The organism is Paraeggerthella hongkongensis, from assembly GCF_003726035.1.
In the GTDB taxonomy this organism is placed as follows: domain Bacteria; phylum Actinomycetota; class Coriobacteriia; order Coriobacteriales; family Eggerthellaceae; genus Paraeggerthella; species Paraeggerthella hongkongensis.
This window is the reverse complement of sequence record NZ_QICD01000013.1, coordinates 1-57,671: the sequence shown is the minus strand read 5'-3', so window position 1 is coordinate 57,671 and position 57,671 is coordinate 1. Positions and strand designations below refer to the sequence as shown.

Genomic DNA, 57,671 nt, shown 5'->3' with positions numbered 1-57,671 from the left:
CGAACAGTTGATCTTTCTGCAAAATGTAATTCGCATCTACCACTTGATCGTCAAAAAGTTTTTCTCGCAAAGCCAAGTAACCATTTCCCAATGAGGGCGACACCTCTGGCCCGAACGTAGCGCCAGCGTAAACAACAAATCCGTCCGACGTCACATCCCCTTGAGCGTTTGCCTTTCCGACTTTCAGAGAGTAGCTTGGGCTGGTTTTGTCCTGGATGTTTCGTTGAGCAACAGGTTCAAATATCTTCTGACCCAGGACACCAGTCATTAATTGAATATCATCCAGCAGCTCTTGCATGTCGGCCTCATCATTTTCAGAAAGCGACGCCGAGGGGGAGCTCATTCCGTTATCTAACTCGTATCGACCAGCAGACTGCGCCTGCTTGATAAGCCTATCTTCAAGATAGCGAACATGCGCCTTGTTGAGTTTATTATCGGACTTTACGAATAGTATAAATTCAGTCCAAAAATCTTTCCCGTCATTGAGGTGCTGACGGACCCTTTTCATGCCGTCTTCTGCCTCACCAATATAGGCTAATGGATCACCATCATCATTTTGTCCAAAAAGAATGTATACCCCTGAGGAACCAAACTCGGGACGGCTTTCATAACCGCCAACCAACTGCTGTCGGGACATACGATAAGCAACCAAAGTCCTATTGGAGAACTCGCCCTTCCAACAGCCCGTAGCGTTTCCATCAATTAGTAATAGGTTGATGCTTCGTTTCATATTATTCCCACCTGAGCATATTTTGCGTTGTCTTGTTGATGTCTTAAATATAATTATTGTATCCCAAGGCAGATATTATTGTGTTAGCTGCTTTTGTCTCTGCTTATGCAGCTAAATGATTATTTAGCTGAGTATCTTAAGTCTTACGCGAAACGGTTATACCGCGAATACGAGCGAGATGAAGGTGCGGATTTGCCCGAAGGCTGGCGTCGGACGACCATTGGCGAGATATCCGAGATGGTGTGCCGGGGCATAACCCCCAAATACAACGACGAATCCGATGAGATAATTCTTGGCCAAACCTGCATTCGAGACAATCTGGTTCTACTCGAGAATGGTCGTTTGCATGCGCCGAAGAAAATTACCGAGAAGTGGCTTAAGAAGTATGACTTACTGATCAACTCGACGGGTGTCGGCTCGCTTGGAAGGACCGCTCAAGTTTGGTTTGACCCTTCGAAGTTCGTTGTCGACTCCCACGTCACCATCGTTCGCGCAGCTGACCCGAGACGTGCTCTTTACATGGGATTCTGGGCGTTTGAACACGAGTGTTATATTGAGTCTCTCCACACCGGAAGCACTGGCCAAACGGAATTGCCTCGCGATCACGTGAAAGCAATTCGCCTCGTGCTTCCCAGCGATGTAGAACTCGAAAAGTTCAACGCCGTTGCGCAGCCAGTAGTTGAGCTGATTGTCGCAAATCAAGAGGAATCGAAACGATTGGCTGAACTGCGCGACACGCTATTGCCTAAGCTTATGTTGGGCGAGATAGACCTTTCTAATGTGCAATTTAGGAGTGAAACCCCATGAACGATATTCCGCGAATTATTGATCTTGTTTCTATTGAGCTTACTGGTAGTGAGTTTCGTACGGAGCAAGAAACCGCATTAAGACAAAAGCTTAAAACTGAATCCTTCGCGGTAATGGTACGAGGGCAGCATTCGATTGGACTTCCCCCGCTTTTGTTGACGCATTACCTTAAGCGGAAATCGCTCGTTCTTGCATCATAGCCTCGAACTCTATAGGGCTCAAGTTTCCCAGTGCTGAGTGGATCCTTAGTTTGTTGTAAAAGGTCTCGATGTAATCGAATATCTCTAGCCTCGCATCATCTCTGGTCTTGAATGTCTGCCTATGCACACACTCAACCTTGATCGTCGACATCAAAGATTCCGTTATTGCATTATCCCAAGGAGACGATATGGCACCCATCGATGGCGTGATGTCGTATCTTCTCATGGTTCTTCCCAATAGCAGCGACTTATATTGACTCCCGTGGTCTGAGTGATGTATGAGTCCTGGATCAGGTTTTCTTCTGGTAACTCCCATTTCTAGAGCATCATCAACAAGCGTCGCTTCCATGGTATTGCCCATCGACCAGCCGACAACTAATCTTGAGAATACGTCAAAGACAAGGGCTAAATAGAGCCACCCTTCATAGGTCTTCACGTAAGTGATATCGGCAAACCAGACTCGATTCGGCTTGTTAGCAAAAAAGTTACGCTTTACAAGATCGAGTGTTTCATCACTTCTTTCAGGCGAGGGAGTGCTTCTGTGCCTTTTCTTGGACTTTGACACTCCGCAGATATCATACTCTCGCATAATCCGTTCAACTCTTTTCTTCGATGTACGGACGCTGTTGCGTTTAAGCATCGCATGTATACGAGGGGCACCGTAGATGCCACGGGATTCTCTATGTATCTCGACTATGAGTTTCGCAAGTTCTGTATCTCGCGATTCATGGTCAGATAAAGTTCTATTCTTCCAAGCATAGTAGCCTGACCTGGTAACCTTCATCACTTTGCAGAGAATGGAGACTGAATGATTGCCGCGTTCTTCGTCGATGAAAGCAAAGATCACTTTCTTCTGTCTGCCTCCCTCACAAAGAACGCGGCGGCTTTTATCAATATTTCGTTCTCTTCTTTGAGCCGCTTGATCTCTGTTTCTGCCTGCCTGAGTCTTTCGCGTTCTGCGATATCAAGTGAGCGAACATTTTCGTCATACTTCCGAATCCAGGCTCTTAAGCTCTCAGGTGCAACCCCGATGCCTTGAGCGGTTTTCACAACGCCAATATCTCTTGATTTGTAGAGCCGGACGGCCTCTCGTTTAAATTCCTCAGTGTACCTTGCCATTGCCTTTCCTTTCCGAAGTAGCATCATGCTACTCTAGAATCAGGCGTCCACGAAAGCGGGGGAATTTCAGATTGCTGCAGGGGCTGGTTTAAGTCAAAGCCTGGTTGTGTTTGCGTCTAACTTTGTATCTGACGTTATTGTTCCGGGTCTTCTGTACGACCTTTTCAAGTGCATTTTGTCGAAGACTTGCAAAGCGCTTAGCGAAACGATGGATTTTGACGTGCCAATTAATAGGGTGACTCTTAAGGCAAGAGATTGCGACTACGTTATTTCATCAAACTGCAATGCCGGCGTCTATAGCGAATCGATCGATTACAATCAGCTGCTTTCTCAAATGGAATCATTTACAAAACGCGAAGAGAAAGACAATCGTCCTGTTGCCAAGATTGAAGCTCCGTGCGATTTACGAATCGGACAACATGGATGGGATATTATATGCTGCGGCGTGGGTAACTACTCGCTTTGGAAAGTCGAATACAAAAGCGGCGAAAAATGGCCGGAAGCTTTGTATGACGCAGCCAATGAAACGTTTATAGAACTAGTTGATGGCGTAATTTCTTGTCCAGAAGATAAATTCTATCCTGGGCAACAATCAACTGAATAGTCAATCTAGGAGCAGGTGACGTAAATGGATGATGCAGTTATAACGGCAATTGCGACAGCGGGTTCTCAACTCACCGTTCTCGCCGCAAAAGGAACAGCTACTCAAGTTAGTAATAGATTTCAGGCTATTAGACAAAAGAAAACTCATGAAGAGCTTTGCAACTCGTATGAGGAACTAATAAATGAATTAGTCGCAGAGCGTGCCCAAGCGATTGCTATTGCCCAAGCATATGAATCAGAGTTGAACAGGTACGAAATAACAGATGAGGATATCAAGCACCTGCAAAATACGGTAGGGCATGCGCTAGACATCCTGAAATCCTTCTCGCCTGATAGTGACTTCTCGAACTACGAGCAGTTCAAATCCCTCTTATCTGTCGACACGCTAAAAGCTATGCAGCTTCTGGGGTTTGACTACAAGAAAGCGATAGGCGACCCTTTGACTGAGGTATGCGCGGATGCAATCCGTGTGAATCTAGGCCAGAAACAAACGACTGCCAACCGCAATAACGAGAAGAAGCGTAGCTCTGCTAAATAATCATTTATGCGCACTGTTGCAACCTAATGTCGTAGCCTGTCATTTTCGAATGATGGAAGTCCCTATGAATGATTCACTTGTTGCAGAAATCGCAAACGCTATGACCAATTATCTCGACTGCTCGCAGATGAGGCAGCTAAAGTCTGTTCTTCGCACTAAGCTTGACAACAAGATCGAGGCTAGCCCTATCGCCGATAACTCAACCCTCATCAAGACATTTCTTCAAGCAAAAGCTCTTGAAGGTTGCAGCCAGCGCACTACTGCTTACTACGAATCAACATTACAGAAGCTTAAAGGATCAATCACGAAAAGCTGGAATCAGATTAATACGGATGACCTGCGTCAATACCTTACTGAATATCAAACAATCAATTCGTCTAGTAAGGTAACAATCGACAACATACGACGAATCTTCTCGTCATTCTTCTCATGGCTCGAGGATGAAGACTATATAGCAAAAAGCCCCGTCAGACGTATCCACCGAGTAAAGGCTCCTTCCGTCGTCAAGGAAACCATTAGTGACGAAGACCTTGAATCTTTACGCGACGCATGCCCAACATCACGTGATCTTGCCATTGTTGATTTACTTACTTCGACCGGCATGCGCGTTGGTGAGCTTGTTGGTCTTAACAAGTCCGATATCAACCTTAATGAGCGGGAATGCATCGTTTTTGGTAAAGGCGCAAAAGAACGTAAAGTATATTTCGACGCACGAACCAAAATTCACCTGAGCCAGTACCTGAATAATCGCGCCGATTCAACCGAAGCATTGTTCGTCAGCCTTAATAAACGCGCTACACGTATTACAATAGGCACAGTCGAATCGCGATTGCGACAACTAGGACGTCAGACCTGCGGAAAGCGCATTCATCCGCACAAGTTCCGACGAACGCTAGCTACTGCAGCCATCGACAAAGGCATGCCTATTGAGCAGGTTCAGAAGCTCTTAGGGCACGTACGAATAGATACAACCATGCAATACGCTCTGGTCAGCCAGAGTAATGTAAAAGCTTCACATAGGAAGTACTTAGGATGAACAGTACACAATTTGAAAATTTCACGATTGAGGAGCTCACGGACGAAATCGCGATGGGGCCTTTTGGGTCGAACATTAAAACTGATTGCTTTGTTGAATCGGGCGTCCCCGTATTGAATGGTTCGAATTTGACAGGCTTTGTAATGAACGACTGCAAGTTGCGCTATGTCACCGAAGAAAAAGCACAGTCACTCGGAAACGCGCTGGCTTCACGCGGCGATATTATCGTGACACATCGAGGAACACTCGGTCAGATTGTATACATACCAAATAATTCGCAATTTGATCACTACGTCATCTCTCAAAGTCAATTTAGACTGAGATGCAATAAGAAAGTCTTACCTCAGTATTTAGTATATTATTTTCACACACCACTGGGCCAATGGAAGATTCTGTCGAACAAAACTCAAACTGGTGTTCCGGCGCTAGGACGACCAACCTCCACTTATAAAAAAATCGAGGTTAGCGTTCCCCCTATTAACATTCAATCTAAAGTCGTAAACATCATTTCAACAATCGAAGAGCTTATTGAGCTCAACAATCGCACAAATGATTATTTAGCTGAAATGCTGTTGGCACTGCAGAAGCGAGTTGCAGAGACGGAAGAGCTTTCCGAATCAAGGGCGGACGAAGTATTCAACATTCACATTGGCAAGACTCCGCCGCGCAAGGAGTCAGAGTGGTTCTCTTTTGACCACGTCAACAATGTTATCTGGATGTCAATTAAGGACATGGGCGGCGGTGATGTGTATCTTATCGACAGTTCCGAGTATTTGACACCCGAAGCCGTTGATAAACACAACATAAAGAGATGCAGGCCGGGCTCGGTTCTTTTGAGCTTTAAGCTGACAGTAGGCCGTGTCGGCATAGTTGCAAATGAGATGGTCACCAACGAAGCCATTGCCTGTTTCTCTTCTGATGATCCGAGAAAGCTTGCATATCTTTATCCGTTGTTGAAGTCATACGACTACGCGTCATTAGGAAGCACCTCATCAATCGCTACTGCTGTGAATTCAAAGATGGTCAAGGCAATGAGCATCAAAATGCCTTCGTCTCCAGCGCTAGACTCCTTTTACGAGAAGGCGAAGCCAATATATGAATTGCTACTCAGCAACACCAGGGAGATTGCGGCTCTTGCCGAGCTTCGCGACGCACTTTTGCCGAAACTCATGTCAGGCGAAATCGACGTTTCGAAGATCGACCTTACGCAGCTAAATAATCATTTAGCTTAACGAGAACCAGTTCCTGGTAGCGCATCGAATCAACAAAGGAGACAATTTTTTGTTGCGTGCGAAGATCAGGAAGGCTTATTTCGATTCTTGCAAGGTCACTGGGATGCACTCGAAACACCTTCATCCCCTTAACGTACTGTCTTAATAGGGCTTTAAACCTAGGGGTCTGCGCCAGGTAGTTTAAGTATGGGGGCAATATGAGGCCCTGGTCTTTAACGCGCATAATCGTTGTTTCAGTCCCAGCAACTGCAGGCAGATTTCTCGGATTATTGAATAGGTAAGCATGACCCAAATCATCAATCGTTTCTGACGTCAACACGTAAACAATATCCTGATCCCTAAGTTCTTGAGAGGGTCTGATTTTTTCGTCTTTTGTGATATACGGGATTGGTTTTTGTGGTGATTCAACATCTATCGACGTATCAAAACCTTTATACAAATCGCCATAGTGAATATAGAGATAGTCACCATTCTCGTACATCCTGGCGCGTGGTGTGCTCGCACCACGCGCAAAAGTACAGAGGTCTCCCAAGGAATGCTTAGAACTCATAGCCGATTGCCCCCAGATTCTTTTTAATCTGCTCTTGGAGACGATTGGATTCTTCGAACATCTTGCCAAGTTCGCCAGTCAAACGAGTCATCTTTTCTTCAAAGGGCTCATCGTCCTCTTCAGCATCAGCGATACCAACATAGCGACCAGGGGTCAAAATGTAATCCTGCTTTGCAATATCTTCGATGCCAACCGCCGCGCAAAAGCCTTTCTCGTCTTCAAGGCTTCCAGCACGGAAGTCGTCAAACACTTTAGCAACCTTGGCGATATCCTCTTCGGTGAACTCGCGCAGCTTACGGGTAACCATGGTGCCCATCTCGCGAGCATCAACAAACAACGTCTTTCCAGGCTGCTCTTTGCGCTTGCTTACGATCCAGAGACTTACAGGAATACCCGTGCTGTAGAACAACTGGCCAGGCATTGCAATAATGCCCTCAATTAAGTCTGCCTCGATGATCTTGCGACGGATGTCACCTTCTCCGCTGGACTGAGAGGACAGGGATCCATTTGCAAGAACCATACCCATGCGCCCAGTAGAGTTTAGGTGGTGGATCATGTGCTGCATCCAGGCAAAGTTAGCGTTGCCCTCCGGAGGAATGCCATAGTCCCAACGCGGATCCTCTTTCAGCTTATCGCCGCCCCAATCGCTTAGATTGAAAGGCGGGTTTGCCATCACGAAGTCAAAACGCTTGTCTTTATGGCAATCGTCGAAGAACGTATCCGCATTAAAGCTTCCCAAATCGGCATCAATGCCGCGAATAGCCAGGTTCATCGTGGCCATCTTCCAGGTAGTGGGGTTGCTTTCCTGGCCATAGATGGCAATGTCATCGATATTGCCTTGATGGTGTTTTACGAATTCAGCAGACTGCACGAACATGCCGCCCGACCCACAGCAAGGGTCGTACACGCGACCATGATATGGCTGGATTACCTCTACCAAGGTCTTAACGATGCAGGCTGGAGTATAGAACTCCCCAGCATTTTTGCCTTCTGCTTCGGCAAATTTTGATAGGCAGTATTCATAGGTGCGCCCTAGGATGTCGCGGGTGTCGCCCTTTTCTGCCATCTTTACGTTAGTGAACAGATCGACAACTTCGCCGAGCCTACGCTTATCAAGCTCCTGCCGTGCAAAATTCTTAGGCAGGATGCCCTTCAGCTTTGCGTTTTCTGATTCGATTGCGCGCATAGCGTCGTCGATAACCTTGCCAATTTCGGGAGTGTGTGCAGCAGTGGCAATAACACTCCAACGTGCATTCTCGGGCACAAAGAAAATATTGTCGCAGGTGTATTCATCGCGATCTTCTTCGAAGCCTTCACCCTCGTCTACAAGTTGTTGGTAGCGCTGATCGAATTTATCAGAAATGTACTTTAGAAAGATAAGGCCCAGAACAACGTTTTTGTATTCAGAAGCATCAATGTTTCCACGAAGCTTATCAGCTGCCTTCCAAATCTGCTCTTCGAAACCAATGTTTGCCGTATTGTCCGTTTTCTTCGCCATCATCTTTCCTATTCATATACTTTGGTATCGGCCCACAGCTCACACTGCGCCATTACGGTTTCCATTGCGTCATCAACACCCTCAGGCGGGTATTTGTACTTTTTCAACAAACGCTTGATACGACGGCGCATTCCCGCCCTAGCACTTTGCTTTTCCTGCCAATCTATTGTCGCACTAGTTCGCATTGCCTCGGTAAGCTCTCGGGTTATGGCAACTAATTGATCGTTATCGTAAAAGTCTTTTACGGCCTGCGGCTTGGTAAGGGCGTCATAAAAGGCAAGCTCTTCATCATCCAGCCCTAGTTTCGTGCCCTCTTCGCGATCCGTCATCATGTCGTGCGCCATTGCTAGGAGCTCTTCGATAACCTCAGCATTGGTTAGCATACCGTTTAGATATCCATTCACGGCAGATTGCAGCATTTCACTGAACTTATTCGCTTTAACAACGCTGCGCCTTGAATAGCTTTTCACCTGCTCCTTGATTAGTCTTTTCAGGGTTTCAACAGCAATATTCTTCTGTTTCATCTGCGCGAGTTCCTGCAGGAAAGCTTCATCGAACAGGGAAATCTCGACTTCGTCTTTGTCGAAAATATTAACGACACCTTCTGTTTGGACCGATTGCTCCAAAATAGCGGCGACACGCTCGTTGAACTCTTTGTAGGTCATACCATTGCCACCAGTCCCAGTGCGACCAGTGATACGCAGCACCTGCACGCGCAAAACCGACAAGTAAGCAGCCTCATGCTGGTCCTCTTTTGATACCAGGCTCTTGCAGAGGCTTAATGCCTGACCCATAAGCTGCGACTGCTTTAGGAAATCTTCCATTTCATCGGCATGCTTTGGATCTAACAGCCAGTCAGTGCCGTCGCTGATCAGGCGAGCGAGCTGAACCTTGCTGTCCGTAAACACTTTCTCCGTGTAGTTAAAGCCGTAAAGAATATCGCGGCATACATCAAGCTTTTCCAAGAACTTCGGATAAGCGGTAGCCGCAATATCCATGTCCCCATAGTTATGCTGGTCACGATTGGTGTAGTCCTTCATAGCCTGCTTTAGTGCGTTGGCAATTCCTATGTAGTCAACGACCAGGCCGCCCTCCTTGCCTTTGTAGACACGGTTGACACGGGCAATAGCCTGCATTAAGTTGTGCCCCTTCATGGGCTTAAACACGTACATGGTTGCTAGCGAGGGCACATCAAATCCGGTCAGCCACATGTCTACTACGATAGCTATTTTAAGAGAGTCATCATCAGACTTGAAACGTCGCTCCATTTCCTTCTTATGTTCTTTGCCACCGCAGACTTTGAACCATTCTTCGGGGTCCTGATTGCCCATTGTCATTACAACGCCGACCTTCTCTTTCCATTCAGGTCGCATGCGTAAAATCTCTTCGTAGATCTTCATTGCTACTGGTCTTGAGTAGGCCACGACAAGCGCTTTTCCGGTGAGGATATCAGATCGGTTTTGCTCGTAGTGGTTCACTATGTCGCTACACAATGCCTCTATGGTTTCTGGAGCAGAAAGAACTCCCTCCAATCCTGCCATGGTGTGCTTGGACCTCTCGACGCTTGCCTCATCAGCGTTTCGCGCAAACTCAGCGTATTCATTGTCAAGCTGCTCAAGTACGTTCTTGTCGAGATGCAGCGCAACAACGCGACTTTCGTAATAGACTGGGCGTGTCGCATTATCCTCAACCGCCTGAGTCATGTCGTATACGTCGATGTAATCACCAAATATCTCGCGGGTATTCTTGTCCTCTGTTGAGATTGGCGTGCCAGTAAAGCCGATATATGAGGCATTGGGGAGCGCCTTGCGAACCAGCATGGCGGCACCAATGCTCACATTGCCTTCGGCATCCATCTTCTCTGTCAGACCATATTGGCCACGGTGTGCCTCATCCACCATGACGACTACGTTGTCTCTGTCGCACAGCGGTTCTTCTCCATCCATAAACTTCTGCATGGTAGTGAAGATGATGCCGTTGGCCTCTCGATCCAAAAGCAAGCTTTTCAAGTGCTCCCTACTTTTTGCATTCTCGGGTGTCTGGCGCAGAAAGTCCTTGCAACGACTGAACTGTCCATAAAGCTGGTCGTCGAGGTCGTTCCTGTCGGTGATGACGACGATAGTCGGACTGTTAAGCGCGTCCTGCAGCATGTGGGCCAAAAACACCATAGACAGAGATTTGCCGCTGCCTTGAGTGTGCCAGAAAACACCAATTTTTCCATCACCCTCTACGGCTTCCACAGCGCGCGTTGCAGCCTTATGCACTGCAAAATACTGGTGGTATGCCGCAAGGATCTTGATGGTTTTCTCATTGGTGTTATTGAAACAAATGAAGTTACGGATGATATCCAGAAGACGATCTTTGTGGAACATGCCTTCTAGCATTGTTTCATAATTTGCGTACTGCGTATTGGCGTAATCGCCATCCGCACTTTTCCATTCAACGAATCTGTCTTCAGTTGCGGTAATGGTGCCGACGCGAGTGTCGGCCATGTCGCTCATCACGCAAAAGACATTAGGAACAAATAGGCTGGGAATATGCTGCATGTAATTACGTAGCTGCAGATAGGCATCCGACGCATCGGTTTCTTCACGCGATGGCGACTTGAGCTCAAACATCACTAACGGCATGCCGTTAACGAAAATGATGACATCAGGCCGCTTTTCGGAGTATTCAACAAAGGTCCATTGATTAACGACTTGGAAGATATTGTTTTCAGGATTCTCGTAATCAAGGAGATAGACAATATCATCTCGATCCTGCTTGCCGTCAAAGTACCTAACCTCGACACCAGACTGAAGATAATCATTGAAACGTTCGTTGCGAATCTCCAGCTTGCCAGTTTCTGTATTGTTTAGCTTAAAGATTGCTTCTTGAATAGCTTGCGCAGGAAGGCCTGGATTTATTTTGCGCAAAGCGGCCGGTAGCACTTCGGGAATAAAAACGTCGTCGTACTTTTCGGAAGTGCGAGCAACATCAGGCCCATGTAGATATTCATAGCCTAGGTATGAGGTGAAGTACTCTATGATGGCTTGCTCGTAGAAGTCCTCGTTCATATGTATTCCGGTTACGGCGTAGTCAAGCTGGCCCATCTTACTCGCCCCCTGTTAGATCATGAATAAGACAGGTGCGCATATAGGCACTGAAGCTCATTCCTTTTAGCGACGCCTGCTCTTGGGCAGCCTCTTTAAGGTTCTTGGGGACGCGCAGTGTAATTGCTATTTGACCGCCCTCGGCCAAATGCCGTTTCTGCTCTGTATCGGTCGCCCCTTTGGTTACTAAATCAGCAAAGGTATCTGTTGCCATACCGCCTCCGTCCCCTGCATCGTTATGCAATACAAAGTATATACGTATCTGCGGCGCAGAACCTTAGCAACTGGCTAAGAAACGAGTGAACTTGGATTAAAGGTTCAAAAATGCGTTTCAAGTTTTGAATTGTATTAAAAACGTTACTTAACTATTCACACCCCATTCACACCCAGAAAGTGGCGGTATATAACAAAGCAGGCCAGCCGTTTTTGTTGGCTGACCTGCTGTAACGTTTGGTCGCGGGGACAGGATTTGAACCTATGACCTCCGGGTTATGAGCCCGGCGAGCTACCAGACTGCTCCACCCCGCAACATTGTGTTGCGCCTACCCTTCCTGCCCGAAGTGCCTTCAAACAGGAAAAGCGGCGAAAATGAATATTACTAGCATTCATCATAAGAAGCAAACGATTTCTAGCAATTCATAAAATGTTCATAATTGGGATGCGGCTTCGACTGGATCGGCGTGGTGTTCACTGCGTATGGGCGCACGAGTTCGGCTCGATGCGTAGCAGGCGAATAGCCTCAATCCAGTCAGGCGAGAGTTTGCTTCGGATTCTCTGCGTTAAGTGTCGACGCGACGCATCCGGTCTGGTGCAATGCGTTCTCCAGCAAGGTTCTGCTTGTTGAGGCGCGTTGCGTGAAGAAAACCGCCGTTCATCAGTTTCATGTCGTACGTTCATCCGGGGGTATGATGCAGGTAGCTCGACAAATCGCCAATCAGATGGAGGCAAGTTATGAAGTCGTTCATCGACGTAATCCGTTCCAATATTTTGGTGCAGGCTGTTCTGTCCATTGCGCTGGGTTTGCTTTTGGCGTTTTGGCCGGGGGCGACGGTACTCACCGTGGTCTACCTGCTGGCTTTGTACCTTGCTGTTTCCGGTGCTGCGTCGCTGTTTTCCTACTTTCGTTCCTCGAGCGGTCGTTACCGGTCTGCCGGAGTGCTTACGAGCGCGGTCGTGCTGCTGGTCTTGGCGCTGCTCGTGTTTTTGTTTCCGCAGGCCGTTGCCGGGTTCTTCTCGCTGATCTTGGGCATTCTGCTGCTTGTCGGCGGTGTTGTGAACGCGATTCGCTCCATCGAGCTGCGCGCATATCAGGGCAGCACGTGGATCGCTTCGCTGGTGATAAGCGCCGCCGTGGCCATCGGCGGCGTGGTTATCGTGGTCAACCCCTTCGAAACCACGGCGGCATTCGTCCTGATGCTTGGCGTGCTGCTTATCGTGAAGGGCGTTGGCGACCTGGTCATCGAGCGCAGGCTCGCGCAAGCCTCGAAAGACCTGCGCTAGAGCACGTCCCGCTTTCAACCGCGCCTCCGCCCTCGATTGTGGACGCTCCCCGCCTCCGTCTTCGGCTGCTGCCCAGCCTCCAACCCCGGTCTCCGGCCCGCCGCCCTCCCGACCGCGCAGGTTGTCTCGGTCGTTTCGCCCGATCGATCAGGCACATTGCGGCTTGCAGCCAGGTTCTCCCACTTTTTTGCGCTACAATTGCAGCGTTTTGCTAACAGGCAGTTGCGTGCAAATATCTGCAAGAGGAGCGTGGTATGAGCGAGGGCAAGGGGACGGGCGGCGTGCAAACCGCCGACCGTGAGCGATTTGCGTCGCGGTTGGGTTTTATCCTGATCAGCGCCGGATGCGCTATCGGCTTGGGAAACGTCTGGCGTTTTCCCTACATTGTAGGCGAGTACGGCGGCGCGGCCTTCGTGCTCATGTACCTGGTCTTTTTGATAATTCTGGGTCTGCCCGTCATGGTCATGGAGTTTGCCGTGGGCCGCGCCAGCCAAAAGAGCGCGGCGCTTGCGTTCGACACGCTGCAGCCTTCGCGGAAGTGGCATTGGTTCTCGTGGTGGGGCTACATCGGGTGCATGGTGCTCATGATGTTCTACACTACGGTGGGCGGCTGGATGTTGTCCTTCGTGGTGAAAATGGGAACCGGTGCGTTCAACGGCCTTGATAGCGCGGGCGTCGGCCAAGTGTTCAACGACATGCTGGCAAACCCCACCGAATTGGTGGGCTGGATGCTGGTGGTCATCGTTTTGGGTTTCTTGGTATGCAGCCTGGGCTTGCAGAAAGGCGTCGAGCGCATCACCAAGGTGATGATGGTGTGCCTTCTGGGCATCATGGTGGTGCTGGTGGCGCGTGCCGTTACGCTGCCGGGTGGCTTGGAGGGCCTTGAGTTCTACCTGATCCCCGACTTTGGCAAGCTGTTCGCCGGGGCAACTCCTGCGGAACAATGGGCTACGTTCGGCGATGCCGTGTACGCGGCCATGGGCCAGGCGTTCTTCACGCTCTCGCTGGGCATCGCTGCCATGGAGATCTTCGGCAGCTACATCGGCAAAGAGCGCTCGCTCACGGGCGAAGCGCTGCGCATCTGCGGCCTGGATACGGCGGTTGCCCTTATGGCCGGCCTTATCATCTTTCCTGCATGCTTCGCGTTCGCGGTCGAGCCGGGCAGCGGTCCGGGCTTGGTGTTCGTCACGCTTCCGAGCGTGTTCAACCAAATGCCCATGGGCCAGTTGTGGGGCGCGCTGTTCTTCGTGTTCATGAGCTTTGCCGCCCTGTCCACCATCATCGCGGTGTTCGAGAACCTGATCAGCTGGTCTATGGACAAGTGGGGTTGGAGCCGCAAGGTGGCGGTTGCTCGCACGGCCATTCTGGTGACGGTGCTCAGCCTGCCGTGCGCCCTTGGATTCAACGTGCTAGCGGGCGTGACCGTTCCGGCTATCGGCGACATCCAGTCCATTGAAGACTTCATCGTGTCGAACAACCTGTTGCCGCTGGGCAGCCTGTTCTTCGTGCTGTTCTGCGTCACGAAAAGCGGCTGGGGCTGGGAGAACTTCCTGGCCGAAGCCGATACGGGCAAGGGTTTGAAGTTCCCCGCCTGGTCGCTTCCGTGGCTGAAATTCGGCATTCCGACGCTCATCCTGGTCATTTTCGTTATGGGGTACGCTCCGAAGGCGGCCGTTTGGCTGGGCATGGCGTAGCCGCTTCTTGAAGGAATATACTGAACGAATCGTCAACCCAAGGAGGCATCATGCAGGTCATCGAAGATCAGGTCATCAAGTTTTCCAAGGACAACCCGCCGTGCGCAACCGCGCAGCCGGGGGAAGTGCTGCTGTTCAAAACGCAGGATTGCTTTGCCGGGCGTATTCCTACCGAAGACGTCACCATGAAGGATCTGAATTTCTCGTACGGCTTCACCAACCCGGCAGCCGGGCCCGTGTACGTGGAGGGCGCCGAGCCTGGCGACGTGCTGGTGGTTGACATTTACGACGTGCAGGTGGCTGACCAGGGCGTTATCGCAACCGACGATCACTGTGGACCGCTGTTCGAATCCACCGATTATCGCAGCAAGATCATTCCCATCGAAGACGGCATGGCCGAGTTCAACGGCGTCAAGTTCCCCATCGATCCCATGATCGGGGTCATCGGAACCGCGCCCGACGGCGAGGACGTCATCGACGGTTTCGTGGGGGCCCATGGCGGAAACCTGGACAACAAGCTGATCACTAAGGGAACGCGCATGTACTTCCCCGTGCGCGTGCCGGGCGCGCTGCTCCAGATGGGCGACGTGCACGCCACGATGGGCGATGCCGAGCTGTGCGGCACGGGCATCGAGATCGCTGCCGACATTACCGTTAAGGTGTCGCTGGTCAAGGGCTTCGAGTTGAACTGGCCCGTGCTCGAGACGTTCGGCCCGCATGGCAAGTGGTACGTGAACGCGAGTGCTCAGGAATTCGACGAAGCCCTGATGAACGGCTCCAAGGAGATGCAGCGTTTGCTCATGCGCATTACAGGTTGGGACGCTATCGACACCTATATGTACATGTCGGTGCAAAGCGACGTAGAGCTGTCTCAGGCGTGCAAGCCCTGCGAGGTTCAGCTGAGCCTGCGCGTTGGGACGCCGAAGTTGCCGCAGTTCCCGCCGCTGGTTCCGCAGCCGTAAGCGAGTTTTACCGGGAAGGGCGCTGCTGGAGCCGGGTGAATTCCCGGCTCCAATTAAGTAAGCGTCCGTTTACAAAAAAGTTATGGATTCGATGACAAGGTAGCGCGATAATTCGAGGATGCGCTTTGCTGCGCAAGCGCGCTGGGTTGCAGCGCTTTAGTGCAGCGGAGCGGCGAAGGAAGAGGCGGCTTCGGCTGCACGTTAGTAAGGGGGACCGACTATGTCGGCTCAAACCGATTCTCCGGCGAAAGCGTCCGGAGAGAGCATCGAGCAGTTCGGCTACAAGCAAGAACTGCGAAGGGGCATGACTTTGCGCGACGTCGTTTTGTACGGCGTGCTGTTCATGGTTATCATTGCTCCGCAGTCCATCTACGGCGAAATCCAAATCGCCAGCGGCGGCATGACGCCGCTCGTGTACATCGTAGGCTTCGTGGCTATCAGCTTTACGGCCATGAGCTACATGCGCATGTCGAAGCGCTTTCCCATTGCGGGATCGGTGTATTCGTACGTGCAGCGCGGCATCAATCCCCACGTGGGCTTCATGGCTGGTTGGCTTATCTTGCTGGACTACGTGTTCGTTCCGTCGTTGCTGCTGGTTATGGTGGCGAACTGGGGCGTTGCTCTTGTCCCGGGAAGCCCGTGGTACTTGTGGGTCGCCGTGTTCGTGGTGTTCAACACGTTCGTGAACATCCGCGGCATCCAGATGACGAAGGGCGTTGACTGGGTCATCTTCGTTGTCGAGATCCTGGCCGTTATCGCGTTCATCGCTATTGGCACGAGCTTCGTTTTGGGCGGCGGCGGTGCTGGGCAGCTGACGATCGACCCCATCTATCAGCCTGGTAAGGTTGATGCGCACTTTATAGCGACGGCGGTTTCCATCGCGTGCCTGTCGTTCCTTGGCTTCGACGGCATGTCCACGCTGGCCGAGGAAACGGTGAAGCCCGAAAAGACCATCGGCAAGGGCATCCTCATCGCTCTGTGCATCATGGTGGTCGTGTTCGTGGCGCAGACCTATGTGGCCGCGCTCATTCAGCCCGACGTTTCGCAAGTCGATCCCGAAATGGGCTTCTTCAACGCGGCGCTCATGGCGGGCGGTCCTGTTTTGTACAAGCTGCTGCTTGTGGTCAACATCGTGGCCGTTGGCATCGCCAACATCATGAATGCGCAGCTCGCCTCTTCCCGTCTGCTGTACAGCATGGGCCGCGACGGCGTGATCCCGCGCATCTTCGGCAAGGTTCATCCGAAGTTCCAGACGCCCTACATTGCGTCTATCGCATTGGGTGTCGTGTCCTTGATTCTGCCCATGTTCTTGGATATGACCACGCTGGTGGCATTCGTGAACTTCGGCGCGCTGTCGTCGTTCGTGCTGCTGAACTTCGCCGTGTTCTTGTTCTTCTTCGTGAAGGAAAAGAAGCGCTCTTCGTTCGGCGATGTGGTGAAGTACCTGATTTGCCCTTGGCTTGGCATATTCATTCTGGTGTACGTGTTCACCGGGTTTGATTTGCAGACTTATGCGGTGGGCATCTCCTGGATGGTTGTTGGCCTGATCATCGGCGCGGTGAAATCGAAGGGCTACAAGGAGGTTCCGGAGGCGTTCAAGCATCTGGAAGTGTAGCGCGCAAGCGATTGATTGTTGAGCGGGCGGCCTTCGGGTCGCCCGCTTTGCCGTTCGGACCCATGCGCTCGTTTTGTGCATGCGGTCGCGCCTTGCGCTTCGCCTGTGCGGTAAAGCGGCGTGGGCATCGGTATACTATGCTGATCAAGGCGGATCTACGTGAAAGGGGAGCGATGGGGGCGTCGAAAGCGCGCAACGCGGTTCTGGCGGTGGGGGCCATTATGGTGGACGTAGTGTGCTGCGTTTCGAACCTGCCCGCCTCGGGAGAGGGCGTTGTGGTCGAGTCGTCTCAGGCGGTTGTGGGCGGATGCGCGTTCAACTCTGCGAATGCTGCGCGCCAGTTAGGGGCCGACTGCACCTTGTTTGCGCCCGTGGGCGAGGGCGTGTACGCAGGGTTTGTGGAAGGTGCGCTCGCGCAGCGCGGCTTGCAGGCGCCGTTGCGCGTGAGGGGTCGCGACAACGGATCATGCACGTGTTTGGTCGAACCTGATGGACAGCGCACGATGATCACTTCGCCGGGCGTCGAGCGTTACTTCGAGCGCTCGTGGTTCTATGCTGTCGATCCCGCGCGTATTTCGTGTGGTCTTGCTAGCGGATACGAGATCGAGGGACCCGGTGGCAACGCTATCATCGAGTTCTTTGAAGAGCATCCCGAAATCCAGTTCTTCTATGCGCCCGGTCCGCGCATTTTGGGCGTGGGGCCGGAGAAGCACGCGCGCATCAATGCGCTTCGCCCCATCTGGCACCTGAACGATCAGGAGGCCCTTGCGTATACCGGTTGCTCGACGCTTGAAGATGCGGCTCGCGTTTTGGCTGCAGCTTGCGAAAACGCCGTGGTCATCACGGCGGGTGCTGCCGGTTCCTTTGTGCTTGAAGGGCCGGGCGCTTGTTTTGCCAACGTTGCAACGGAGCCGGTTCGCGTGGTCGACACCGTGGGAGCGGGCGACGCTCATCTGGGAGCGCTTGCGGCGGCGCGCGCTGCGGGCCGTTCGTGGGAGGAATCGCTTGCGCTTGCGAACAAGGTGGCGTCTGGTGTGTGCGCGGCTGAAGGCGCGACGCTTTCCGATGAAGCGTTTGCGCAGTTGGGCGTGGCGCTGTAGCAAGGTCGCCGCAATGCGGCGACGGGGTTTGCCGATGGAGGCGGCGCTGCGCTTACGAGGCCCCGCGCTCGCCCGTAAAGGGATGCGCGCACGAAAACCGCCTTCGCTGGCAGGTTTTGACGGTTGGGGGATGCCGGGCGGAGCGTTGCTCTTGCCGCTGCTAGGTCTGCTTTTTATTTTGCCTGTTCGCAGCCTTGGGCTATTGCGCTGCTCTTTCGCGAGCGCTGCCCCAGCGGGGTTCAACGCTCGCCTTTCGACTTGCAGCATATATATGTGCTGCAAGTTCGTTCTTCTGCCTTTCGAGCCTAGAAGAGAGCCTTGCGGTATCATGGTCGCCAGACGAGATCATGGAAAGATGGCGGGTGATATGAAGCGGTTTTCGGTACTGGGCGACTCCATCAGCACGTTCGAGGGGTGCAACCCCGAAGGATTCGACGTGTTCTACGAGAACGAGCGTCGTGACGCAACCGGCGTTCGCCTTGTGGAGGACACCTGGTGGGCGCAGGTTATCGAGCAATGCGATGGCGAGCTGTTGTGCAACGGCTCGTTCTCTGGAAGCATGGTGGAAGGCGCGGGTTTTCCTGCGGCAAACAGTGCCGAGCGTATTGCGGCGCTAGCGAAAGACGGCGTTGCGCCCGATGAGATTCTTGTATTCATCGGCATTAACGATTACGGGTGGGGCGGCCCGGCCGCCCAGGCTGCGGGTCGCGGAAACGCCCTGCCTGCAATGCTTGATCTGTCCGCCATTCCAGAAGCCGAGGCGAGCTTGGCTTCTGCCGATGCGGCCGAGCGGTTCGGTCAGGCGTACAGCGCGATGCTCGCGCGCATGCGTGCTGCGTATCCGCAGGCCAAAGTGTGGTGCTGCACGCTGTGCCCCGGCCGCATCGAGGGTTCTGCCCGCTCGACGTTCGCGTACCGGCTGCGGGGCGTTCATCTCGATCGTTACAACGACGCTATTCGCCTGGCCGCCGAATCGAACGGGTGCTGCGTTGCCGACGTCCGCGCTTTGGGGCGCGACTATGTTGCTCTTGAGGGCACCCATCCTACGAAGCGCGGCATGACGCAGTTTGCTCTTATGGTCTTGCATGCGATGTCGATCTGGGAAGGATCTTCGCTCGAAGGTCGCGCTTCGGATCCCTTGATCGATGACGCGTTCGGCGACGCCCCTCGCTCGCTCCAGACGTGCGAGAAGCCGTCTTGCATCGGCTGCGCGTATGCCGGAGCAACGGGAAACAAGTGGCTTTGCGTGTGTCGAAAGGACGACGAAGCGCGCAGCGAATAGAGCCGCTCGGCGCATGCGACCGGGTTCGCGGCGCGCCTCAAACAAAAAAAGTGAAAGGATATTCCTTCATGCAAGGGAAATCTCTTGTTCTATTGCTGCTGGTGTTGTACGGGGCAGCGTTTCTTGCGGGGTTCAACGAGAACCTTGTCAACATGGCCTTGGTGTCCATCATGGGGGACTACGGGGTTGATTCCGTAACGGCCCAATGGCTGGTGACGGGGTACATGATCGTGGCCACCGTGGTGGTCATGTGCATGGCGTTTCTGTATCGCCGGTTCAGCCTGCGGCTGCTTTTCTTCGTCGCGTCGGCTTTGAACTTCGTCGGCTCGGCGGTGGGGCTGGCTGCGAGCAGTTTCGAGATGCTGCTCGTCGCGCGCTTGGTGCAGGCGGTGGGCACGGGCATATTCATCCCGCTCATGATGAACACCATCCTGGCGGTCACGCCCAAGAACAAGCTGGGCACGTATCTTTCCATCGGCAGCTGCACCATCACCTTCGGTCCCGCTTTGGCCCCGGTGGTGTGCGGGGCGCTGGTGACCATGTTCGGTTGGCATAGCATTTTCGTGGTTCCCTTGGTCGCCACGGTGCTGTTGTCCGCGCTGGGTTTTTTCTTCGTCAAGAACCTTGAGACCGGCGAGGCGCATCTGGACGTGCTCTCGGTGGCGCTGTCCGCCGTTTTGCTGACCGCGCTTTCTTATGGGCTGGTGCAGCTGACTATCGATGTTCCCGCGGCCCTTGCCTCGTTGGCAGCGGCGGTGGTTTTGGCGAGCGTCTTCGTGGTGCGCCAACTGCGGTGCGCCCACCCGCTCATCGATCTTGAACCGTTGCGAAACCGCGCCTTCTGGCCCGCTTTGCTGCTGGTCGTCATATCCATGGTCAACATGTTCTCCATGAGCGTGCTGCTCCCCCTGTACTTCGAGGGCGCAACCGGCATGACGGCGTTCGGCGCGGGCTTGCTGATCTTGGCGCCGGTGTTGGCGAATGCGGGCTCCACCCTGCTCGGCGGGCGCACCATGGACAAGCGGGGCGAATGGCCCTTGCTGCCGTGGGGGTTCGGCGTGGTCGCGCTTGGCTTCGTGGCGTTGGCCCTGGTGGGTCCCGCGCGCTCGATCCCCATGATGCTGACTTCGGCGCTGGTCATGTACGTGGCGGTGGGATTCGTGCTCTCTCCCTCCCAGACGGCGGGGCTGCGCATGCTCCCTGCGCGGCAGAACCCGTTCGGCGTGGCGCTGATGACCACCGTGGTGCAGATCGCCGCATGCATAGGGCCTTCGCTGTACGTGGGCATCATGTCGTCGGGGCAGGCGGCTGCGGCGGCCGGCGGCGCCGATGCCGCCCAAGCGGCGGCGGATGGCTTTTCGCTGGCGATGCTCGCCGCTGTTGCCGTGGCGACGCTCGGGTTCGTGCTGGCCTTCTTCTACGCCCGAGCCGCCCGCAGGCGAGGCGCCGATCAGGCCGCCGCCCGCGCTGCTTGCTCGACGGCGCCTCTTGCCAGCATCATGCAGCCCGACCCGTACATGCTGCCCGCCGACGCCACGGTCGGCCAGGCCATGCGCCTGTTCGTGGATTGCAGGGTAGGGGGCGTGCCCTTGGTCGACCGGACCGGCCGGCCGGTCGGCTTCGTGTCCGACGGTGACGTCATGCGCTGCCTTGCGGATCGCCACCCCGTGATCACCGGCGCCTATTCGCTTATGGAAGCCGCTAACGACCAAGGGTTCGACGATCGTCTGCGCGAGCTCATGCTGTTGCCGGCGCGCGTGATCGCCACGGAAAAGCCAGTGTTCTTGGACGCTGGGGCGACGCTCGAGGAAGCATGCTCTCTTCTGGCCACGCGCCGCCTGAAGAAGGTCCCCGTGGTGCGCGACGGCCTTGTCGTTGGAACGGTCAACCGCTCGGACGTGCTGCGCTACGCCATGGACACGGTTTTGCAGGCCGCTCCGGCGCGATAAGCGCCTGAAGCTTCGCGGCGCAACAGCCCTCCTCGGCAGCGCGCCGGAGCTTGTTTCGCTGCCCGCCCTCGCACGCCTGCCGGTAGCCGCCGGTGGCAATCGGCTGGCATGCGGTCCCTTCGCTTTATATGCGTAAATATGTCGTACAATACTGAATGCTATCTTGAACAAGGGCGAAAGAGGCCGCCGGCGTCGCCCGTGATCGTCGGCGCGTTTTCCAGACAAAGGTGGTACGTGCATGGGGGCAGCATTCGGCGAGGTCGAAACCGGCGCCTACGTGGTGGATGGCGACTATCGCATCGTGTACTTCAACAAAAGGGCGGAATCGTCGTTCCCCGGACTGCGCTTGGGCATGTGCTGCTACCACGCTCTTCGCGGGGAGCCGTCCCCTTGCTCCGATTGCCCGCTGCTCCTTGACCACGCCAGCAAGGGTCTCGTGTACAACGAGATGCTGCCAAGCTGGACGGAAGTGGAAGTGAGCGACATCGAATGGCCGGAGTCCGGCTCCTGCCATATCCTGCTGATCCGCGAAGTCGACCAGCCGGATTTGAGCGTGCCCGATTCGCAGCCGGTTGACGCTCTGACGGGCGTTTACACCCGCGCGGCGTTCTTCTCGGCGGCGCTCGACAAGGTCGAGACCCATCCTGATTCGCTGTTTTGCCTTATGGCGATCGATATCGAGCATTTCAAGCTGTTCAACGAATGGCACGGGGAAGAAGCGGGCGACCTGCTTTTGCGTGAGATAGGATCGGCGATCGCAAGGGCCTCTGCGGTCCAAGGAGGGGTGGCGGGGTATTTTCGCGGCGACGATTTCTGCGTGCTCCTTCCTTATTCGGCGGGGGTGGTTGAAGAGCTGCAAGGGCGCATTTCGCGCATCACGCAGCAGCATGGCCGGGGCATGGGCTTTTTGCCCGCGTTCGGCTTGTTCCTTGCCGACGATCGGTCGCTTCCCATCAGCACCATGTACGACCGCGCGTTGCTGGCCTTAGCGTCGGTCAAGGGAAACTACGCCCAGCGCTCTCGCTGGTACGATGCCGGCATGTTGCGGGAGATCGAGGACGACCATTCGCTGCTGCTCGAAGTGCAGCGCGCCTTGGATCAAGGGGAGATCACGTTCTACGCGCAGCCGAAGTGCAGCATCTTTACGGGCAAGATCGTGGGCCTTGAGGCGCTGGTCCGCTGGGACCATCCCGACCGAGGTATCATCCCTCCCGACCAGTTCATCCCCATGCTTGAGCGCAACGGCTTGATCACCAGGCTTGATCTGCATATTTGGGACGAGGTGTTTCGTTCCCTTCGCGCGTGGATGGAAAGCGGGCATGCTCCGGTTCCCATTTCCGTCAACGTATCCCGCCGCGACCTGTACGCTTTGGACGTGCTCGACGAATTCGAAAGGCTCATCCAGAAGTACGGCATAGACCCGCATTTGCTTGCGGTGGAGATCACGGAAAGCGCCTATGTTGAAGACTGCGACCTGATCGCGGGAATCGTGGACGGCTTCCATGCCTTGGGGCTTTCGGTTCACATGGACGATTTCGGAAGCGGGTACTCGTCGCTCAACATGCTGAAGGACGTCAACGTGGACGTCTTGAAGCTGGATATGAAGCTGCTCGAGACCTTGGACGCGAACGACCGCAAAAGCCGCGGCATCCTGGAATCCATCATAGGCATGGCGAATCTGCTGGACATGCGCGTGATCGCGGAAGGCGTCGAGACCGAGACCCAGCGCCTGCTCCTTGCCAAGATGGGGTGCTTGTACGGCCAGGGGTATTATTTCCACCGGCCCATGCCGAAGGCGGAGTTCGAGCCTTTGATCGCCGATAGGTCGAACGTGGATTTCCGCGGCATTCGGGCGAACTCGCTTGAGCGGCTGCGCATTCGCGGCCTCATAGAGAACAGGACCCTGAGCGATGCCATGCTCGACGACATTCTGGGCGCGCTGGTGCTGTACGACCTGCACGAAGGAGAGATCGAGCTTCTGAGCGCGAACGAGCAGTACTGCCAGTTGACCGGCGTCAATCCCGTCGATCTGCATGAGCGGCGGGGGAAGTTCGCCCGGCAGGCATACGAATCGGATTGGGATCAGACCCTGGCCACGTTCAACCGCGCGAAAGAAAGCGCGCCCAACGGCGCCGCCGTGGTGGTGCGGCGCATGAGGGACGATGGCGTTACCGTTCATCTGCACCTGCGCCTGCTGTTCTTGCGCGAGCACGACGGCCACGGACTGTACCTGGGAATGCTCAGGGACGTGACCCGCGAGCAGGATCAAGCCCGCCAATTGGAATCCTCTTTGCGGGCGCTGTCCGCCATCGAGGGCCCCTCGGCATCCGATCTGTCGCTCATGAGCCTGGCCGAAGAGAACCGGCGCACCGCTTTGTCCATATTCGCCCAGATGTCGCCGGGCGGCCTGATCGGGGGGTATTGCGAACCGGGCTTTCCGTTGTACTTCGCAAACGCCGCCATGGTGGAGCTTTTGGGCTACGATTCGTATGAGGATATGGCCCACGCCATCGACTGGAGCGTGGGCAACACCATACATCCGGACGACATCGATTCCACTATGGCCGACATCGGCGGCGAGTACTACGTGGGCCTTGAATACACCACCACGTATCGCACGGCGAAAAAGGACGGCACATGGTTTTGGACGTTGGACAAGGGAAAGGTGGTCGAAGCCGAAGACGGCCGGCTGGCCATTGTGAGCGCTTGCACGGACATCACCGAGGTGATGGCGGTGCAGCAGCAGCTTGCCGAGCGCAACAGGCTTTTGATCAGCAAGAACAACGAGCTCACGTTCCTGAACGAGGACATGCCCGGAGGATACCATCGGTGCCTGGACGCCCCCCGATGCGACTTCCTGTACGTGAGCGACCGTTTCCTTGAGATGTTCGGGTACGCCCGCAAGGAAATCAGGGAGCTGTTCGACGACAAGTACATGAACATGATCCACCCCGACGATCAGGAGCGCGTGCTGCAAGGCGTCGCCTTGCTCAAAGAGGGGGACGCAAGGCCGTTTCCCCTGGAGTACCGCATGCGGGCCAAAGACGGATATCGTTGGGTGGTCGACCAGAGCAGGTTCCTGGAATACGAAGGCACTTCGTTTTTGCAGGGCGTGGTGGTCGATGTGACGGAAACCGTGGAGCTGCGCAACACGATGCGCATGCTGATCGAGCACGTTCCCAACGACATCGTGCTGTTCACCTGGTCCGATCGCGAGCACGTTCGCGTGCATGTCATCGCGTACGGCGCCGCCAAGAAGTACGGCCTTTCGCGCGAGGCCTGCGAGAAGGTTATCCTCGACCATCTGTACGCGCGTCGCAAGGCGGACGGAAGCCGCTTGGTGGACGACATCGTGAACAAGGTCGAGAACGGCGAAAGCGTGGCGGTGGTGGACGCCGCCCAATTCCCCGGGTGGGACGATGTTTGGATGCACATTGAAGCTTGCGGGGTGGATATCGTGCCGGATCTTCATACGGCCTTGTGCTTGTGCACCGATGTGTCCGTCATCAAGAACCAGGAGCAAGAGCTTTGGCTTGCGCAGCGAAAGCTCGAGGGCATTCTGCGCCAGGCCGGCGTGAAGGGCTGGGATTGGGATATACGCAATCGCAGGCTGGCTCTTTCATGCAGCAGCGTGACCGACCGGGTTTTCAGCGAGGTCGGTCGCATAGAGGGGGACCGGCTGGTCTTCGACGACTTCGATCCCGAGGACATTCGGTTCCGGTTCGTTCTCCATGAGCATCGGGAAAGCTTCTTGACGTTCTTCCAGGACGTTCGGGCGGCTTCGGACCACGAGTGGTCTTCCTGCGTGGTGCCGTTCCGGTTCGAGGACGGGTCGATCACGTGGGTGGAGACAACGTGCGAAACCGTGCGCGACGAACAAGGGGAGCCGGTGCGCGCCGTTGGATACTACCTGGACGTGACCGACCGCATGAACGAGACGCTGAGAAGCGAGGCGAATTTCGAGGCGTTGCGGGAGCTGCGCGAGCAGAGCGGCCAATTGGCGAAGCTGGCGGAAACCGATGCGCTCACCGGATTGTACAACCGCCAAGCCGCCATCCCGAAGATCGAGGAGCGGCTGCGGGTTCTGCGCGAAGAGGCGCCCGAGGGCGAGGCTTGCGCGCTGATCATGCTCGACCTTGACTCGTTCAAGCAGGTCAACGATGTGTTTGGGCACGCGTACGGCGACGAGGTCATCGTGCGCATGGCAGAGGCGCTGAAAGGGTCGCTTCCCCAGGGCATCGTGTGCCGCATGGGCGGCGACGAGTTCCTGGTTTGGTGCGAAAACGTGGACGTTGCGACGCTCGAGAACATGCTCGGCCAGGCCTTGCAGGCCATGGAGGTGAGCCGTGCGGCGGACGAGCGCACGTTCCTGTTCTCGGCGTCGGCGGGGTACGTGCTGGTGCCCCGGGACGGGTTCGAATTCGACGATCTGTACCAGAAGGCCGACGCGGCGCTGTTCACGGCGAAGATGAACGGCAAAAGGTCGTGCGCAAGGTACGTTCCGGGCATGAAGAGCGTCCGCTGCGAACTTGCCGAATAGGTTTTGCCGCCTGGGCGACCGGCAACTGCGGAGTTATTGCGCGGTGCGCTTGACATCTTCGAAGGTCGGTCTACAATCCTGTTTTAGCACTCGAAGGCTGAGACTGCTAACCCCCTCGCGCCAGGCGCGAGGGCTGGTTGGCGGCTTGGCCCTTTGCATGACAGACGACGAAACGAAAGGGAGCGATGCCGACCATGCGCAAGTTCAAGACAGAGAGCAAAAAGCTGCTCGACCTCATGATTAACTCCATTTACACGAACCGCGAGATCTTCTTGCGCGAGCTTATCTCAAACGCTTCGGACGCAGTGGACAAGCTGTATTTCAAAAGCCTGACCGACAAGGACATCCAGCTGGGCAAGGACGAGCTGCTTATCCAGGTGTCGTTCGACAAGGACGCGCGCACCATCACCGTCAGCGACAGCGGCCTTGGCATGACGAAGGACGACCTCGACCTCAACCTGGGCACCATCGCCCATTCCGACAGCATGGCCTTCAAGGCCGACAACGCCGAGGTGCAGGGCGAGGACGTGGACATCATCGGCCAGTTCGGCGTGGGCTTCTACTCCGCGTTCATGGTGGCCAAGAGCGTACGCGTGGTTTCGAAGGCGTACGGCAGCGACGAGGCGTGGGCGTGGGAAAGCGACGGCGTGGAGGGCTACAGCATTTCCGAGGCCCAGCGCGACGGGCACGGCACGGACGTCGTCCTGACGCTCAAGGATAACACCGACGACGACAACTACGACACGTTCTTGTCCGAATACGGCCTGAAGAGCCTGATCAAGCGTTACAGCAACTACGTGCGCTACCCGGTGCAGATGGAGGTTTCCAAGACGCGCGAAAAGCCGAAGCCTGAGGACGCGGGCGACGACTACACGCCCGAGTACGAGGATTACACCGAGGTCGAGACCATCAACTCGATGATCCCCATCTGGAAGCGCCGCGCCTCCGAAGTCACCGACGAGGAGTACAACGAGTTCTACAAGACCGACTTCCATGACTTCTCCGACCCTGCGCGCACGTTCAGCATCCATGCCGAGGGCGCGCTCAGCTACGACGCGCTGCTGTTCGTTCCGGGCCGCGCTCCGTACGACTTGTACAGCAAGGACTTCAAGAAGGGCCTGGCCCTGTACAGCTCCAACGTGCTCATCATGGAGAAGTGCGAGGAGCTGCTGCCCGACCACTACAACTTCGTGCGCGGCGTGGTGGACAGCCAGGACCTGACGCTCAACATCTCCCGCGAGACGCTGCAGCACAACAGCCAGCTGCGCGCCATTGCCAAGAAGATCGAGAAGAAGATCACCTCCGAACTCAAGAAGATGCGCGACAACGACCGCGAGACGTACGAGAAGTTCTTCGAGGATTTCGGCCGCGGTTTGGAGTTCGGCATTTACACCAGCTACGGCATGCTGAAGGACGAACTGGCCGAACTGCTGCTGTTCTATTCCGCCAAGCAGCAGAAGCTGGTCACGCTTGACGAGTACTTGGAAGCCGCTCCGGCTGACCAGAAGGCCATCTACTACGCGGCTGGCGAGAGCATCGAGCGCTTGGGCAAGATGCCCATCGTGAAGACGGTGCTGGAAAAGGGCTACGACGTGCTGCTGTGCACGCGCGACGTGGACGAGTTCTGCTTCCAGGCCATGATGACGTACGGCGCTCCGGCGGCCGAGGGCCAGGAGGCGCCCGAGCCGCTTGAGCTCAAGAACGTGGCGTCGGGCGATTTGGATCTGGCTTCCGAGGAAGAGAAGAAGGAGGCCGAGGAAACCGCCAAGGAAAACGAGGCCCTGTTCGCCGCCATGAAGGACGCGCTGGGAGACGCGGTGACGAAGGTGGGCGTGTCGTCGCGTTTGAGCGATGCTCCGGCGTGCATCACGGCAGCAGGCCCGGTGTCGCTTGAGATGGAGCGCATCATGGCCCAGATGCCCGACGGCGCCGAAGGCCCGAAGTCCGAACGCGTGCTGGAGATCAACGCGAAGCATCCCGTGTTCGAGGTGCTGAAGGAGGCCCAGGCGGGCGGCGATGCCGACAAGGTGAAGCTGTACGCCGATATCCTGTACAACCAGGCGCTCATCGTGGAGGGCATGCCCATCGACGATCCTGTTGCCTACGCGAACGCGGTCACCAAGCTGATGGCATAGCTCGCATGTTGAAATCGCCCCGCCAACCGGCGGGGCGATTCGCACGGAGTGAGACGAAGGGACGGGGTCAATGACTCATTTTCGGCCGCAGGCCAGAAAATGAGTCATTGACCCCGTCCCTTCGTCTCATCTGCCTCACTGCCTGCTTCGCGCGCTCACGGCGACGGCGCCTGCTGCAACGGCCGTTGCAGCTGCTACAATGACCACGGCTTCGGTGGAATCGCCAGTGCGTGCAAGCGGCTTGGGGTCGGGTTTGACCGTCGGGGCCGGCGCCGGTTCGGGCTGGGGCTCGGGTTCTGGTTCTGGTTTGGGCACGGGATCGGGGCCGTTTTTGATCGCGATGCGGCCTTGCCCGCCCTCGTGGGCGTACTCGCTGCCGATGACGCCTTTCAAGTCGTACTTCAGGTACTCGATCAACGCGGCGTTGTCCACGTCAAGCAGCACGGGATCGTCTGCCTTGAACATGGTCATGCCGTCGCCGCCCTCCATGATCATGTAGGTGTGCGATACCATCTTGTACGTTCTTTCCGCATCGAGCGGTCGTCCGTCCACCCGCACGTCTCGCACGCGGTATTCTCCGGCCACGCGCACGAAGCTCCCCTTGTCGTCGATCTCGATGGACGAGGGAACGTCGGTGCGCACGGTGTAGGTTACGCCAGACGTCTGCATGAATCCGCCGTTTCCTTCGGGCAGCTTGCTCGCACCCATTTCGAGCGCGTCCAGAATGTTTTGCCCCTTTGTTTCTATGTAGCAGAGCTGGTTGCTGTAGGGCTGCACGTCGATAACGTTTCCATACGTGATCGTTCCCGGTTCGATGTTCGCGCGGATGCCGCCGCCGTTGATGAGCGCGACCTCGGCCATTATGCCGCCGTGCCAGGCAAGGGCCAGGTATGCGTCTGCCACGAAATCGCCCAGGTTCGTCTCGCGCTGACGAACGGCCCAGGTGTAGTTGTCGCTTTCGGTTGCGATAAGCCGTACGTCCGAATAGCCCACCTTCTGCCCAGTTATCGCCTCGATCTGGGCTTTCTTGTTGTTGACGACCGTCGCCGTCGCCGTATCGATGCCGTCCCATGTCGTTACCAGCTCGCCTTCGCAGGCGCCTGCGCTTGCTGCAATCCTGTTGGCGGCGGGATCGATGATGATCCGCCCGATGCTTTCAAGCTGGGTTCCCGTTTGCGTGACCAGCACCGGAACGCCGTCCTTGTTGCTCAGCGTGTCCACGTACTCCTCGTGAGAGTGCCCGTCGATCACCACGTCGATGCCGGAGGTGTTCGCTACCACGCTGCTACTGCTCCAGCGCGAGGTTACGCCGGAGCGCCCCAGGTGTCCTATGGCAACCACGTAGTCTGCGCCCTCGTCTCGTGCTTTGTCGACGGCGTCCTGCACGGCTGCGTACAGCTTGGAACCCGAGTCGTCTTCGCAAAACCCGTAGATGTACGCGCCGCTTTGGTTCTGGAAATGTGCTGGAGAAGATTTCGTCAGCGATTCGGGCGTGCAGATGCCCACGAACGCCACGCGCTTCTGCCCGGCGGACGTTTCGTACGTGCGCATGGCGTACGGGTCGAACATGAGGTTGCCGGTGCGCAGGTCGGTGAAGTTGCAGGATAGGTACTGGATCGGCCCGGCCTGCGGGTTCGATGCGTCCTTTGCCCGGGAAACCAGCACGTTGAACTGGTCCATGCCGTAATCGAATTCGTGATTTCCAGGAATTGCCAGGTCGTAGCGGCATTGTTTCATGATGTCGATCAGGTACTCGCCTTTCGAGAGCGTGCCCATGGCCTTGCCCTGCACGGCGTCGCCCGCATCCACCAGCGTGACGTTGCCGCTTCCGTAGATCGAGCGCGCATGCTCCACGTAATCGGCCAGTTTCGCGTAGCCCAGATTCTCGTCCACGGCGCAATGCACGTCGTTCGTGTGCACGATGACGATGGGGCCGGGCGCCGCTTCGGCTTCTTCGGCAAGCGCGTGTCCGGGAATCCCCAGCGTTGCAAAGGCGACGGCGGATAGAGCGCAGAACGATCGACGGGTCATTGGATAGGCCATGGTGCCCCCTGTTCATGTGAAGCGCGTGTTCTCCAAAACGCTGCGAGTAAGTATACTGCGGGTATGAAGCAGAAGCGATCAGCGATTCCTGGAAAGGGAGGCTCTTATGGTCGAAGCGATTTACAAGCGAGCGAGCGTTCGCGCATTTGCGGATGAAGCGGTGACCGACGATCAGGTGCGCGCGGCTCTGCGTGCTGCCATGGCCGCTCCCTCGGGCGGAAACCAGCAGCCTTGGGAGTTCTTCGTGGTGAGAGACGCCGAACGGCGTTCTCGGTTGTCGCAGGTCACGAAGTATGCAAAGCCGGCCGATGCGGCGCCGTGCGTCATTGTCGCCTGCATGCGCACCGAAGGCTTGCGCTTCCCCAGCCTGGCCGTGCAGGACATGGGCGCTGCGGTTGAGAATTTGCTGCTTGCTGTGGCTGACATGGATCTAGGAGCGGTATGGATGGGTATTGCGCCTGATGAGGAGCCCATGAAGGCCGTTGCGGATATCGTGGGCGCACCGGAGGGCATTCAGCCGTTTGCCCTTGTTGCGCTGGGGCGTCCCGCGGCACCGCCCGCAGCGAAGGGGGCCGACCGGTACGAGGAGTCTCGCGTTCACTGGTTGAACTAGCGCTGCCGCACGGCGCTGCGGTCGGTTGAAATACTGAGGGGGGGCGAGAGCGGAGGGCCGGCCTTCCGCTCTCGCCCCCCTCGTCCCTTGTCCCATTCGGCTGCGCGTCGCCGAACGGGACCGCGGCGGTTTATTCCACCATGCGCGAGCGCGCGTATTCCTGTGCATCTGCGATGTACGCCTCTTGCGAGTGGGCTACGTTGCGCGCCACCGCTTCGGCATCGAGCGTGCGCACCACTTTGCCGGGAACGCCCACTACCAAAGAGCACGGCGGGATAACCTGGCGTTCTTTCACAAGCGCGCCCGCAGCAATCATCGATCCTGCCCCGATAACGGCGCCGTTCAGCACCGTTGCGTGCATGCCCACGGTCACGTCGTTTTCGATGACGGCGCCGTGAACCACGGCATTGTGTCCCACTGAAACGCGTTCTCCCAGCACGATGGGGCAGCCGTGGTCGCTGTGCAGCGTGGCGTTGTCCTGCACGTTGCTGTTCTTCCCGATGCGGATAGGGGCAGCCTCGCCGCGAATCGCCGCGCCGAACCACACCGAGCTTCCTTCGCCGAGCGTCACGTCTCCGCAGATCGCGGCGTTCGGCGCGATGTAGGCGGCTTGGCTTACGTCGGGGATCATCCCCTTGAACTCAACGAGCATGTGCAATTCCTTTCGCCAGATGGGTCTCCGGTTTGCGGCATTGTCCCCGAAAGTTGGCTGAGTCGGCATCGCAAGAATCAGATGATTTCGCAGAATTCGCCGTCGCGTATGACGCACTCGTCATCCAGGTAGAGGGTCGGGCGCAGCACGATGCCGTCGTAATGGCAGTCGGCCTTGGTCACGCCGCCGAACGATGCGTTCGTGCCGAATGCGACGTGCACGGTGCCGTACAGCTTTTCGTCCTCCAAAATGATGCCGCAAAGTTTGGCGCGCTCGTTCGTGCCAATGCCCAGTTCGGCGATGGTTCCGTTCTCCGGGCGCGCGAACAGGATGCTCAGTTGCTCGGCGTAGGCGCCGTTCGCGTCGCCGCCTTCCGCCTGCACCAGCCGTCCGTTCTCCAGGGTCGCCACCAGCGGCTCGGCCAGCGTGCCGATGCCCACCATCGACCCGTCGATCACCACGCTGCCGTTCGCGCCGCCTTCGAGCGGTGCGATGTACGCCTCGCCGGACGGGAAATTGCCGCTTGCGCCCGGCGCGCGGTACACGCCCGGGCTGGCTACGCCGTCGCGCCCGGTCAGGTCCATGGTCAGAACGTGCCCGTCCTTCTCGATGCGCGCCGTTTTCGCGTAGGTCAACCGTTCGGTCAGCGCCATCGTCCGCCGTTCCACTTCGGCGTAGTCGGCGCATGCGGCTCCGTCGCGCAGCATGTCCAAGGTGACGCCGGGCATGGTCACCACACGCGTTCCCGCGGCGGCGGCTTCGATGCGCGCGGTGGTATGGGTGATCGACTTCGCGGTGGGGCACAGCGCCACGTCCGCCGCTTTCATTGCCGCGGCTACGGCAGCGGGCGGCTCTTCACCGGTCACGCGTCCTTCGGGCATGACCATGAGCAGCGCGCGGCGGCCGAGGGCGCGGGCGGCGTCGTAGAACAGCTGTCCCACCTCGCGCGTGGGGTCGTCGGTTGCCACCAGCAGCGTTTCGTCCTCGCCTAGCGCAAGGTTCGTTGAAAGTATCGTTTGCGCGCGTTCTTGCAGGTTCATAAGCAGCCTTTCGAGTTGATGCGTCTCTGTTCGTTCGCATCTTCGCCCGAAACGTACGTTTTCAGGCGGAAAAGCGTACGTTTCGGGCGAAGATGCTTGCAAGCGGCGATGCCCGCGAAGCGACTTTGCTCGAAGCATCGTCGTTCGCGGGCATCCGTTTCAGCTGCAGCGAGTTTAGGCCTGTGGATCCACGGCGGGCAGAGAGCCCATGCCTTGCAGGTGCGCCATCGACCCGTAACGCTCTACGAATCGGGCGTACTCGTCGGCGTCGTAGAAAGAGCACTTGCCCGCGCCGAAGGCCTTGGCCGCTTCGATCATGAACGAGCCCGCTTCGTCCAGGTCGGTCAGGTGCGTGGCCCCGGTCGCACAACCGGGTACCGCCGTTTCGGTGGTGATGGCCACGCCTACCACGGGCGCGTCGGTTGCCGTGCAAGGTTGAAGGATGGAGTTCAGGTGGTACAGGCCGTTTCCGTACGGCGTGATGTCCGCCATGGTCAGCGGGAACGTGCGCGCGCGACGGCCGGTTGCTATCTCAACAAGCGACACCAGGTCTTCGCTCACGCGAAGGATGCAGCCTTGCTTGACGGTGGGGGAGATCATGAAGCCGCGTTCGTTCATGATGCGGTTGCCCTTCGTGGTGTCCACCACCAGCACGGCGTCGAGCGCGTCGGCGCCGCCCACTTCTTCACGGTTGACGTCGGCGGTTGCCACGGGCGAGCCCATAAACGCCACGGGTTCGTGCGGGAACGTGGGAGCATGCGGGCATACGTGGGTGGAGATGAACACGTCGCCGGGCAGCACGTCGCCGCGCGCATGCATGGACAGCAGCTTCGCCGCGCAGGCCAGCGCCGTCAATGCGCCGTCGCCGTCCGAGACGAAGCCGATGCGTTCGGGGCGCGCGCCCAGCCCGCCCAGACGCCCCAGCAGCCCGATGGTGGGGGCGTCGCCGCCAGCCGTTCGGCCGCGGGAACCCGGGATGCGCACGCGCACCATGTCGGTAGCGCCCTTGGGGCCTTCCAGCACGTAGGTTTCCGCATCGCAAGCGGGATCGATGCCGCGCAGGTAGTCCACGGCGACCTGCCCGCTTGCGGCGGGCGAGTCCAAAAGATCGTACAGTTCGATCAGGTGCTTCAGGATCATGGTGGCTCCTTGTTCGTTCGGTTTTGCAAACTGTGGTGTATACCGATTGGCGCTGGTTGCGCGCCAATCGGTATTGTTTCCTGCGGTCGCCGTCCGGCGCGGTTGTCGCCGGTCCCTGCTAGGTCTGGTTGTTGGCGTGTGAACACGATGCCGTACGGCAGCCGATAAGCCTTCGATTCCCTTTGATCTGGCGGTATCGCGCTTGCGGGCTGCGGCAAGAACGGTGCGCTCGAAATCACATGCAGCAAGTATGGAAGCAATGCGGGCAACTTGCAAGGAGCCGATCGAAAACGGAAGCAAAAATCGATGCGATGCAGCCTTGCCGGATGGCGGGGGCGGGAGGGGCGCCCGCGCCGCGTCGTCACCCCGCCTGCCCGCGCGCCCGCGCAAGGCGCAGATCAAGCCGGCGAATCTGGCGAGCATCGACGTCTGCCGCCTGCCCGCGCGCCCGCGCAAGGCGCAGAAACGCGGCTTGTTTGAGCACTTTGCAGGTTCGGCGCCTTTGTTGTCGGCCTGCTCTATTACAATTCGAATGACAGATTTGCTGTGTCGATGGCGCGCGAAGAAAGGGCTCATGCACCATGAGGAGAAAAATCGGCATCAAAGAGATCGAGGACATGGCGCTTGGCGCAACCGTCCTTGGCGCTGGCGGGGGCGGCGACCCCTATGTTGGCAAGCTGATGGCCATCGAGGCCATCAAGAAATACGGCGAAGTCGAGCTTATCTCGCCTGACGAGGTTCCTGACGATGCCGTGGTGTGCGTGTCCCAGATGATGGGCGCGCCCACTATCATGGTGGAGAAGATCTGCAGCGGCGCCGAGCCGATGGCCACGTACGACGAACTGGTGAAGGAACTGGGTCAGGAACCGTATGCCATCTACGCCGTCGAAGCGGGCGGCGTGAACTCGACCATCCCGTTCATCCTGGGCGCGACGCGCCAGATTCCCGTGGTGGACTGCGACCTCATGGGCCGCGCGTTCCCCGAACTGCAAATGACCACGCTGGGCATCAACGGCGTGAAGGGCCAGCCGGCGGTGCTCGCCGACGAGAAGGGCAACACCGTCACGGTGCGCGGCATCGACGATCGCTGGCTCGAGCGCATCGCGCGCCAGGCCACGTCGGTCATGGGCGGCTACACCATCTTGGCCTCGTACCCGTGCACGGGCAAGCAGCTCAAGGACTTCTGCATTCCCGACACCCCCACGCTGTGCGAGGAAATCGGCCGCACCATGCGCGAGGCGCGCGACCAGCACGCCGATCCCATCGACGCCGTGCTGCGCGTGACCAAGGGCTTCCGCCTGTTCCGCGGCAAAGTGGTGGACGTGGAGCGCAAGACCGACGGCATGTTCGTGCGCGGGCGCGCCATCGTGGACGGCCTGGACGAGGACAAGGGTAGCCAGCTGATCATCGAGTTCCAGAACGAGAACCTCATCGCGTTGCGCGACGGCCAGCCGGTCACCACGTCGCCCGACCTCATCATGTCGCTGGACATGGAGTCCGGCGCGCCCGTCACCACGGAGGGCCTCAAGTACGGCGCTCGCGTGGTCGTGGTGGGCATGCCGTGCGCTCCGCAATGGCGCACGCCCGAGGGCTTGGCCGTGGTTGGCCCGCGCGCGTTCGGCTACGACATCGACTACGTGCCGCTTGAGGAGCGCGTGGCCGCGGCTCAGGCGACGAAAACCCAGGAGGTGCAGGCATAATGGCACATCAGTTGCGCACGTGGCGCTTGGGCATCGACGTTGGCGGTACGAATACCGACGCGGTCATCATCGACGGCGACCTGAAGCTGGTCGCCGCCACCAAAAGCCCCACCACTGAAGACGTCATGAGCGGCATCGTTGCGGCCATGCACGAAGTGATCTCGCAGATCGGCCTGGAGGCCGCCCAGAACATCGGCTTCGCCATGCTGGGCACCACGCATTGCACGAACGCCATCGTGGAGCGCAAGCGCCTCAACAAGGTGGCGGCTTTGCGCGTGGGCGCGCCGGCCACCACGGCCATCAGCTGCATGGCCGACTGGCCCGACGAGCTGAAGAGCGCCATGCGCGTACGCGATTTCTTGGTGCATGGCGGAAACGAGTTCGACGGCCGCGAGATCAGCCCCCTCAGCGAGGACGAGATTCGCGAGGTCGCGCGCGTCGTTCGCGAAGAGGGCTTCGAGTCCGTTGCCGTGACCAGCGTGTTCTCTCCCGTTTCCGACGCGCATGAGAAGCGCGCTGCAGCGGTGCTGCGCGAAGAGCTGGGCGAGGACTTCCCTGTTACGCTGTCTTCCGAAATCGGGTCGCTCGGCTTCTTGGAGCGCGAGAACGCATCCATCTTGAACGCCGCGCTCTACGACGTGGCGCGCACGACGGCCGATAGCTTCGAGGCCGCGCTGGCTTCCGAGGGCTTGGCCGACGTGGCGGTGTACCTGGGGCAGAACGACGGCACGCTCATGTCGGTGGACTACGCCAAGCGCTATCCCATCTTCACCATCGCCTGCGGTCCCACGAACTCCATCCGCGGCGCGTCCTTCCTGACGCAGGAGAAGGATGCTGTGGTGGTGGACATTGGCGGCACCACCACCGATGTGGGCGTGCTGGCGCACGGCTTCCCGCGCGAGAGCATGGTGGCTGTGGAGATCGGCGACGTGCGCACGAACTTCCGCATGCCCGACTTGGTGTCCGTGGGTCTGGGCGGCGGCTCGCTGGTGCGACAGGCGGACGACGGTCGCGTGACCGTGGGCCCCGACAGCGTGGGCTACAAGGTGACGCGCGAGGCGCTGTGCTTCGGCGGTCAGACGCTGACCGCTACCGACATCGTGGTGGCCAAGGGGCTGGCCGATGGCGTGGGCGACCCTGCGAAGGTGGCGCACCTGGACGCTGCGCTGGTGGATGCGGCGTACGCCGAGATCAAGCGCATCATCGAAGACGCCGTGGATGCCATGAAGACCTCGGCCGGCGACGTGACCGTCATCCTGGTAGGCGGCGGCTCCATTCTTTCGCCTGAGGAGCTTGAGGGCGCGGGTCAGGTGCTGCGTCCGCAGAACTTCGGCGTGGCGAATGCCGTGGGCTCGGCCATTGCGCAGGTGTCCGGCCAGATAGCCAAGGTGTTCTCGCTGTCCGAGACGCCGCGCGACCAAGCGCTTGCCGAGTCGAAGCAGCGCGCATGCGACGAGGCTATCGAAGCGGGCGCCAATCCCGACACCGTGGAAGTGGTCGACGTGGAGGACATCCCCATGGCGTACCTGGGCGATGCGCTGTGCATCCGCGTGAAAGCCGTCGGCGATTTGATGCTGTAGGCTTTTCTATGTATCGAAGGAGGCTTCGCCGCCTGTGCGCGGAGCCTCCCCAAACGCAGGGGCGGGACCGGTTAAAGAGGCGAACTTGACCGCGCATGCTTCAGTCTATGTCTGCAACTGCCTCGGCGTTCCCGCCGTAGAGCGGCAGCGTTCGCTCCGCAAGCAACGCGCCCGTCTGAAGCGGCAGCCCGGCCAGCCTCGTCGGCCTTGCCGGTCTTGCCGGTCGCATACCGGAGGCGATCTGGCCGCAGGGTTTTTCGATCCTGCCAAAACGGACGAGTTTTGCGGCGATTTTTCGTCTCTCGCAGGCAGGTTGCCAAGGGGCGTTTTTCATCATGCCTGGTCAGAGCGCTGCTTGCTGTATTTATCCTGATTCGAGGATCAGCAAAACTCGTTTGTTTTGACAGAACCTCGTTTCAGTAATACTTTAGTTACTACATATTTTTAAGAACATAAAATTACATGTTGACGTATTACGAAGCGGTAGATACTATATGACCCATCGATCGAGGCAACGGGCCTCGACTCTGGGCAACGTTCTAGGGGACTGATATGTTCGTTCTTGATGTCAAGTCGCATATCAAGCGTAACCATCGCTTACGGCAAGCCAAGATGGGCATGCTTATGAGCAAGTGGGCCTGGAACCGCAGGATTTGCCCTCGCCAGTTCAAAGCGTTCTTCTCGCGTTTCACGCTTCCGAAAGAAACCGCTCTGTTTTCAAATCAACTTCAAACGCGTCGCGTTTCTTGCTCGTCTGCTAACTACGGCGAAGCATCTGCGACCAAACTCTTCATTTTCATAGCTTGACGAGGCATGCCTTGGTCACGTGCGCCCTTCTTCGGGAGCCGGGCCATGTTGTATTCGGACTGCCTAGAGAAAGGGGTTGAAGGTATGGCGTAGCAGCGCCACACCTTCCCGGAGACGAACCGGCCTACCCCCTGACCGATCCAAGCCATAGGAATCGATACCGCAAAGTATAGACGAAACTTGTTCAGATGCCGCCGATTTCGGCGACTGGCAGGTCACTTCGCGTGTTTTGACCATCCTACTCATAGGTTAGGGACTTCAGCCATACGCTCCTGGAAGGCCGGCCACCGTGCATGGGGCATGTCACGGTGCCGTCTGCGAATCAAACTTTGCGTCGAGCGATCTTGCAGGATTCGCGGCGACGTGCAGCTTTATTCGCAGAGTGGAAAACGTACTACAACGTTGGAAGCAATGTTGGACACGAACCCGGAGGGGGACGCGTCCGCGCAACAGGAGGTAATCAATGGCTACTGATACAGCCAAGAAAAAGGGGATTCACTTCGCATGGTTCGTCCTCGTCGGCGTTTTGCTGATGATGGGTCTGTGCCGTGGCGGCATCAACAGCGGCATGGGTCTGTTCTTCCAGCCCATCAGCGCTGATATGCATATCGGCGTGGGTGAAGTGGCGATGATGTCGTCCATTTCCGCTCTCGTCACCATGTTCTGGAGCCCGTTTGCGGGTCGTTTGCTGGACAAGTTCGATATTCGCATTGTCACCATCGTGGGCGTTATCGTCCAGGCGGGCGCCTTCGGGGCGTTGTCCCTGGTCGACGCCGTGTGGGGCTTCTACGCACTGGCTGCGCTCATGGCGTTCGGCTCGGTGTTCGTGACCCAGCTGGTGGGTCCCATGATGATCAACCGCTGGTTCAAGGATAAGAACGGCCTGGCCATGGGCATCATGATGAGCTTCGTCGCCATCTGCTCCGCCGTCCTCTCGCCGGTCGTTTCCTCCATCATCGCTTCGTCCGGTTGGCGCATGGGCTACATCGTGCTGGGCGTGCTCGCTCTCGTGGTCGTCATCCCGGCTGCGCTGTTCTTGTTCCGCACTCCCGAGCAGAAGAACACGCTGCCCTTGGGCGCTACCGAAGAGGATGCGAAGGCTCAGGCTGCCGACCCGGCCGCCGCTGCCGCCGCTGCCAAGAACCTGCCCGGTTTGACCTCCAAGCAAGCTCTGAAGACCCCGACGTTCTGGTTCTTCTTCATCTTCATGGTGCTGCTCACCGGCACGCTGGCGTTCGCCTCCATTGTTCCCACGCTTGCCATTGAGGCCGGCTTCGACACCGTGACCAGCGGCTTCGCCATGACGGCGTACATGATTGGCACGGCTATCGCCGCTATCGTGTTCGGTACGATCTCCGACAAGCTGGGCCCCCTGAAGGCCACGATGGTTGCTTGCGCCTGCGGCATCATCGCGCTGGTCGGCTTGATCTTCTTCCGCACGAACCTGTACATGTTCTTCGGCTCTCTGTTCTTCTACGGCTGCCTGTCCGCCACCCTGGGCGTTATCGGCCCGCTGGTTCTGGGCACGCTGTTCGGCCAGAAGGAGTTCGGCTCCATCTACGGCATCGTCATGATGGCCACGGGCATCGGTTCCATGATCCTCATCCCGGCGTACGGCTTCATCTACGACGCCACGGGCAGCTTCACTCCGGCCCTCATCATGATCCTCGGCTTCATCGTTGTCTGCGCCATCTCCATGATCATGGCCTTCAAGACCGGCAAGAAGGTCCAGGCCATGTGGATGCCGAAGGCATAACCGCACCACGTGCGCGATGCCGGGTTCGGGCGCGCGGCCCGGCATCGCATATGAGAATCGCGCCACCACCCTTTGGTTTCTGCGGGGCACCGCCCCGTGCATGACGACCCCGAACGGTCGGGGTATCGCCGAAACATCCATCCTGAGAAAGAGGAGGAAGCATCATGGCTCTGAAACTACTGGAAGGCATGAAGGTTATCGAGATCGCCGCGTTCATGGCAGCTCCCATGGGCGGCCGCATCCTGGGCGAGTGGGGTGCCGACGTCATCAAGGTTGAGCCGCCCACTGGCGACAGCAACCGCGGTATCGGTCTTGCACGTCATATCTACAACGGCGACCAGGCTGGTTGGGACTCCATCAACGCCAGCAAGCGCTGCATCACGCTGGACACCCGCAACCCCGAGGGTCTTGCCATCCTGAAGGAAATGCTGAAGGACTGCGACGTGTTCCTGTCGCACCTGCGTCCGAAGGACTCCAAGAAGCTCGGTCTTGACTACGAGAGCCTGTCCGCCATCAACCCGAAGATCATCTGCGGTTCCACCTCGGGCTACGGCACCAAGGGCGAGTGGGCCCCGCGCGGCGGCTTCGACGCTGCCTCCTATGCGGCTCGCGCTGGCTACGACCTGGACTGCCCCATCAAGGGCGACAACCCCATGATCCCGTACTTCGGCTTCGGCGACATCCCCACGGGCACCTACCTGGCGATGGCCGTGCTGGCTGCATACGTGGAGCAGCAGCGCACCGGCAAGGGCCAGGACGTCAACGTGGCGCTCATGCATGCCGGCATGTGGAGCGTGGGCGTGCCCATCGTGACCGCTGCCTACGGCGACGAGTATCCCACGGATCCGAACTCCGTGCTTCCGCTGGCTCGCCCGTACATGTGCTCCGACGAGAAGGCTATCGCGCTTATGGGCCTGCAGTGGCACAACTCCTGGCCGGAGTTCGTGCATGCGTTCGGCATGGACGAGGGCTACATCGCCAAGTGGCCTGACTACCAGACCGCGCTTGCCGCTTCTGCCGAGATCACCCCGATCATCACCGAGGTGCTGGCTGCCGTGACCCGCGACGAGGCCATCGAGAAGCTCATGACCACCGACATCCCGTTCGACCTGTGCCAGCACTTCGCCGACCTGCAGGACGACAAGCAGGCTTGGGACGCCGGCTTCTTCCAGGGCATCGACTATCCCTCGGGCAAGCACATCGGCATCGTGAAGGCTCCCGCCATCTTCTCCTCGGGCGAGGCTGAGTTCCAGGCCAGCGGCTATCCGGGCGAGTTCACCCGCGAAGTCCTCAAGGAGTACGGCTTCGACGACGCCAAGATCGACGAGCTGCGCGAAAAGGGCATCGTGACCGAAGAGGACCAGTGGAATAAAGACCAGTACAACATGGAAAAGATGATGGCCGCCGCCGCTGCCGCCAAGAAGAAGGCTGCTGAATAACAGCAAAGCAAGAACGACCGGTGGCTGCACGCCGGTTCGAAGAAATACCGTTTCCGATCCGTGCGGGGGTGCGCTCCCCGCGCCCCCGCACGGAGCAACAACACGCCCAAGGAGGCACCACCAATGATCGATTTTTCCAAGACCGAGGAGCAGGAACTGCTTCTTGAGAGCATCAAGGAGCTTCTCGAGCGCGAGTTCCCGCCCGAGAAGGAGCGCGAGTGCTACCGCAATGCCGAGTTCCCCTGGGACGCCTGGAAGGCCATGGCTGAGGCTGGCTTTACGGGTCTCGGTCTGCCCGAGGAGGTTGGCGGCACCGATGTCGACCTGATGACGGTTGCTTTGGCCAACTTCACCATCGCTCGTTACGGCGGCCCGCTGTCCGCGTTCTACTCCATGGGCATGCCCACGATGTTCGACGTGTGCGCGTTCGGCACGCCCGAGCAGATCGAAAAGTACGTCAAGCCCTACATCGAGGGTGGCGCTCCCTTGGCTCTGGGCATCTCCGAGCCTTCGACGGGTTCCGACGTTGCCGGCATGCAGACGTCCTATGCGTGGGACGGCGACACCGCGGTCATCAACGGCGGCAAGCACTACACCACGTGCGGTATGGAGGCTCCGGCCATCATCGTCATCGCCAAGGACCCCACCGTTGACAACGTGCACCGCGGCGCTACGATGTTCCTGGTCGACCGCGACACTCCGGGCGTGACCATCAACAAGCTCCCGAAGATGGGTCACGAGGATGCTCCCACCAGCATCTGCGAAGTGTTCCTGAACGACGTGCGCCTGCCTCGCTCCGCCATTTTGGGTCAGGAGCACAACGGCTTCATGCAGACCATGCACAACTTCACGCGTGAGCGCATCGCCAACGTGTCCGGCGTTATCGCTACGGCTGTAAACGCGTTCGAGGATGCTTGCGCGTACGCGAACCAGCGCGAGCAGTTCGGTCAGCAGATCGGTCGCTACCAGCTGGTGCAGGAAATGGTCATGAACATGGCCTGCAAGATCGAGAACATGATGAACATGCTGTACAAGCTGTGCTGGAAGGCCGACAACGGCGAAGACGTGCGCATCCTGGCCGGCATGGCGAAGTACTACTGCTCCAAGACCACGTGCGAAGTGGTCGACGACGCTGTGCAGATTCTGGCCGGCATCGGCGTGGTGGGCGACCATCGCGTGGGCCGCTACTACGTTGACATCCGCAGCTGCCGCATCGCGGGCGGTTCCGATCAGGTTATGGTGTTCAACACCGCTCCGCAAATTCTCAAGCAGTACCGCTAGTCTGATAGTCGCATTGCAGGAGGGTACGGTTCGAAGGGGGGTTGACGTTTATGAGCTCACGGCATGAAGGCATTCCGAAGAAGTCCATCGATCTTGCCCGGCAGCTTAGAAGGCTTGCTGAAGCATGGGGAGATGAGACAGCGCTGGTCGAAGTCGCCAACAACGGATCCGAGCGCAGCATGTCGCGCAAAGAGTTGTTCGAGGCGGTGGAGAAAGTGGCCAGCCACCTACATGCTCAGGGTATAGCCGAAGGAGACTTCGTAGCTGTTGCCTTGCCTAACTGCCTCGAGCATGCGGTGGTCACCATCGCGGCTTGGCAGTTGGGAGCCTGCTGTGTGTTCATGCCCCCCAAGGGAACCGCTTCTGAAAAGCGCGATCTGCTTGGTTTGATTGACTGCCGTCTTCTTGTGTCGGACTGGGATTTCGAAGGATCTCACGGTGCGGCTACGCGAGAGGACGTGCGCGAATGGATGGCCGGAGATTTCCCGGAGGGTTCCGAAAACCTGCCCTTTTTCGCCTGCACGCCGATGCGCGCGGTGGCAACGGGCGGGTCGTCCGGGAAGCCGAAGCTGGTGGTGCAGGGGATCAAGCCCGCGTACTGCGGTGCCGACCTGGAAAGCTGGACGGCTATGACCGGCCAGATTGCATGGGGTCGACAGCTGGTGCCGGGTGCGTTGTTCCACAACCTGTACAACAACACTACCTACATCGGCTTGTTCTTCGGGCAGACCGTGTATTTGATGGAGCGGTTCAACGCTGCACGTGCGCTTGAACTGATTGAGAAGCACCAGATCGATTGCATTGGCTTGGTGCCTACCATGATGGAGCGCATGATGGCCGAGCCGTCGTTCGCGACGCGCAACCTGAGCACCTTGAAGGCGGTGTTTCACAGCGGCGGGCCTTGCCCCGACCGCGTGAAGCTTGGCTGGATCGATCGTTTGGGCGCAGATTGCGTGTACGAAATGTACGCGGCAACCGAGATGGTGGGTTCCGCCGTCATCCGGGGCGACGAGTGGCTTGAGCATCGCGGCAGCGTGGGGCGACCCGTGGGGTGCGCGTTCCAGATCAGGGGCGAGGAGGGCGAGGTTCTGCCAGCCGGACAGGTTGGCGAGATCTTTGGCAAACCGGTTCCTGGCCTGATAACGCATTACGTGGGAGCACCGTCCATAGCGGCCGATGATGAGGGCTACTGCAGCGTGGGGGACATGGGCTGGCTTGACGCTGACGGCTATCTGTACATATCCGACCGCCGGGTAGACATGATTGTTACCGGCGGAAAGAACGTGTACACGGCCGAGGTGGAGAACGCCCTGTTCGATTACCCGGGCATTCAAGATGCCGTGGTGATCGGCATTCCCGATGAGGAGTGGGGTCGGCGCGTGCATGCCATCCTGGAGCTTGAGGCGGGAGCGGATGCATCGTCGATATCGTTCGATGATTTGAGCGCGTTTCTTCGTACGAAGATCAGCGGGTACAAGTGCCCGAAGACGTTCGAGATCATCGAGTGCATGCCCCGCACCGATTTCGGCAAGATTAGAAGAAAAGAGCTCATCGAGCAGCGCCTGCAAGGGCTGTCCGAGCATGAGCCTTGCGCATAAGCGCGAACAACGGTATTACCCCGCCGCCGCCGACGGCGGGCATTCGATACAAAGAAGCACTACCTATTAAGGAGGAGTCAGAATGCTGCAAGCACCGATGTACTTCGAGGACGTTGAGGTTGGTTACAAGTTCCAGTCTCCCGGTGGCCGCACCATCACCAACGCTGAAGTGGTGAACTTCGCGCAGATCACGGGCGACTACAACCTGGTCCACCTGGACAAGGAGTTTGCTAAGACCGGCATGTACGGCAAGAACGTTGCTCACGGCGCGCTCACGCTGACGCTGGTGGGCGGCATGCTCAAGCGCACGGAGTTCTGGACGGCCACGTCCGAGACTCTGGGCGATCTGACGGGCTTCAAGCATGTGAAGTTCTTCAACCCGGTGTTCTTTGACGACACGATCCACCTGGAGTGCGAGATCATCGGCAAAGAGGACAACGGCGACGGCACGGGCACCATCGAGATCTCCATCCTGGGCATCAACCAGGAAGGCACGACCTGCCTTGACAACGTGCGCTACTACTCCATCGCCAAGAAGAACTAACACAAGCAACCATCTGAGGAGGATCTCATTATGAACGAGCAACTGCAGGCAGCTTTCGACGCGAAGTTCAAGGACACCTGGTTCTTCGAGGACGTGCCCCTGAACCACAAGACGCCGATCACCACGGGCCGCACCATCACCGAGGCTGACATCCTGAACTTCGCCGGCATCTCCGGCGAGTGGGCTCCCATTCACATGGATCTCGAGTACTGCAAGGCTCACGGCCATGACACCGTGTTGGCTCAGCACATGCTGATCTACACGTTCACGCCGTCCATCAACCCCTCTGACCCGATGATGGCCAAGATGAACAACTCCATTCTTGCCACCAAGGGCACGAAGAACTGGAAGTTCCTGAAGATGCCGGCCGTGGGCGACACCGTCTACACCACGTCCGAGATCGTTGCCAAGGACGACAACAAGCCCGAGCGCGGCGTCATCATCATCCAGATGTCGATGGTCGACCAGAACGGCGACGTGCTCCAGACCGGCGAGTACCACCTGGTTCTGGCCAAGAAGATCTTCTTTGAGAAGCAGTTCGAGGAAGCCGCTGCCAAGCATCAGCAGTAGCAGTAGCGCTGCGCGCCGTGGCCGGCCCCTCCCCGGTCGGCCACGGTACCGCCTGCGGGCATGGACGCTTGGTCCAACCGCTGCGTATCGCCACCGCTCTGTGCGGTACCCAACCGTTTGGTCGAAGCGTCTATGCCGCAAGCGCGGCGTACTGACGATAAGTTAGAAAGGATAGCCATACCATGAACATCATCGTTCCCATCAAAGTGCTGGCCGACGATCAGGACATCGTCGTCGCTGCCGATAGGAGCCTGGACGACTCCAAGGCCCATCGCATCGTCTCCACCTACGATCTGAACGCCCTCGAGGCCGCGGCCCAGCTGGCCGCCGCGCACGACGGCTCGAAGGTCGTCGCCGTGTCGGTCGCCGATGCGAAGGCCGACGACTCGAAGCTGAAGAAGGGCATCCTGGCCCGCGGCATCGACGAGCTGGCCATGATCGCCGACGACGCCTGCGCCGATCTGGACGCGCACGCTACCGCCGCCATGCTCGCGAAGCTGATCGGCGCGCAGGACGCGTTCGACCTGGTCGTGTGCGGCGACGGCTCCGCCGACAACTACGCGCAGCAGGTCGACGTGCAGCTGGCCGACGCGCTGGGCCTGCCGGTCGTCACGGCGGTGTGCGCCATCTCCGTCGAGGGCGGCGTCGCGACGTGCGACCGCATGCTCGAGTCCCAGGTCCAGACCGTCCAGGTCGACCTGCCCGCCGTCGTGTCCGTGGTCCCCGACGTCGCGCTGCCGCGCATCCCGGGCATGAAGGACATCCTGGCCGCCGGCAAGAAGCCCTCCACGGTCGACGCCGCCTCCGAGGCCGCCCCGGCCGTCGTCGAGATCGTCGAGACGAAGGCCCCGCAGCAGGCCGAGCGCAAGCTCGAGATCCTCGACGCCTCCGTCGACGGCGATATCGAAAAGTTCGCAGCCGCCCTCAAAGCGGCCCTGTAGGAAAGGTTGGTGCAGCAATGAAAGCACTCGTTATAGCCGAAACCCCGCTCGCCGCGCGCGCCCTGTGCGCGGGAGCCCGCACGATGGCCGACGAGGTCGTCCTGGTGGCCCCCGGCGTCGAGCCGACGGTCGGCGTCGCCGACAAGGCCGTCCACATCGACGTCCCCGCAGGCTCCGCGATCGACGACGCGTACGCGACCGTGAACGCGATCGCCGACGCCGAGGCCCCGTCCGTGGCGCTGGTCGAGCCCACGCGCCGCTGCAAGGTGCTCGCGGGCCGCTTGGCCGCGCACGCCGGGACCGCCGCCGTCACCGACGTCATCGAGTTCGCCGACGGCCTGGCCACCACCATGTACTTCGGCGGCGTGGGCCAGCGCAAGAGCAGGCCGACCGGCGGCCTGGCCGTCTACACGGTAGGCGCGGGCGTGTTCGACGAGTCCGCCGCCACGGGCACCGACGTCGTCGAGGAGGCGGCGTTCGAGGCTCCCGAGCGCGCCCTGCGCGTCACGGGCGAGAAGGACCTGCCCGCCAGCGACGTCGACCTGCCCGCCGCCGACGTGGTCGTGGCCGGCGGCCGCGGCTTCGCCGAGGAGGCCGACCTCGGGCTCATGCGCGATCTGGCCGCCAAGATCGGGGGCGAGTGCGGCTGCTCGCGCCCGCTCGCCGAGGGCGTGGACTGGATGCCCAAGGAAGCCTACATCGGCGTGTCCGGCGTGATGCTGGCCCCGAAGGTGTACGTGGGCATCGGCGTCTCCGGCCAGATGCAGCACATGGTGGGCGTGAACCGCGCGGGCACCATGTTCGCCGTCAACAAGGACAAGAACGCCCCCATCTTCAAGCAGTGCGACTACGGCATCGTGGGCGACCTCAAGACGGTCCTGCCCGCGCTGTGCGCGGCCCTGTAGGGAGCCGGCGCGAAAGGGGCCGCGGGAAGCGGCCCCTTCACCCCGATACGAGAAAGGATAGGACATGGCTGATTTCGACGCGATCGTCGTCGGGTCCGGCTGCGCCGGGGCCGTGGCGGCCTACGAGCTGGCGCGCGCCGGCAAGTCGGTCCTCGTGGTCGAGCGCGGCAACTTCGCCGGCGCCAAGAACATGACGGGCGGGCGGATCTACTCGCATTCGCTCAAGAAGGTGTTCCCGGACTTCGAGCAGGAGGCGCCCCTCGAGCGCAAGATCACCCACGAGCGCATGGCGTTCATGGACCCCGCGGCGCAGCTGGCAGTGGACTTCGCCAGCCCCGAGCTGGCGGAGGAGGGCAAGGACTCCTACAGCGTGCTGCGCGCGCCGTTCGACCAGTGGCTGGCCTCGAAGGCCGAGGACGCGGGCGCCGAGTACATCTGCGGCATCGCCGTGGAGGAGCTCTTGAAGGACGATTCCGGCAAGGTCTGCGGCGTGCGCGCCGGCGAGGACGAGATCCCCGCCGACGTGGTCGTCCTGGCCGAGGGCGTGAACTCGCTTCTGTCCGAGAGGTGCCTGGGCAATCCGCGCCCCAAGGCCTCGCAGATGGCCGTGGGCGTCAAGCAGGTGTTCGAGCTGCCGGCCTCCCAGATCGAGGACCGCTTCTTAGTGCCCGAGGGCGAGGGCGCGGCCATGCTGTTCGTGGGCGACTGCACGCACGGCAACGTGGGCGGCGGCTTCCTGTACACCAACAAGGACTCCATCTCGCTCGGCCTCGTGGCCACCATCTCCACCGCGGCCGACGCATCGAACCCGTGCCCGGTGTACCAGATGCTCGAGGACTTCAAGAGCCACCCAGCCGTGGCGCCCATCATCCGCGGCGCGAAGCTGGTGGAGCACTCCGGCCACATGGTGCCCGAGGGCGGCTACGACATGATCCCGCAGTACGTCTTCGACGGCTGCCTGGTGGCCGGCGAGACGGCGGGCCTGTGCATGAACATGGGCTACCAGGTGCGCGGCATGGACTTCGCCGTGGCGTCGGGCCAGATGGCGGGGCAGGCCGCCGTCAAGGCGCTGGACGCGGGCGACACGAGCGCGGCGGGCCTGGCTTCGTACAAGCAGGCCATGGAAGACTCGTTCGTCATCAAGGACCTGCAGACCTTCCGCAAGTGGCCCCACGTCATGGAGGGCTGGGACCGCATGTTCGGCGAGTACCCCGTCATGGTGAGGGAGATCTTCAACGCCATGTTCAGCGTGGACGGCGCGCCGCAGAAGCCGCTCGTGAAGCGCATGATGCCCATCGTGAAGAAGCGCGGGCTGTTCAAGCTCGCAGGCGAGGTGCGAAAGGCGGTGAAGGCGCTGTGAGCAAGGTATGCGAGATCACGGTCAACGTCGACGAGTTCCTGGCGTTGGACAAGTACGAGGTGGACGAGGAGAACGCCCACATCGAGCTGGCGGACGACCCTGACACCGAGGAGTTCCTCAAGCTGGTGCGCGTGTGCCCGGCGGCCCTCTACAAGATCGACGAGTCGGGCGCGAAGTCGTTCGACTACGCCGGCTGCCTGGAGTGCGGCACCTGCCGCATAGCCTGCGAGGGCACCATCGTGAAGAAGTGGGAGAACCCCCAGCCCACCATGGGCGTGGAGTACCGCTTCGGATAGGATTCCGCTATCCTAGACAGAGTATGTAGATTCGAGTAAGCGAAAGGCCCCGATGAAGGCTTCCCTTCAAGAAATAGCGATCGTGACCGAGCTTTTCCGGTTGGTGAAAGAGGTCAACCGGACGTGTTCGCAGCCGTACATGGCGCGCATGGGCCTTTCGCAACTCGAAGCCGATGTCCTGATGGTTTTGTCAGGGCATCAGAAGAAAGGCGAAACGATCCGTCCCGGGTCGCTCGCCCGATTGCTCCGTATGCCCGCCAGTTCGCTGTCGCAGGCGCTCAAACCGCTTGAAGACAAAGGGTACGTGAAGCGGGAGCGGCTACGCGATGACGCGAGAACCGTGTCTATTGAGCTGACGGAACATGGGTGGGGGCTTGCGGAGCAGTGCCAGTACGAGATGCACGCGCTTATCACGGAATTCTGCAACACGATTGGCGTGGACGAGATCGAAGATCTTATGGCATCGCTCGACAAGGTGTTGGAATTCGCGAATTCGTACGGCCGCCCAACGCGCGTTTAGCAATCTGCTCCGTACGCTCGGCTGAAACCCAGCGCTTGCTGCGGCTTTCGTCCTGCTGCGTCCATCTTCCCGACATTCGGCTGCTTGTTCTTTGGCGTTCTGCGTTGGTCATGAGATAATGCCGTCAAGACGAAATCTGCACCCAATAAAGGAGTTGTTCATGACCGAAGCGAAGCGCACGGCGCGTTTGGCGCTCGTCCAGTTTGAAAGCGTCCTGTGCGATCCGGCCGCCAATACCGAAAAAGCTTGCCGCATGATAGCCGAGGCTGGGGCGCAAGGCGCCGACCTGGTGATTCTTCCGGAGCTGTTCTCTACGGGGTATCAGCTGAACATCGTGGGCCCTCGCATCGTGGAGCTTGCCGAGCCGGTGGAAGGTCCTACGGTTGCGGCGTTGTGCGAAGCTGCTCGCGCTGCGAATTGCTACGTGGTTGCCGGTCTTGCGCTGACGTACGACTTGACCGGCGTGGTGTACAACAGCTCCGTGTTCATTGACCGCGGCGGCAACCTCATGGGCACGTACGACAAGCAGCATCTGTGGGCTTTGGAGCGTTTCTACTTCCGCTCCGGCTGCGACTGCCCCGTGTTCGAGACCGATTTCGGGCGCGTCGGCGTGATGATCTGCTACGACATGGGCTACCCGGAGGTGGCGCGCATGTTGGCCTTGCAAGGTGCCGACCTGGTGGTATGTCCCAGTGCGTGGTGCGCCGAGGATATGGATGTGTGGGACGTGAACGCCCCTGCCCGCGCACTGGAGAACACGGTGTTCCTGGCGGCGGTGAATCGTTTCGGTGAAGAGGACGGCCTGTCCATGCCCGGTCGTTCGCTGGTGTGCAATCCGCGCGGTCATGTGGTGGCGCAGCTGGAGGATCCTGCCGAAGGCGTGCTGTATGCGGATATCGATCTGAGCGAGATAGACGGCTTCCGCGAGCGCAGCCCCTATCTGCGCGACCGTCGCCCCGACTTGTACGATTTGGTGCTGCTGCCGTAAGGGGGGCGCCTTCGTCGGGCCTGCCGCTATCGCCGGCGTTCCCATCGCGCTGAAAGCCGGCGCCGCCTGCATTGTCGATCCAAAAACACGTTTTTCGGGCTGAAAACGTGTTTTTGGATCGACAATGTGCTTTCAGGCAGATTTGCGTACAAACGAAAGGCCCCGCCGGCGCAGCGTGCGCGAGCGGGGCCTTCTGCCTATGAACGAAATGCTCTTCGCTTACAGAACCTGATCCGTTTCCGCGAACGTGATCACGTCCTGCTTCTTGATGCCGGCGTAAGCCTTCATGATGGCCCAGTACAGCACACCTGCCAGGATAAGCGAGTTCAGGCCCGGAATGCCGATTGCCATGATGCTGGTGATTTCGCCCACGGCGAAGCCGGCGATCCAACACACGATTGCGATGGGGTTCCAGTTCTCCACCTTCGCAGGCAGCTGGCCTTTGGCGCGCGACTCGTCGAGCGTCTTGCGGCTGCGGCGCAGCACGAAGTAGTCGATGACCATGATGCCGGCAACGGGGGGAATCGCCACGCCCAGCAGCACCAGGAAGTCGGTGAAGTAGTTGATGATGCCGATAACGGACAGCGCCGTGCCCACAATGCCCAGGGTCCATACCAGCGCGTTGCGGCTGAGCTTCTTGTTGAACAGGGCGTTCAGCATGGTGGCCAAGCCCAAGCTGGATGAATACAGGTTGATGTCGTTGAGCTTGACCGTGGAGGCCACTACGATGATGACGCCGATGATGCCCGAGGTGCCCATCATGATGTCGACGACGTTCTCGGTTCCCATGGCGTGCGCCAGCATGACGGCCAGAAGGTTCATGCCCAGCTCGCCCACGAAGGTGCCGATGAGCGTCATCCAGAACACCTGGTTGCCGTTCTTCAGGAACCGCGCGTAGTCGGGGGTGCAGATGGCGCCGGCGATGAAGCCGCCCGCAACCATGGTGGTTGCCGCGCCCAGCGTGAGCGCCGGTCCCGGAGGGGCGGTGGTCAAAAGCTCGGTCAGCGAGTGGTTCTGCAGGATGATTGCCGCAGCCACGATGACCACGATCACGAACAGGGGCACGAATATGGCCGCGAAGTTCGCGATGGCCTTGATGCCGAACACGACCAGAAGCGTGATGCCCAGGCCGGTGATGATAGCCCAGACCGGATACTCCATGCCGCCCAAAAAGTCGGTCAGCGTGACGATGCTGGCCATGCCTTCGCCGAACACGGAGTTCTGCACGCCGAACCAGCCGACCATCGAAATGGCCACCACGCCGCCGAACAGAGCCGAGCCGCCCTTGCCGAAGCCCGCCCAGCGAGAAAGCAGGCTGGTCGACAGGCCTTCGTGCGCCGCCGCCGTGCCAAGCGCCCAGCTGACCACCTGCAGCAGCACCGATCCCAACATGGTTGCCAAAAACGCGTCCCAGAACGTCATGCCGAAGCCGAGCGCGGCTCCCAGCATGAGCTGCGACACGCAGCAGATCGCGCCGATCCTGATGAAGAGAATCCGCCAAAACGGCTGTTTCGCTTCATCAGGAACGCGCGACAACGAGTAGTCGATGTCTTCTTCCGTTGCCATTGCTGTTCCTTTCCGTCCCATACGCTTTCGCGACGGGAAACCCCATGTCCGCACGAATGGTTATAAATTTGTGCGGGCGATTAAAAGATTCGGAAATTATACCTTGACACCCCTTATGCAAGCCCCGCAGGTGAAAAGTTTAACGATTAAGTGTCGATTTCTTTGCTGAACGCCCTTGCGAACGGGCTGCGAATATGCAAAGCTGGCGCTTCGGCGTCTTTTCGGGGTTGTGCGCTGTTGTCGAGCTGGCGTGTCGTGTTGCGCATATTTGTACTAGAATACCTGCATGCGCAAAAGAAAACAGGACATTCGCCAAGCTATCGAGACGCCAGCCCTGGGGTTCGGCGTTGTGATGCTGGCGATGCTTTGCTTTTTGCTTGCGCTGTGGGCGCTTATCATTGTCGTAAGGGTCGTGCTGGATTGATCGGCTTCGAGATAACACCGCGCGTCTGCGGAATAAAGCGAGGTTAGAGCGCACCATGTGGCAGCGGTTCACCTTATACGATGTCCGGGTCATCGGCCATTACCTGGGCGTGCTCGTGCTGTTCTCGTCTTTGGCGTTGTTGGTGCCGTTTGCGACGGCTCTTGCGTTTCAAGAGTGGATTCCTGCGGCCAACTATCTGCTGACCATTGGCGTTTCTCTTATTATAGGTTCTGGCCTGCGCTTTTTACGCATAGAGCCCGGACGGCTCAATCGCCAGCAAGCCCTTGTTGTCACCGGTTTGGCTTGGATCGTGCTGGCTATGGTTGCCACGATTCCCCTTCACTTGTCGGGTCACTACGAAACGTACCTTGACGCCCTGTTCGACGGTGTGTCGGGCATTACCACCACCGGTGCAAGCATCATTACCGACCTGGACCACCTGTCGAACGCAGACAACATGTGGCGCTTCATGATGCATCTGATCGGCGGTTTGGGACTCATTGTTGTGGCGTTGTCGTTCGGCCTGTTCGGCAAGCGCGCGGGCGCCAGCCTGTACATGTCCGAGGGTCGAAGCGAGCACGTGGTTCCCAACGTGGTTCAAACCACGCAGTTCATTGCGAAAATCGCCATCGGCATCATTCTTATTGCGACCGTCATCCTGACGGGCATGTGCCTGTTCATAGGGATGGAGCCGTCGCGCGCGCTTTTGCAGTCGCTGTGGCTGTCGATTTCAGGCTTCATGACCGGCGGATTCGCGCCCATGAGCCAAAGCGTCATGTACTATCATTCCCTGCCCATCGAGTTGGTGCTCATGCTGCTCATGCTGCTGGGGTCCATCAACTTCGTACTGCATTCCGAGGTGTGGAAGGGCCATGTCGAAGTGTTTTTCAAAGACCTGGAAATTCGCACCATGGTTTTGTGGATTGCAGTTATGACCTGTGTTTTTGCAGCTTCCTTGAGCGCAAGCTCAGAGTTTTCTAACCTGCCGGCCATGCTGCGGCGCGGCTTGTTCACGGTGATTTCCGCTTTCTCGACCACGGGTTTTCAAAACGTCACCACGAACCAGCTGACCACGGCTCTTTCGTCCGGCGCGTTTTTAGTGGTAGCCATTCTGATGGCCGTCGGCGGCAGCGGCGGGTCTACTTCGGGCGGTTTCAAATTCAGCCGCATGGGCGTCATCATGAAATCTTTGGTGGCAACCATCAAGGAAGCGCTTGCGCCCGACTCCGCACGTGTTGTAGTCGATTACAACCATGTTGGCCGTCGCATTCTTTCGCCTGAAGTGGTGAAAGAGGCTATGACGGTGTTCGTGCTGTACGTGGCCACGTATGCGATTGGCTCGCTGGTGGGCATCGCCCATGGCTACGATGCGACGCAGGCTATTTTCGAATCGGTGGCTATGGCCAGCAACGGCGGCATTTCTTCGGGGCTCGCGGCTCCGGGTATGCCGGTCACCCTCGAGTTGTTCTACATCCTTCAAATGTGGGCCGGTCGTCTTGAGTTCGTGACGCTTCTGGCGCTTATCGTTGAAATTGTCGTGTCGCTTGATCCCCGAAGGTTGGTGCATCGGTCGTGAGCGTGCCGTGGTGCAATAGGAAAAGAGCGTGGCGGGCGGCGGTGACGGTTCTGCTTGCGTGCATCCTGGTCTGGGGCTTTGCATCGGCCGGCGCTACTGCAGCGGCGTATGCCGAAGAGGCTGAAGCGGGGAACGCGGTGAACCCGCAGCAGCTTCCCGACAGCTCGTTCATCTACGATACGTCCATCGCCGATTTGAGCGAGGCCGACGCGTATTACGATAACCAAACCGTGCAAGTAACGGGCGAGGCTATTGGCGATAGCATCAAAGAGGGTTTGGACGGAAGGCATCGTTGGATCACGCTTTCGTCGCCGGGCGATTCGGCAACCATTACGGTGTACATGTCGAGCGAGGCGGCAGCGAAAATAGACACGTTCGGCGCGTACGACAGAAAAGGCTCCATCGTGCAGGTGCGAGGAACGTTTCACCTGGTGTGCCCGGAGCACGAGGGTTTGTCGGACTTGCATGCCGAAGTTGTGACCGTCATCGAGCCCGGCGAGCGAAAGCAGGATCCGTTCGTGTTCGGAAGGTTCGTTCCCGGTATCGTGGTCGTGGCCATTGGCCTTGCCATGACGGGCGTATTCTATTGGTTGAGGGAGCGCCAGCGCTAGCGCTTTTGACGGTGGAGGTGCGGTTGTGCCGATTGGAGCAGAGGAGGACACTTGCAAAGGGCCCAGGTAGTCAAGCTTGATCGTGGATATCCGCTTGTGCGATGCGACGATGGGGCGCTTGTGCGATGCGAACATGCAACGGCGCTGGTCAAGGGCGAGGAAGTGCGCGCCGTGATCGGCGATTTCGTTGAAGTGGACGTGCCGGAGGGGCATGACAAGGGCATCATAGCCAGTATTCTTCCGCGTACGCGCGCGTTCGTGCGCAAAGATCCGACCGAACGGGCGCTTCCGCAGGTGCTTGCCGCGAACTTCGACCGCGTGTTCGTGGCGCAGCCCCTTGCCGACGTGAACGCTCGTCGGCTTGAGCGCGAGCTGGTGCTGGCTTACGAAACGGGTGCCTTGGTGACCGTTGTGCTGACTAAGGCGGATCTTGCCGAGGACGAAGCGCATGTGGCCGAGGTGCGCGATCGCGTGCGCGCGCTGGTGGGTCCCGACGTGCAGACGCTGGTGGTCTCTGAAAACGATCCTGCCAGCGTGGAGGCCGTGCGCGATCTGGTGCCCCGAAATACGACTGCCGTGCTGCTGGGAAAGAGCGGCGTGGGGAAGTCGAGTCTGGTGAACATGCTGGTAGGAAGCGATATTCAAGAAACGACGCCCGTGCGCGACGACGGGAAGGGCCGTCATACCACGGTAAGCCGCGAGATGGTTCCCATTCCCGGCGGCGGGTTCATGGTGGATATGCCCGGCGTGCGCGGCTTGGGTTTGTGGGAGGCCGATGCGGGTATCGGCGCTGCGTTCTCGGACGTGGAAGAGATTGCCGAGAGCTGTCGATTTCGCGATTGCCGCCATGTTGACGAGCCCGGGTGCGCCGTGCGTGCTGCGGTGGAGGCCGGCGAGATCAGCAAGGAACGGTTCGCATCCTATCGAGTGCTCAAGCAGGAAACCGCTGACCTGCGCGAACGTCGCGAGGAGGCTCGCCGCATGCGCGGAGAGAAGGCATCCGATCGCAAGGGCGGAAAGGGTCGCGCGCGCAGGAAGCGGTAGGGCTGGGTTGGGCAAAACCAAAAGCGGGCAACGCCATGGCGAAGGTGGCGCTCGACATGGCGACCCCAAATCGCAAGAACCTGCCAGTCAGCGCAGTTTTTCGCGCGCAAGCTTCCCTTGCGGCGGCAACAAGCGGGTAGAGCGTCGACAAATTGCCGAGGGTTCGCCTGCTTGTCGCCCGGCGCGCATCCGGTCACGCTGCGGGTTTTCGCTACACGCATTCCACTAGTTTGGCGGCCGCATCGTTGAGCATGGCGTAGAACGAATCTTCGTCGGTCATGCAATCGTTCTTTCGTTCGTCGATGAGCTGGGCCAGTTCTTGCAAGGCTGCTGCACGATCGGCGTCCTCTTCGGCTAGCATGAGGGCAAGGCGCTTGGACGCCTCGATCAAACGCAAGGGGCCGTAAGCTTCCGGCTCTCCCTGCAATCCCGCAGCCGACGTCACCATGTACACGAGCAATTCCATTGCGCTGTTCGCTTTCATGCTGCACTCCTAATTCCAGGTGTTGTAGAAGGCGATCTCGGCCAGGGACTTGCGCGCGGGCGCTTTCGGCTCGTTCGCTGGATGGCCTATCGCGATCACCAGCTCGATGACTAGGTTGTCGGGTAGGTTGAGGATGCGTCGCAGCGCCGCGTCGTTGTAGGACTTGATGGCGCAAGTGCCCAGCCCCCGATCGGCTGCCGCCAGCATGATGTTCTGCGAGGCGTACGCGCAGTCAAGCGTTGCGAACTCGTCCGCGCCTTTCGCGCCGCCCTTCTTTTGCGCATATGCACGGTCGGAGCACACGATGATGAGCGCTGGTGGGTTGCCGCTCATGCCCGGCGAGAACAGGTCGATTTTGCGTACCAGCTGCGGATCGGTTACGATGCCGAATTTCCACGCCTGCACGTTGCTTCCCGACGGTGCCCAAGTGCCCGCTTCCACCAGTTCTTCAAGCACGCTGATCTCCACCGGTTCGTCCGTGAAGGCGCGCACGCTTCTGCGCTGCTGTATCGCTTGCAAGGTTTCCATGCGGTTCCGGCTTTCTCTTCGGGCGTGGACGCGTGATGTCCTTTCTGTCGTATTCTACCCGACGAGTTGCGGATGGGTTGCGCGCGTTGCGCTCCCAGCCCGATGGTCTGGCGGCAGGGAGAAGGTCTGTTGGTGGGATCGTTCGATCCGTTCGTGGCGCAAAATCCCCGGTCTGCGCTGATGGACAAGGGCTCTCGACAGCCGTCGAATCCGCTGCGTCTCGGTGATCTGGTTCGTTGATGCGGGCGCACAAAACGACCGCGCCCGACAAGCCGCGCAAGGAGCGCAGGCCCGCGATTTCGTGCCCAAAAAAATCGCGGGAAAGGCACCGAGCCGCGCGTTCGGCCATCGGCTCCCTGCGCGTTCAACCTCCTGCGTCCTTGCGCGCAGAACAGCGGCGCAGACGCCCGCGTGCGAACGAGCGCCAAGCCAACAGCGCCCTCGCCCCTGGCCTCTTGGCTTTGCTGCGCGAGCGTCGCGCGGCGCGACACGGCGCGCTCAAGGCTCGCTTCTCTGCTATACTGCCTTCTGACTTTGCGCTGCGGATCTCACGCCCGCATCGGAAGGTCTCGCATTTGCATCGTTGGGCCCTGCACTTGCGACCTATAGTTGCCCAAAGCCCGCGGCGCTTGCCGTGCGGAGACAAGGAGATATCCATGAACAAGAAGACGACGTATGTCGCCCAAGCGGGCATGATCGCGGCCGTGTATGCTGCGGCAACGCTGGCGACCCTCATCCTGCTGCAAGGTTTAGCCTGGGGACCGGTGCAGTTTCGCATCTCGGAGGCGGTGTGCGTGCTGGCGGTGTTCACGCCTGCGGCCGTTCCCGGTTTGACCGTCGGCTGCGTCATTGCGAACCTGATTGCGTTGGCTGTCAACGGTACGGGCGCGCTTGGCATGCTTGACGTGGTGTTCGGCAGTTTGGCCACGTTTGCAGGGGCGCTCTGGTGTTGGAAGATGCGCGAAAAACCGAAGCTGGCGCTGCTTGGCCCGGTGATAGCGAACGCTCTTATCGTGCCGGCGTACCTGCCCTTGATCCTGCAAGGTTTGGGCTACTACACCATTCCGTTCACCAGCATTGCGCTCGATGGCATGTATCTTCCCATGTACCTGTTCGGCGTGGTGGCGACCGGTTTGGGTGAGGCGCTGGTCATGTACGTGCTGGGTCTTCCCCTGTTGACGGCGCTCAAGCGCTTTGGCGTGGTGAGGCAGCCCGACGCGTAAGCCCATCTGACGAGTTCGCACTCCGGCGCGCCTGGGGCGTACCGGGCGCGGATCTTCGAATCGCATATTCTGTTTCACGCGGGGCGCCGAATTGTCGGCGCCCTTTTGGATGTTCTATAGGTTCTATAGGTGCGGTTGAATTGCGAAGTCAGCCGAACACCCTTGTTTAAATAGGCGTTTGTGCAGTTAGCCGGACGTTTTGAAGTGTTTTGAGTCTGTTGCCTGATCTCACGATCAGGGGTTTTGCTTTGATCTCGGGC

General features: G+C 58.7%; 49 protein-coding genes and 1 tRNA gene (1 of these 50 running past the window's edge). 35 read left to right on the top strand and 15 right to left on the bottom strand.

Annotated features, from left to right (window positions below; translation table 11 throughout):
• Positions 1-730, bottom strand: partial view of a GIY-YIG nuclease family protein gene (locus tag DMP08_RS07695; RefSeq protein ID WP_123192345.1) — the 5' portion only. The gene continues 122 nt to the left of window position 1, outside the view; the window shows 730 of its 852 coding nt (coding positions 1-730); it begins with the start codon at positions 728-730; its stop codon lies off the left edge, out of view.
• Between the two features lie 192 nt (positions 731-922).
• Between DMP08_RS07695 and DMP08_RS07690 the strand changes: the two genes are divergently transcribed.
• On the top strand, positions 923-1,537 hold the full coding sequence (locus tag DMP08_RS07690) for a restriction endonuclease subunit S domain-containing protein (RefSeq protein ID WP_148042338.1): 615 nt from the start codon (positions 923-925) through the stop codon (positions 1,535-1,537).
• Between the two features lie 168 nt (positions 1,538-1,705).
• On the opposite strand, the gene DMP08_RS07685 is transcribed toward DMP08_RS07690, so the two are convergent.
• Both DMP08_RS07685 and DMP08_RS07680 read right to left on the bottom strand, forming a co-directional pair.
• Complete coding sequence (locus DMP08_RS07685) at positions 1,706-2,632, bottom strand: IS3 family transposase (RefSeq protein ID WP_123192343.1); 927 nt, start codon at positions 2,630-2,632, stop codon at positions 1,706-1,708.
• Positions 2,581-2,856, bottom strand: a complete 276-nt coding sequence (locus DMP08_RS07680; RefSeq protein ID WP_161555438.1) for a transposase — start codon at positions 2,854-2,856, stop codon at positions 2,581-2,583. Before DMP08_RS07680 ends, DMP08_RS07685 begins: the two co-directional genes overlap by 52 nt.
• 208 nt (positions 2,857-3,064) lie before the next feature.
• Here DMP08_RS07680 and DMP08_RS12375 point away from each other — a divergent pair, with 208 nt between their 5' ends.
• The 4 genes from DMP08_RS12375 (at position 3,065) to DMP08_RS07665 (ending at position 6,265) form a co-directional block, all read left to right on the top strand.
• Positions 3,065-3,460, top strand: a complete 396-nt coding sequence (locus DMP08_RS12375) for a hypothetical protein (RefSeq protein WP_148042337.1) — start codon at positions 3,065-3,067, stop codon at positions 3,458-3,460.
• A gap of 24 nt (positions 3,461-3,484) precedes the next feature.
• Complete coding sequence (locus DMP08_RS07675) at positions 3,485-3,997, top strand: hypothetical protein (RefSeq protein WP_211328413.1); 513 nt, start codon at positions 3,485-3,487, stop codon at positions 3,995-3,997.
• 64 nt (positions 3,998-4,061) lie between these two features.
• Positions 4,062-5,033 carry a site-specific tyrosine recombinase/integron integrase gene (gene xerA, locus DMP08_RS07670; RefSeq protein WP_123192341.1) on the top strand — a complete coding sequence of 324 codons (972 nt, stop codon included), beginning with the start codon at positions 4,062-4,064 and terminating at the stop codon, positions 5,031-5,033.
• Positions 5,030-6,265, top strand: a complete 1,236-nt coding sequence (locus tag DMP08_RS07665; protein ID WP_123192340.1) for a restriction endonuclease subunit S — start codon at positions 5,030-5,032, stop codon at positions 6,263-6,265. The genes xerA and DMP08_RS07665 overlap by 4 nt, the downstream gene beginning before the upstream one ends.
• On the opposite strand, the gene DMP08_RS07660 is transcribed toward DMP08_RS07665, so the two are convergent.
• The 5 genes from DMP08_RS07660 to DMP08_RS07640 all read right to left on the bottom strand — a co-directional run bounded on the left by DMP08_RS07660 (position 6,237) and on the right by DMP08_RS07640 (position 11,933).
• Positions 6,237-6,815, bottom strand: a complete 579-nt coding sequence (locus DMP08_RS07660) for a restriction endonuclease subunit S (protein WP_123192339.1) — start codon at positions 6,813-6,815, stop codon at positions 6,237-6,239. The genes DMP08_RS07665 and DMP08_RS07660 overlap by 29 nt on opposite strands.
• Entirely contained in the window at positions 6,805-8,313 is a 1,509-nt protein-coding gene (locus DMP08_RS07655; RefSeq protein ID WP_123192338.1) for a type I restriction-modification system subunit M, read from the bottom strand. Before DMP08_RS07655 ends, DMP08_RS07660 begins: the two co-directional genes overlap by 11 nt.
• An 8-nt stretch (positions 8,314-8,321) precedes the next feature.
• Positions 8,322-11,405 (bottom strand): type I restriction endonuclease subunit R, encoded by a 3,084-nt coding sequence (locus DMP08_RS07650; protein WP_211328411.1) that lies wholly within the window; start codon positions 11,403-11,405, stop codon positions 8,322-8,324.
• 1 nt (position 11,406) lies between these two features.
• Entirely contained in the window at positions 11,407-11,619 is a 213-nt protein-coding gene (locus tag DMP08_RS07645; RefSeq protein WP_123192337.1) for a hypothetical protein, read from the bottom strand.
• A 237-nt stretch (positions 11,620-11,856) separates the two neighbouring features.
• Positions 11,857-11,933: transfer RNA gene (locus tag DMP08_RS07640), tRNA-Met, on the bottom strand.
• Between the two features lie 423 nt (positions 11,934-12,356).
• Between DMP08_RS07640 and DMP08_RS07635 the strand changes: the two genes are divergently transcribed.
• From DMP08_RS07635 to htpG, 9 genes are all read left to right on the top strand, one after another.
• Positions 12,357-12,905 (top strand): DUF308 domain-containing protein, encoded by a 549-nt coding sequence (locus DMP08_RS07635; protein WP_114566700.1) that lies wholly within the window; start codon positions 12,357-12,359, stop codon positions 12,903-12,905.
• 254 nt (positions 12,906-13,159) lie between these two features.
• Positions 13,160-14,599, top strand: a complete 1,440-nt coding sequence (locus DMP08_RS07630) for a sodium-dependent transporter (protein ID WP_123192336.1) — start codon at positions 13,160-13,162, stop codon at positions 14,597-14,599.
• Between the two features lie 50 nt (positions 14,600-14,649).
• Positions 14,650-15,561 (top strand): acetamidase/formamidase family protein, encoded by a 912-nt coding sequence (locus DMP08_RS07625; protein ID WP_123192335.1) that lies wholly within the window; start codon positions 14,650-14,652, stop codon positions 15,559-15,561.
• 220 nt (positions 15,562-15,781) lie between these two features.
• Positions 15,782-17,176, top strand: coding sequence for an APC family permease (locus DMP08_RS07620; protein WP_123192334.1), 1,395 nt, complete (start codon positions 15,782-15,784; stop codon positions 17,174-17,176).
• A gap of 173 nt (positions 17,177-17,349) precedes the next feature.
• Complete coding sequence (locus tag DMP08_RS07615; RefSeq protein ID WP_123192333.1) at positions 17,350-18,276, top strand: PfkB family carbohydrate kinase; 927 nt, start codon at positions 17,350-17,352, stop codon at positions 18,274-18,276.
• A gap of 367 nt (positions 18,277-18,643) precedes the next feature.
• Positions 18,644-19,558: an SGNH/GDSL hydrolase family protein gene (locus tag DMP08_RS07610; protein ID WP_123192332.1), complete on the top strand. Its 915-nt coding sequence runs from the start codon at positions 18,644-18,646 to the stop codon at positions 19,556-19,558.
• A gap of 68 nt (positions 19,559-19,626) precedes the next feature.
• Positions 19,627-21,507 (top strand): MFS transporter, encoded by a 1,881-nt coding sequence (locus DMP08_RS07605; RefSeq protein WP_123192331.1) that lies wholly within the window; start codon positions 19,627-19,629, stop codon positions 21,505-21,507.
• 238 nt (positions 21,508-21,745) lie between these two features.
• Positions 21,746-26,047, top strand: a complete 4,302-nt coding sequence (locus DMP08_RS07600) for an EAL domain-containing protein (RefSeq protein ID WP_123192330.1) — start codon at positions 21,746-21,748, stop codon at positions 26,045-26,047.
• Positions 26,048-26,241: 194 nt separating this feature from the next.
• A complete protein-coding gene (gene htpG, locus DMP08_RS07595) occupies positions 26,242-28,182 on the top strand; it encodes a molecular chaperone HtpG (protein ID WP_123192361.1) in 1,941 nt (646 codons plus the stop codon).
• 135 nt (positions 28,183-28,317) lie between these two features.
• Here the strand turns inward: htpG and DMP08_RS07590 are convergent, their stop codons facing one another.
• On the bottom strand, positions 28,318-30,225 hold the full coding sequence (locus DMP08_RS07590; protein ID WP_123192329.1) for a bifunctional metallophosphatase/5'-nucleotidase: 1,908 nt from the start codon (positions 30,223-30,225) through the stop codon (positions 28,318-28,320).
• 106 nt (positions 30,226-30,331) lie between these two features.
• Here DMP08_RS07590 and DMP08_RS07585 point away from each other — a divergent pair, with 106 nt between their 5' ends.
• Positions 30,332-30,838, top strand: coding sequence for a nitroreductase family protein (locus tag DMP08_RS07585; RefSeq protein WP_123192328.1), 507 nt, complete (start codon positions 30,332-30,334; stop codon positions 30,836-30,838).
• Between the two features lie 130 nt (positions 30,839-30,968).
• On the opposite strand, the gene DMP08_RS07580 is transcribed toward DMP08_RS07585, so the two are convergent.
• From DMP08_RS07580 to DMP08_RS07570, 3 genes are all read right to left on the bottom strand, one after another.
• Positions 30,969-31,490 (bottom strand): gamma carbonic anhydrase family protein, encoded by a 522-nt coding sequence (locus DMP08_RS07580; RefSeq protein ID WP_123192327.1) that lies wholly within the window; start codon positions 31,488-31,490, stop codon positions 30,969-30,971.
• 77 nt (positions 31,491-31,567) lie between these two features.
• Positions 31,568-32,530 (bottom strand): aminopeptidase, encoded by a 963-nt coding sequence (locus DMP08_RS07575; protein ID WP_123192360.1) that lies wholly within the window; start codon positions 32,528-32,530, stop codon positions 31,568-31,570.
• Positions 32,531-32,704: 174 nt separating this feature from the next.
• Complete coding sequence (locus tag DMP08_RS07570) at positions 32,705-33,670, bottom strand: DUF1177 domain-containing protein (protein ID WP_123192326.1); 966 nt, start codon at positions 33,668-33,670, stop codon at positions 32,705-32,707.
• 581 nt (positions 33,671-34,251) lie between these two features.
• Between DMP08_RS07570 and DMP08_RS07565 the strand changes: the two genes are divergently transcribed.
• The 15 genes from DMP08_RS07565 to DMP08_RS07490 all read left to right on the top strand — a co-directional run bounded on the left by DMP08_RS07565 (position 34,252) and on the right by DMP08_RS07490 (position 49,955).
• Complete coding sequence (locus DMP08_RS07565; RefSeq protein ID WP_123192325.1) at positions 34,252-35,370, top strand: DUF917 domain-containing protein; 1,119 nt, start codon at positions 34,252-34,254, stop codon at positions 35,368-35,370.
• Entirely contained in the window at positions 35,370-36,950 is a 1,581-nt protein-coding gene (locus DMP08_RS07560; RefSeq protein WP_123192324.1) for a hydantoinase/oxoprolinase N-terminal domain-containing protein, read from the top strand. Before DMP08_RS07565 ends, DMP08_RS07560 begins: the two co-directional genes overlap by 1 nt.
• A 552-nt stretch (positions 36,951-37,502) precedes the next feature.
• On the top strand, positions 37,503-37,757 hold the full coding sequence (locus tag DMP08_RS12505; protein WP_244596870.1) for a hypothetical protein: 255 nt from the start codon (positions 37,503-37,505) through the stop codon (positions 37,755-37,757).
• Positions 37,758-38,220: 463 nt separating this feature from the next.
• Complete coding sequence (locus tag DMP08_RS07545; RefSeq protein WP_123192322.1) at positions 38,221-39,513, top strand: MFS transporter; 1,293 nt, start codon at positions 38,221-38,223, stop codon at positions 39,511-39,513.
• A 164-nt stretch (positions 39,514-39,677) separates the two neighbouring features.
• Entirely contained in the window at positions 39,678-40,952 is a 1,275-nt protein-coding gene (locus tag DMP08_RS07540; protein ID WP_123192321.1) for a CaiB/BaiF CoA transferase family protein, read from the top strand.
• 123 nt (positions 40,953-41,075) lie between these two features.
• Positions 41,076-42,233, top strand: a complete 1,158-nt coding sequence (locus tag DMP08_RS07535) for an acyl-CoA dehydrogenase family protein (protein ID WP_123192320.1) — start codon at positions 41,076-41,078, stop codon at positions 42,231-42,233.
• Between the two features lie 50 nt (positions 42,234-42,283).
• On the top strand, positions 42,284-43,831 hold the full coding sequence (locus DMP08_RS07530; RefSeq protein ID WP_123192319.1) for a class I adenylate-forming enzyme family protein: 1,548 nt from the start codon (positions 42,284-42,286) through the stop codon (positions 43,829-43,831).
• 82 nt (positions 43,832-43,913) lie between these two features.
• Positions 43,914-44,375 carry a MaoC/PaaZ C-terminal domain-containing protein gene (locus DMP08_RS07525; protein ID WP_123192318.1) on the top strand — a complete coding sequence of 154 codons (462 nt, stop codon included), beginning with the start codon at positions 43,914-43,916 and terminating at the stop codon, positions 44,373-44,375.
• 30 nt (positions 44,376-44,405) lie between these two features.
• Positions 44,406-44,945, top strand: coding sequence for a MaoC family dehydratase (locus DMP08_RS07520; RefSeq protein ID WP_123192317.1), 540 nt, complete (start codon positions 44,406-44,408; stop codon positions 44,943-44,945).
• Positions 44,946-45,127: 182 nt separating this feature from the next.
• A complete protein-coding gene (locus tag DMP08_RS07515) occupies positions 45,128-45,886 on the top strand; it encodes an adenine nucleotide alpha hydrolase family protein (RefSeq protein WP_123192316.1) in 759 nt (252 codons plus the stop codon).
• A gap of 17 nt (positions 45,887-45,903) precedes the next feature.
• Entirely contained in the window at positions 45,904-46,791 is an 888-nt protein-coding gene (locus DMP08_RS07510; RefSeq protein WP_123192315.1) for an electron transfer flavoprotein subunit alpha/FixB family protein, read from the top strand.
• Between the two features lie 64 nt (positions 46,792-46,855).
• Positions 46,856-48,151: an FAD-dependent oxidoreductase gene (locus DMP08_RS07505; protein ID WP_123192314.1), complete on the top strand. Its 1,296-nt coding sequence runs from the start codon at positions 46,856-46,858 to the stop codon at positions 48,149-48,151.
• Entirely contained in the window at positions 48,148-48,447 is a 300-nt protein-coding gene (locus DMP08_RS07500) for a ferredoxin family protein (RefSeq protein ID WP_123192313.1), read from the top strand. Before DMP08_RS07505 ends, DMP08_RS07500 begins: the two co-directional genes overlap by 4 nt.
• A gap of 82 nt (positions 48,448-48,529) precedes the next feature.
• Complete coding sequence (locus tag DMP08_RS07495; protein ID WP_161555437.1) at positions 48,530-48,967, top strand: MarR family winged helix-turn-helix transcriptional regulator; 438 nt, start codon at positions 48,530-48,532, stop codon at positions 48,965-48,967.
• Positions 48,968-49,127: 160 nt separating this feature from the next.
• On the top strand, positions 49,128-49,955 hold the full coding sequence (locus DMP08_RS07490; RefSeq protein WP_123192311.1) for a nitrilase-related carbon-nitrogen hydrolase: 828 nt from the start codon (positions 49,128-49,130) through the stop codon (positions 49,953-49,955).
• 219 nt (positions 49,956-50,174) lie between these two features.
• Here the strand turns inward: DMP08_RS07490 and DMP08_RS07485 are convergent, their stop codons facing one another.
• Positions 50,175-51,521 carry a purine-cytosine permease family protein gene (locus DMP08_RS07485; protein WP_123192310.1) on the bottom strand — a complete coding sequence of 449 codons (1,347 nt, stop codon included), beginning with the start codon at positions 51,519-51,521 and terminating at the stop codon, positions 50,175-50,177.
• A 286-nt stretch (positions 51,522-51,807) separates the two neighbouring features.
• Between DMP08_RS07485 and DMP08_RS12500 the strand changes: the two genes are divergently transcribed.
• The 4 genes from DMP08_RS12500 to rsgA are packed head-to-tail and all read left to right on the top strand — an operon-like array spanning position 51,808 to position 55,176.
• Entirely contained in the window at positions 51,808-51,945 is a 138-nt protein-coding gene (locus tag DMP08_RS12500; protein ID WP_170158411.1) for a hypothetical protein, read from the top strand.
• A 55-nt stretch (positions 51,946-52,000) separates the two neighbouring features.
• Complete coding sequence (locus DMP08_RS07480; protein WP_123192309.1) at positions 52,001-53,521, top strand: TrkH family potassium uptake protein; 1,521 nt, start codon at positions 52,001-52,003, stop codon at positions 53,519-53,521.
• Positions 53,522-53,562: 41 nt separating this feature from the next.
• Entirely contained in the window at positions 53,563-54,132 is a 570-nt protein-coding gene (locus DMP08_RS07475) for a hydrolase (protein WP_244596869.1), read from the top strand.
• A 51-nt stretch (positions 54,133-54,183) separates the two neighbouring features.
• A complete protein-coding gene (gene rsgA, locus DMP08_RS07470; protein WP_123192308.1) occupies positions 54,184-55,176 on the top strand; it encodes a ribosome small subunit-dependent GTPase A in 993 nt (330 codons plus the stop codon).
• 211 nt (positions 55,177-55,387) lie between these two features.
• On the opposite strand, the gene DMP08_RS07465 is transcribed toward rsgA, so the two are convergent.
• A complete protein-coding gene (locus DMP08_RS07465) occupies positions 55,388-55,660 on the bottom strand; it encodes a DUF6092 family protein (RefSeq protein WP_123192307.1) in 273 nt (90 codons plus the stop codon).
• 9 nt (positions 55,661-55,669) lie between these two features.
• Positions 55,670-56,188 (bottom strand): nitroreductase family protein, encoded by a 519-nt coding sequence (locus tag DMP08_RS07460; protein ID WP_123192306.1) that lies wholly within the window; start codon positions 56,186-56,188, stop codon positions 55,670-55,672.
• Between the two features lie 656 nt (positions 56,189-56,844).
• Between DMP08_RS07460 and DMP08_RS07455 the strand changes: the two genes are divergently transcribed.
• Complete coding sequence (locus DMP08_RS07455; protein WP_123192305.1) at positions 56,845-57,411, top strand: QueT transporter family protein; 567 nt, start codon at positions 56,845-56,847, stop codon at positions 57,409-57,411.
• Positions 57,412-57,671 lie beyond the last annotated feature (260 nt).

What these genes read in the sequence shown, in the direction of transcription:
- DMP08_RS07630 (WP_123192336.1), top strand. Translation starts at nt 13,160, where the DNA reads ATGAGCGAGGGCAAGGGGACGGGCGGCGTGCAAACCGCCGACCGTGAG.
- DMP08_RS07480 (WP_123192309.1), top strand. Translation starts at nt 52,001, where the DNA reads ATGTGGCAGCGGTTCACCTTATACGATGTCCGGGTCATCGGCCATTAC.
- htpG (WP_123192361.1), top strand. Translation starts at nt 26,242, where the DNA reads ATGCGCAAGTTCAAGACAGAGAGCAAAAAGCTGCTCGACCTCATGATT.
- DMP08_RS07605 (WP_123192331.1), top strand. Translation starts at nt 19,627, where the DNA reads ATGCAAGGGAAATCTCTTGTTCTATTGCTGCTGGTGTTGTACGGGGCA.
- DMP08_RS07540 (WP_123192321.1), top strand. Translation starts at nt 39,678, where the DNA reads ATGGCTCTGAAACTACTGGAAGGCATGAAGGTTATCGAGATCGCCGCG.
- DMP08_RS07575 (WP_123192360.1), bottom strand. Translation starts at nt 32,530, where the DNA reads ATGAACCTGCAAGAACGCGCGCAAACGATACTTTCAACGAACCTTGCG.
- DMP08_RS12505 (WP_244596870.1), top strand. Translation starts at nt 37,503, where the DNA reads ATGTTCGTTCTTGATGTCAAGTCGCATATCAAGCGTAACCATCGCTTA.
- DMP08_RS07655 (WP_123192338.1), bottom strand. Translation starts at nt 8,313, where the DNA reads ATGGCGAAGAAAACGGACAATACGGCAAACATTGGTTTCGAAGAGCAG.
- DMP08_RS07510 (WP_123192315.1), top strand. Translation starts at nt 45,904, where the DNA reads ATGAAAGCACTCGTTATAGCCGAAACCCCGCTCGCCGCGCGCGCCCTG.
- DMP08_RS07665 (WP_123192340.1), top strand. Translation starts at nt 5,030, where the DNA reads ATGAACAGTACACAATTTGAAAATTTCACGATTGAGGAGCTCACGGAC.
- DMP08_RS07465 (WP_123192307.1), bottom strand. Translation starts at nt 55,660, where the DNA reads ATGAAAGCGAACAGCGCAATGGAATTGCTCGTGTACATGGTGACGTCG.
- DMP08_RS07515 (WP_123192316.1), top strand. Translation starts at nt 45,128, where the DNA reads ATGAACATCATCGTTCCCATCAAAGTGCTGGCCGACGATCAGGACATC.
- DMP08_RS07635 (WP_114566700.1), top strand. Translation starts at nt 12,357, where the DNA reads ATGAAGTCGTTCATCGACGTAATCCGTTCCAATATTTTGGTGCAGGCT.
- DMP08_RS07600 (WP_123192330.1), top strand. Translation starts at nt 21,746, where the DNA reads ATGGGGGCAGCATTCGGCGAGGTCGAAACCGGCGCCTACGTGGTGGAT.
- DMP08_RS12375 (WP_148042337.1), top strand. Translation starts at nt 3,065, where the DNA reads ATGGATTTTGACGTGCCAATTAATAGGGTGACTCTTAAGGCAAGAGAT.
- DMP08_RS07610 (WP_123192332.1), top strand. Translation starts at nt 18,644, where the DNA reads ATGAAGCGGTTTTCGGTACTGGGCGACTCCATCAGCACGTTCGAGGGG.
- DMP08_RS07545 (WP_123192322.1), top strand. Translation starts at nt 38,221, where the DNA reads ATGGCTACTGATACAGCCAAGAAAAAGGGGATTCACTTCGCATGGTTC.
- DMP08_RS07505 (WP_123192314.1), top strand. Translation starts at nt 46,856, where the DNA reads ATGGCTGATTTCGACGCGATCGTCGTCGGGTCCGGCTGCGCCGGGGCC.
- DMP08_RS07565 (WP_123192325.1), top strand. Translation starts at nt 34,252, where the DNA reads ATGAGGAGAAAAATCGGCATCAAAGAGATCGAGGACATGGCGCTTGGC.
- DMP08_RS07650 (WP_211328411.1), bottom strand. Translation starts at nt 11,405, where the DNA reads ATGGGCCAGCTTGACTACGCCGTAACCGGAATACATATGAACGAGGAC.
- DMP08_RS07490 (WP_123192311.1), top strand. Translation starts at nt 49,128, where the DNA reads ATGACCGAAGCGAAGCGCACGGCGCGTTTGGCGCTCGTCCAGTTTGAA.
- DMP08_RS07525 (WP_123192318.1), top strand. Translation starts at nt 43,914, where the DNA reads ATGCTGCAAGCACCGATGTACTTCGAGGACGTTGAGGTTGGTTACAAG.
- xerA (WP_123192341.1), top strand. Translation starts at nt 4,062, where the DNA reads ATGAATGATTCACTTGTTGCAGAAATCGCAAACGCTATGACCAATTAT.
- DMP08_RS07660 (WP_123192339.1), bottom strand. Translation starts at nt 6,815, where the DNA reads ATGAGTTCTAAGCATTCCTTGGGAGACCTCTGTACTTTTGCGCGTGGT.
- DMP08_RS07675 (WP_211328413.1), top strand. Translation starts at nt 3,485, where the DNA reads ATGGATGATGCAGTTATAACGGCAATTGCGACAGCGGGTTCTCAACTC.
- DMP08_RS07520 (WP_123192317.1), top strand. Translation starts at nt 44,406, where the DNA reads ATGAACGAGCAACTGCAGGCAGCTTTCGACGCGAAGTTCAAGGACACC.
- DMP08_RS07585 (WP_123192328.1), top strand. Translation starts at nt 30,332, where the DNA reads ATGGTCGAAGCGATTTACAAGCGAGCGAGCGTTCGCGCATTTGCGGAT.
- DMP08_RS07615 (WP_123192333.1), top strand. Translation starts at nt 17,350, where the DNA reads ATGGGGGCGTCGAAAGCGCGCAACGCGGTTCTGGCGGTGGGGGCCATT.
- DMP08_RS07530 (WP_123192319.1), top strand. Translation starts at nt 42,284, where the DNA reads ATGAGCTCACGGCATGAAGGCATTCCGAAGAAGTCCATCGATCTTGCC.
- DMP08_RS07460 (WP_123192306.1), bottom strand. Translation starts at nt 56,188, where the DNA reads ATGGAAACCTTGCAAGCGATACAGCAGCGCAGAAGCGTGCGCGCCTTC.
- DMP08_RS07680 (WP_161555438.1), bottom strand. Translation starts at nt 2,856, where the DNA reads ATGGCAAGGTACACTGAGGAATTTAAACGAGAGGCCGTCCGGCTCTAC.
- DMP08_RS07580 (WP_123192327.1), bottom strand. Translation starts at nt 31,490, where the DNA reads ATGCTCGTTGAGTTCAAGGGGATGATCCCCGACGTAAGCCAAGCCGCC.
- DMP08_RS07620 (WP_123192334.1), top strand. Translation starts at nt 15,782, where the DNA reads ATGTCGGCTCAAACCGATTCTCCGGCGAAAGCGTCCGGAGAGAGCATC.
- DMP08_RS07570 (WP_123192326.1), bottom strand. Translation starts at nt 33,670, where the DNA reads ATGATCCTGAAGCACCTGATCGAACTGTACGATCTTTTGGACTCGCCC.
- DMP08_RS07560 (WP_123192324.1), top strand. Translation starts at nt 35,370, where the DNA reads ATGGCACATCAGTTGCGCACGTGGCGCTTGGGCATCGACGTTGGCGGT.
- DMP08_RS07590 (WP_123192329.1), bottom strand. Translation starts at nt 30,225, where the DNA reads ATGGCCTATCCAATGACCCGTCGATCGTTCTGCGCTCTATCCGCCGTC.
- DMP08_RS07625 (WP_123192335.1), top strand. Translation starts at nt 14,650, where the DNA reads ATGCAGGTCATCGAAGATCAGGTCATCAAGTTTTCCAAGGACAACCCG.
- DMP08_RS07455 (WP_123192305.1), top strand. Translation starts at nt 56,845, where the DNA reads ATGAACAAGAAGACGACGTATGTCGCCCAAGCGGGCATGATCGCGGCC.
- DMP08_RS07645 (WP_123192337.1), bottom strand. Translation starts at nt 11,619, where the DNA reads ATGGCAACAGATACCTTTGCTGATTTAGTAACCAAAGGGGCGACCGAT.
- DMP08_RS12500 (WP_170158411.1), top strand. Translation starts at nt 51,808, where the DNA reads ATGCGCAAAAGAAAACAGGACATTCGCCAAGCTATCGAGACGCCAGCC.
- DMP08_RS07485 (WP_123192310.1), bottom strand. Translation starts at nt 51,521, where the DNA reads ATGGCAACGGAAGAAGACATCGACTACTCGTTGTCGCGCGTTCCTGAT.
- DMP08_RS07535 (WP_123192320.1), top strand. Translation starts at nt 41,076, where the DNA reads ATGATCGATTTTTCCAAGACCGAGGAGCAGGAACTGCTTCTTGAGAGC.